This window comes from Polynucleobacter sp. UK-FUSCHL-C3 (assembly GCF_040409815.1).
Classification (GTDB): Bacteria; Pseudomonadota; Gammaproteobacteria; order Burkholderiales; family Burkholderiaceae; genus Polynucleobacter.
The window spans coordinates 1318877-1376547 of sequence record NZ_CP099959.1 but is presented as its reverse complement, the minus strand read 5'-3'; the positions used below and the strand labels follow the sequence as shown (position 1 = coordinate 1376547).

56 protein-coding genes, 1 tRNA gene and 1 pseudogene (2 of these 58 running past the window's edge) are annotated in these 57671 nt (G+C 46.6%); 41 read left to right on the top strand and 17 right to left on the bottom strand.

What is annotated here, in order from left to right:
- The 6 genes from pufM to NKE59_RS06935 form a co-directional block, all read left to right on the top strand.
- Window positions 1-15: the 3' portion of a photosynthetic reaction center subunit M gene (gene pufM, locus NKE59_RS06960; RefSeq protein ID WP_353438255.1), read on the top strand. 984 nt of this gene lie to the left of the window's left edge; 15 of the gene's 999 nt are visible here — the last part of the coding sequence; its start codon lies off the left edge, out of view; the stop codon is at window positions 13-15.
- Window positions 16-25: 10 nt separating this feature from the next.
- Window positions 26-1084 carry a photosynthetic reaction center cytochrome PufC gene (gene pufC / locus NKE59_RS06955; protein ID WP_353438254.1) on the top strand — a complete coding sequence of 353 codons (1059 nt, stop codon included), beginning with the start codon at window positions 26-28 and terminating at the stop codon, window positions 1082-1084.
- 62 nt (window positions 1085-1146) lie between these two features.
- Window positions 1147-2676 (top strand): phytoene desaturase, encoded by a 1530-nt coding sequence (locus NKE59_RS06950; RefSeq protein WP_353438253.1) that lies wholly within the window; start codon window positions 1147-1149, stop codon window positions 2674-2676.
- Entirely contained in the window at window positions 2673-3743 is a 1071-nt protein-coding gene (locus NKE59_RS06945; protein WP_353438252.1) for a phytoene/squalene synthase family protein, read from the top strand. The genes NKE59_RS06950 and NKE59_RS06945 overlap by 4 nt, the downstream gene beginning before the upstream one ends.
- A 62-nt stretch (window positions 3744-3805) precedes the next feature.
- Window positions 3806-4036 (top strand): hypothetical protein, encoded by a 231-nt coding sequence (locus NKE59_RS06940; protein ID WP_353438251.1) that lies wholly within the window; start codon window positions 3806-3808, stop codon window positions 4034-4036.
- 12 nt (window positions 4037-4048) lie between these two features.
- Window positions 4049-4423, top strand: a complete 375-nt coding sequence (locus NKE59_RS06935; RefSeq protein WP_353438250.1) for a type II toxin-antitoxin system death-on-curing family toxin — start codon at window positions 4049-4051, stop codon at window positions 4421-4423.
- A 1-nt stretch (window position 4424) separates the two neighbouring features.
- Here the strand turns inward: NKE59_RS06935 and NKE59_RS06930 are convergent, their stop codons facing one another.
- The 5 genes from NKE59_RS06930 to NKE59_RS06910 are packed head-to-tail and all read right to left on the bottom strand — an operon-like array spanning window position 4425 to window position 9866.
- Entirely contained in the window at window positions 4425-5267 is an 843-nt protein-coding gene (locus NKE59_RS06930; protein ID WP_353438249.1) for a carotenoid 1,2-hydratase, read from the bottom strand.
- A 26-nt stretch (window positions 5268-5293) separates the two neighbouring features.
- Entirely contained in the window at window positions 5294-6841 is a 1548-nt protein-coding gene (crtD, locus tag NKE59_RS06925; protein WP_353438248.1) for a 1-hydroxycarotenoid 3,4-desaturase CrtD, read from the bottom strand.
- The gene (locus NKE59_RS06920) at window positions 6834-7520 is read right to left on the bottom strand and encodes a spheroidene monooxygenase (RefSeq protein WP_353438247.1); all 687 of its coding nucleotides are present in this window, start codon (window positions 7518-7520) and stop codon (window positions 6834-6836) included. The genes crtD and NKE59_RS06920 overlap by 8 nt, the downstream gene beginning before the upstream one ends.
- Window position 7521: 1 nt before the next feature.
- Window positions 7522-8937: a transcriptional regulator PpsR gene (ppsR, locus tag NKE59_RS06915; RefSeq protein WP_353438246.1), complete on the bottom strand. Its 1416-nt coding sequence runs from the start codon at window positions 8935-8937 to the stop codon at window positions 7522-7524.
- Window positions 8938-8960: 23 nt separating this feature from the next.
- A complete protein-coding gene (locus NKE59_RS06910) occupies window positions 8961-9866 on the bottom strand; it encodes a cobalamin B12-binding domain-containing protein (RefSeq protein ID WP_353438245.1) in 906 nt (301 codons plus the stop codon).
- A 286-nt stretch (window positions 9867-10152) separates the two neighbouring features.
- Between NKE59_RS06910 and bchF the strand changes: the two genes are divergently transcribed.
- From bchF to NKE59_RS06835, 15 genes are read left to right on the top strand one after another with little or no spacing between them, the layout of a single operon-like run.
- A complete protein-coding gene (gene bchF, locus NKE59_RS06905) occupies window positions 10153-10641 on the top strand; it encodes a 2-vinyl bacteriochlorophyllide hydratase (RefSeq protein WP_353438244.1) in 489 nt (162 codons plus the stop codon).
- Window positions 10638-11942 carry a ferredoxin:protochlorophyllide reductase (ATP-dependent) subunit N gene (locus tag NKE59_RS06900; protein ID WP_353438243.1) on the top strand — a complete coding sequence of 435 codons (1305 nt, stop codon included), beginning with the start codon at window positions 10638-10640 and terminating at the stop codon, window positions 11940-11942. The genes bchF and NKE59_RS06900 overlap by 4 nt, the downstream gene beginning before the upstream one ends.
- A gap of 9 nt (window positions 11943-11951) precedes the next feature.
- On the top strand, window positions 11952-13550 hold the full coding sequence (bchB, locus tag NKE59_RS06895) for a ferredoxin:protochlorophyllide reductase (ATP-dependent) subunit B (RefSeq protein ID WP_353438242.1): 1599 nt from the start codon (window positions 11952-11954) through the stop codon (window positions 13548-13550).
- Between the two features lie 39 nt (window positions 13551-13589).
- On the top strand, window positions 13590-14495 hold the full coding sequence (gene bchL / locus NKE59_RS06890; RefSeq protein ID WP_353438241.1) for a ferredoxin:protochlorophyllide reductase (ATP-dependent) iron-sulfur ATP-binding protein: 906 nt from the start codon (window positions 13590-13592) through the stop codon (window positions 14493-14495).
- 13 nt (window positions 14496-14508) lie between these two features.
- Window positions 14509-15210 (top strand): magnesium protoporphyrin IX methyltransferase, encoded by a 702-nt coding sequence (gene bchM / locus NKE59_RS06885; RefSeq protein ID WP_353438240.1) that lies wholly within the window; start codon window positions 14509-14511, stop codon window positions 15208-15210.
- Complete coding sequence (locus NKE59_RS06880) at window positions 15207-16646, top strand: BCD family MFS transporter (protein ID WP_353438239.1); 1440 nt, start codon at window positions 15207-15209, stop codon at window positions 16644-16646. The genes bchM and NKE59_RS06880 overlap by 4 nt, the downstream gene beginning before the upstream one ends.
- A 26-nt stretch (window positions 16647-16672) precedes the next feature.
- The gene (gene puhA / locus NKE59_RS06875) at window positions 16673-17443 is read left to right on the top strand and encodes a photosynthetic reaction center subunit H (RefSeq protein ID WP_353438238.1); all 771 of its coding nucleotides are present in this window, start codon (window positions 16673-16675) and stop codon (window positions 17441-17443) included.
- 5 nt (window positions 17444-17448) lie between these two features.
- Window positions 17449-18159, top strand: a complete 711-nt coding sequence (gene puhB / locus NKE59_RS06870; protein WP_353438237.1) for a photosynthetic complex putative assembly protein PuhB — start codon at window positions 17449-17451, stop codon at window positions 18157-18159.
- The gene (gene puhC / locus NKE59_RS06865) at window positions 18156-18611 is read left to right on the top strand and encodes a photosynthetic complex assembly protein PuhC (protein WP_353438236.1); all 456 of its coding nucleotides are present in this window, start codon (window positions 18156-18158) and stop codon (window positions 18609-18611) included. Before puhB ends, puhC begins: the two co-directional genes overlap by 4 nt.
- 16 nt (window positions 18612-18627) lie before the next feature.
- Window positions 18628-19716, top strand: a complete 1089-nt coding sequence (gene acsF, locus NKE59_RS06860; RefSeq protein WP_353438235.1) for a magnesium-protoporphyrin IX monomethyl ester (oxidative) cyclase — start codon at window positions 18628-18630, stop codon at window positions 19714-19716.
- A 12-nt stretch (window positions 19717-19728) separates the two neighbouring features.
- Window positions 19729-20484: a putative photosynthetic complex assembly protein PuhE gene (gene puhE / locus NKE59_RS06855; RefSeq protein WP_353438234.1), complete on the top strand. Its 756-nt coding sequence runs from the start codon at window positions 19729-19731 to the stop codon at window positions 20482-20484.
- Complete coding sequence (chlG, locus tag NKE59_RS06850) at window positions 20466-21365, top strand: chlorophyll synthase ChlG (protein WP_353438233.1); 900 nt, start codon at window positions 20466-20468, stop codon at window positions 21363-21365. The genes puhE and chlG overlap by 19 nt, the downstream gene beginning before the upstream one ends.
- A gap of 8 nt (window positions 21366-21373) precedes the next feature.
- The gene (locus NKE59_RS06845; RefSeq protein WP_353438232.1) at window positions 21374-22741 is read left to right on the top strand and encodes a BCD family MFS transporter; all 1368 of its coding nucleotides are present in this window, start codon (window positions 21374-21376) and stop codon (window positions 22739-22741) included.
- The gene (locus tag NKE59_RS06840; protein ID WP_353438231.1) at window positions 22738-23943 is read left to right on the top strand and encodes a geranylgeranyl diphosphate reductase; all 1206 of its coding nucleotides are present in this window, start codon (window positions 22738-22740) and stop codon (window positions 23941-23943) included. The genes NKE59_RS06845 and NKE59_RS06840 overlap by 4 nt, the downstream gene beginning before the upstream one ends.
- Window positions 23940-24434, top strand: coding sequence for a TspO/MBR family protein (locus NKE59_RS06835; protein WP_353438230.1), 495 nt, complete (start codon window positions 23940-23942; stop codon window positions 24432-24434). Before NKE59_RS06840 ends, NKE59_RS06835 begins: the two co-directional genes overlap by 4 nt.
- A 70-nt stretch (window positions 24435-24504) precedes the next feature.
- Here NKE59_RS06835 and NKE59_RS06830 read toward each other — a convergent pair whose 3' ends face one another.
- Together NKE59_RS06830 and NKE59_RS06825 are read right to left on the bottom strand one after the other, a co-directional pair.
- A complete protein-coding gene (locus NKE59_RS06830; protein WP_353438229.1) occupies window positions 24505-25779 on the bottom strand; it encodes an NAD(P)/FAD-dependent oxidoreductase in 1275 nt (424 codons plus the stop codon).
- Window positions 25780-25792: 13 nt separating this feature from the next.
- Window positions 25793-26131 (bottom strand): c-type cytochrome, encoded by a 339-nt coding sequence (locus NKE59_RS06825; protein WP_353438228.1) that lies wholly within the window; start codon window positions 26129-26131, stop codon window positions 25793-25795.
- A gap of 224 nt (window positions 26132-26355) precedes the next feature.
- Between NKE59_RS06825 and NKE59_RS06820 the strand changes: the two genes are divergently transcribed.
- The 3 genes from NKE59_RS06820 to NKE59_RS06810 are packed head-to-tail and all read left to right on the top strand — an operon-like array spanning window position 26356 to window position 30037.
- The gene (locus NKE59_RS06820) at window positions 26356-28053 is read left to right on the top strand and encodes a phospholipid carrier-dependent glycosyltransferase (RefSeq protein ID WP_353438227.1); all 1698 of its coding nucleotides are present in this window, start codon (window positions 26356-26358) and stop codon (window positions 28051-28053) included.
- Window positions 28050-29363 carry a sialidase family protein gene (locus NKE59_RS06815; RefSeq protein ID WP_353438226.1) on the top strand — a complete coding sequence of 438 codons (1314 nt, stop codon included), beginning with the start codon at window positions 28050-28052 and terminating at the stop codon, window positions 29361-29363. The genes NKE59_RS06820 and NKE59_RS06815 overlap by 4 nt, the downstream gene beginning before the upstream one ends.
- Window positions 29360-30037, top strand: a complete 678-nt coding sequence (locus NKE59_RS06810; RefSeq protein WP_353438225.1) for a hypothetical protein — start codon at window positions 29360-29362, stop codon at window positions 30035-30037. Before NKE59_RS06815 ends, NKE59_RS06810 begins: the two co-directional genes overlap by 4 nt.
- Before the next feature lie 72 nt (window positions 30038-30109).
- Here the strand turns inward: NKE59_RS06810 and NKE59_RS06805 are convergent, their stop codons facing one another.
- From NKE59_RS06805 to fabI, 6 genes are all read right to left on the bottom strand, one after another.
- Entirely contained in the window at window positions 30110-31096 is a 987-nt protein-coding gene (locus NKE59_RS06805; RefSeq protein ID WP_353438224.1) for a tripartite tricarboxylate transporter substrate-binding protein, read from the bottom strand.
- Window positions 31097-31163: 67 nt separating this feature from the next.
- Window positions 31164-32006 carry a CoA ester lyase gene (locus NKE59_RS06800; RefSeq protein ID WP_353438223.1) on the bottom strand — a complete coding sequence of 281 codons (843 nt, stop codon included), beginning with the start codon at window positions 32004-32006 and terminating at the stop codon, window positions 31164-31166.
- A complete protein-coding gene (locus NKE59_RS06795) occupies window positions 32003-33391 on the bottom strand; it encodes an MmgE/PrpD family protein (protein ID WP_353438222.1) in 1389 nt (462 codons plus the stop codon). Before NKE59_RS06795 ends, NKE59_RS06800 begins: the two co-directional genes overlap by 4 nt.
- 5 nt (window positions 33392-33396) lie before the next feature.
- Window positions 33397-34272, bottom strand: a complete 876-nt coding sequence (locus NKE59_RS06790; protein ID WP_353438221.1) for a MaoC family dehydratase N-terminal domain-containing protein — start codon at window positions 34270-34272, stop codon at window positions 33397-33399.
- 44 nt (window positions 34273-34316) lie between these two features.
- The gene (chrA, locus tag NKE59_RS06785) at window positions 34317-35618 is read right to left on the bottom strand and encodes a chromate efflux transporter (protein WP_353438220.1); all 1302 of its coding nucleotides are present in this window, start codon (window positions 35616-35618) and stop codon (window positions 34317-34319) included.
- Window positions 35619-35662: 44 nt separating this feature from the next.
- Window positions 35663-36448 (bottom strand): enoyl-ACP reductase FabI, encoded by a 786-nt coding sequence (fabI, locus tag NKE59_RS06780; RefSeq protein ID WP_353438219.1) that lies wholly within the window; start codon window positions 36446-36448, stop codon window positions 35663-35665.
- A 48-nt stretch (window positions 36449-36496) separates the two neighbouring features.
- On the opposite strand from fabI, the gene NKE59_RS06775 reads away from it, so the two are divergent.
- The 5 genes from NKE59_RS06775 (at window position 36497) to NKE59_RS06755 (ending at window position 42879) form a co-directional block, all read left to right on the top strand.
- Window positions 36497-38386, top strand: coding sequence for an extracellular solute-binding protein (locus NKE59_RS06775; RefSeq protein ID WP_353438218.1), 1890 nt, complete (start codon window positions 36497-36499; stop codon window positions 38384-38386).
- Window positions 38383-39456: a microcin C ABC transporter permease YejB gene (gene yejB / locus NKE59_RS06770; protein ID WP_353438217.1), complete on the top strand. Its 1074-nt coding sequence runs from the start codon at window positions 38383-38385 to the stop codon at window positions 39454-39456. The genes NKE59_RS06775 and yejB overlap by 4 nt, the downstream gene beginning before the upstream one ends.
- Window positions 39453-40478 carry an ABC transporter permease gene (locus NKE59_RS06765; protein ID WP_353438216.1) on the top strand — a complete coding sequence of 342 codons (1026 nt, stop codon included), beginning with the start codon at window positions 39453-39455 and terminating at the stop codon, window positions 40476-40478. The genes yejB and NKE59_RS06765 overlap by 4 nt, the downstream gene beginning before the upstream one ends.
- Window positions 40475-42136, top strand: coding sequence for a dipeptide ABC transporter ATP-binding protein (locus NKE59_RS06760; RefSeq protein ID WP_353438215.1), 1662 nt, complete (start codon window positions 40475-40477; stop codon window positions 42134-42136). The genes NKE59_RS06765 and NKE59_RS06760 overlap by 4 nt, the downstream gene beginning before the upstream one ends.
- 89 nt (window positions 42137-42225) lie before the next feature.
- Entirely contained in the window at window positions 42226-42879 is a 654-nt protein-coding gene (locus tag NKE59_RS06755; protein WP_353438214.1) for a C40 family peptidase, read from the top strand.
- Between the two features lie 3 nt (window positions 42880-42882).
- On the opposite strand, the gene NKE59_RS06750 is transcribed toward NKE59_RS06755, so the two are convergent.
- On the bottom strand, window positions 42883-43791 hold the full coding sequence (locus NKE59_RS06750) for a patatin-like phospholipase family protein (protein ID WP_353438213.1): 909 nt from the start codon (window positions 43789-43791) through the stop codon (window positions 42883-42885).
- Window positions 43792-43991: 200 nt separating this feature from the next.
- Between NKE59_RS06750 and scpB the strand changes: the two are divergent.
- The 12 genes and pseudogenes from scpB to NKE59_RS06690 form a co-directional block, all read left to right on the top strand.
- Window positions 43992-44555 (top strand): annotated as a pseudogene (gene scpB, locus NKE59_RS06745) (SMC-Scp complex subunit ScpB); the annotation flags it as partial.
- A gap of 52 nt (window positions 44556-44607) precedes the next feature.
- Complete coding sequence (locus NKE59_RS06740) at window positions 44608-46296, top strand: pseudouridine synthase (RefSeq protein WP_353438212.1); 1689 nt, start codon at window positions 44608-44610, stop codon at window positions 46294-46296.
- A gap of 160 nt (window positions 46297-46456) precedes the next feature.
- The gene (gene rimP, locus NKE59_RS06735) at window positions 46457-46948 is read left to right on the top strand and encodes a ribosome maturation factor RimP (protein WP_353438211.1); all 492 of its coding nucleotides are present in this window, start codon (window positions 46457-46459) and stop codon (window positions 46946-46948) included.
- Window positions 46945-48423 (top strand): transcription termination factor NusA, encoded by a 1479-nt coding sequence (gene nusA, locus NKE59_RS06730; RefSeq protein WP_353438210.1) that lies wholly within the window; start codon window positions 46945-46947, stop codon window positions 48421-48423. Before rimP ends, nusA begins: the two co-directional genes overlap by 4 nt.
- Before the next feature lie 10 nt (window positions 48424-48433).
- Window positions 48434-51136 carry a translation initiation factor IF-2 gene (gene infB / locus NKE59_RS06725; RefSeq protein WP_353438209.1) on the top strand — a complete coding sequence of 901 codons (2703 nt, stop codon included), beginning with the start codon at window positions 48434-48436 and terminating at the stop codon, window positions 51134-51136.
- Between the two features lie 11 nt (window positions 51137-51147).
- Entirely contained in the window at window positions 51148-51504 is a 357-nt protein-coding gene (rbfA, locus tag NKE59_RS06720; RefSeq protein ID WP_353438208.1) for a 30S ribosome-binding factor RbfA, read from the top strand.
- 5 nt (window positions 51505-51509) lie between these two features.
- Window positions 51510-52433 carry a tRNA pseudouridine(55) synthase TruB gene (gene truB / locus NKE59_RS06715; protein WP_353438207.1) on the top strand — a complete coding sequence of 308 codons (924 nt, stop codon included), beginning with the start codon at window positions 51510-51512 and terminating at the stop codon, window positions 52431-52433.
- A 29-nt stretch (window positions 52434-52462) separates the two neighbouring features.
- Window positions 52463-54286, top strand: a complete 1824-nt coding sequence (gene typA / locus NKE59_RS06710; protein ID WP_353438206.1) for a translational GTPase TypA — start codon at window positions 52463-52465, stop codon at window positions 54284-54286.
- Window positions 54287-54372: 86 nt separating this feature from the next.
- Window positions 54373-54624, top strand: a complete 252-nt coding sequence (locus tag NKE59_RS06705; protein ID WP_353438205.1) for a type II toxin-antitoxin system Phd/YefM family antitoxin — start codon at window positions 54373-54375, stop codon at window positions 54622-54624.
- Window positions 54624-55040 (top strand): type II toxin-antitoxin system VapC family toxin, encoded by a 417-nt coding sequence (locus tag NKE59_RS06700; protein ID WP_353438204.1) that lies wholly within the window; start codon window positions 54624-54626, stop codon window positions 55038-55040. Before NKE59_RS06705 ends, NKE59_RS06700 begins: the two co-directional genes overlap by 1 nt.
- 4 nt (window positions 55041-55044) lie before the next feature.
- Window positions 55045-56124: a tRNA dihydrouridine(20/20a) synthase DusA gene (gene dusA, locus NKE59_RS06695; protein ID WP_353438203.1), complete on the top strand. Its 1080-nt coding sequence runs from the start codon at window positions 55045-55047 to the stop codon at window positions 56122-56124.
- A gap of 43 nt (window positions 56125-56167) precedes the next feature.
- Window positions 56168-56243: transfer RNA gene (locus NKE59_RS06690), tRNA-His, on the top strand.
- On the opposite strand, the gene NKE59_RS06685 is transcribed toward NKE59_RS06690, so the two are convergent.
- The 3 genes in view from NKE59_RS06685 to NKE59_RS06675 are tightly spaced (at most 45 nt apart) and all read right to left on the bottom strand, a layout consistent with a single transcriptional unit that may run on beyond the window.
- Window positions 56244-56651: a hypothetical protein gene (locus NKE59_RS06685; protein WP_353438202.1), complete on the bottom strand. Its 408-nt coding sequence runs from the start codon at window positions 56649-56651 to the stop codon at window positions 56244-56246.
- A complete protein-coding gene (locus NKE59_RS06680) occupies window positions 56635-57069 on the bottom strand; it encodes a surface-adhesin E family protein (RefSeq protein WP_353438201.1) in 435 nt (144 codons plus the stop codon). Before NKE59_RS06680 ends, NKE59_RS06685 begins: the two co-directional genes overlap by 17 nt.
- A gap of 45 nt (window positions 57070-57114) precedes the next feature.
- Window positions 57115-57671, bottom strand: partial view of a penicillin acylase family protein gene (locus NKE59_RS06675; protein ID WP_353438200.1) — the 3' end only. It continues 1921 nt past the right edge of the window; 557 of the gene's 2478 nt are visible here — the last part of the coding sequence; its start codon lies off the right edge, out of view — the gene reads right to left on this strand; the stop codon is at window positions 57115-57117.

Here is a 57671-nt window from a genome sequence, read left to right as displayed (position 1 = left end):
CCTGTTGCGAAATAAGGAGCACGACATGAACTCGATCAAACGTGTGTTGAGCCTCGTTGCTCTCGCGGGTGCGACTCTGATCTTATCTGCCTGCGAAAGACCTCCTATAGAGTCAGTGCAAAATGGCTTTAGAGGAACTGGGATGGCATCTGTCTATAACCCACGAACTCTGGCGGCTGAAGCAGCAAAGAATGAGGTGCCTGCCTCGATTCCGGCTGCCGCTGATGGACCTAAAGCAGGAGCGGTCTATAAAAATGTCAAAGTGTTAGGTAATCTAAGTGTTGCCCAGTTCACCAATTTTATGGTGGCGATGACCAGTTGGGTTGCCCCTGAGCAGGGTTGTGCATATTGCCATAACGTGGCTAATTTTGCTGAAGAGGGTATGTATACCAAAACTGTTTCTCGTAAGATGATTCAGATGACACAGCGTATTAACGTGGAATGGAAGTCCCATGTAGCAGAAACTGGTGTTACGTGCTATACCTGCCATCGTGGTAACAATATTCCACAAAACGTTTGGTTTACTGACCCTGCTAAACCTCAGGGTAGTGGGTTCTTAAGTGGTAAGAATGGTCAAAATACGCCATCACCATCGGTTGGATTAAGCGATCTTCCTTACGATCCCTTTACGCCCTATTTGTTAAAAGCAGAGAACATTCGCATGAATGGCCCAACGGCATTACCAACTGGTAATAAGAACAGCATTCAAGATACGGAGAAGGTCTTTGGCTTGATGGTACATATGTCAACTTCACTTGGTGTAAATTGTGCGTACTGTCATAACACCCGTTCGATGCCCGAGTGGTCACAAAGCCCACCGCAACGCATGACTGCTTGGTACGGTATTCGCATGGTCCGAGATCTTAACAATAACTATATGGTGCCGCTGACCAACGTATTCCCAGCGCATCGATTGGGGCCTGAAGGAGATGTTCTAAAAAATAACTGTACAACCTGTCACCAAGGAGCATATAAACCACTGTATGGTGTATCAATGCTCAAAGACTATCCTTTCTTAACTGGCACACCGGCACCACGCGCAGCACCAAAGTCAGATGAGAAAAAAACATTAACGATGAAGTGAAGATGATATAAGCGGTAATTAATGGCGTCCTCGTGGCGCCATTTTTTTCTCAACACAAATATATGCTCAAACGAACATACTTTCCTAGCGACGATCGGCCTATTGCGGTAGTGATTGGCAGTGGCTTTGGTGGTTTAGCAGCAGCTATTCGGTTGTCCCATAAAGGCTACCGCGTGAAGATCTTAGAGAAGCTGGATAAACCTGGCGGGCGCGCTTATGTGTATCAGCGCGATGGTTATACCTTTGATGCTGGCCCAACCATTATTACAGCACCATTTCTGTTAAAAGAGCTGTGGGAGTTGTGCGGTGAAAAACTAGAGACCGATGTTGATTTGCGCTTAATGGATCCCTTCTACCGTATTCGTTTTGATGATGGTACCCACTTTGATTACACCGGCGATTTGCAGCGTATGCGTGAGGAGGTTGCTAAGTTTAGTCCTACTGATTTACCAGGTTACGATCGCTTTTTGGCAGAGGCTGAGAAGTGCTATCAGTTGGGCTTTGAAGAGCTCAGTCACGTTGCATTTGATTCCTTAAGCGACGTAGCAGAAGCACTTCCTTCTATGATTAAGATGAAGGCATGGGAGAGCATTTACACCTTAGTAGCGCGCCATCTAAAGAATGACAAATTACGTCAAGTGATGAGTTTTCATCCGCTATTAATTGGTGGCAATCCATTCTCAGTCACAGCCGTGTATTCACTGATTAATTCTTTAGAACGCAAACATGGGGTCTTCTCAGCTATGGGAGGAACCGGTGCTTTGATCAAAGGCTTAGTTCGTCTATTGGGTGATTTGGGTGTAAGTGTGCAATGTAATACTGAAGTAAAACGAATTGAAGTTCGTGATGGTAAAGCAGTCGGGGTTAGCCTGGCAGACGGTGATTTTGTTCCAGCCGATATTGTGGTGTCGAATGCTGATGCTGCATGGACCTACCAGAAATTGATTGAGCCACAACACCGAAGAGTTTGGACCGATAAAAAAGTAGAGCGTAGCAAGTACTCGATGAGCTTATTTGTTTGGTACTTTGGTACCAATCGCCAATATCACGATGTACCCCATCATATGATCTTATTGGGTAAGCGTTATCGGGAGCTACTAACGGACATCTTTAAGCGTAAAGTCCTAGCCGAAGACTTTAGCTTGTATTTGCATCGACCCACAGCAACGGATCCGAGTTTGGCTCCAGATGGGCACGATACTTTCTACGTACTCGCACCAGTCCCTAATTTAGATAGTGGTACAAACTGGCAAGAACAGGCGGAGCCTTATCGACAAGCCATCGCACAGTATTTGGATCAATCGGTATTGCCAGGTTTACAAGATCATGTGACCACCTCTTTCTTAATGACCCCGCAAGATTTTCAGGATCGACTGTTATCGGTAAAGGGCGCAGCCTTCGGTTTTGAACCATTGCTCCTACAAAGTGCGTGGTTTAGGCCTCATAACCGTAGTGAGGATGTAAAAGGTTTATACATGGTCGGTGCTGGCACACATCCTGGGGCAGGGATACCAGGGGTCTTGTCATCTGCTAAGGCTTTGATGTCCGTTGTTCCACACCCAGTCAACGTTGCGACAGGATATGCCAAATGAATCGAAGCTCAAACCACTTTGACGATGATTTAAATCAATGCGTTCAGACCATGCGGGACGGCTCAAAATCCTTCTTTGCTGCTTCGCGTGTCCTCCCAAGTCGCGTGCGTGATCCTGCTACCGCTCTATATGCCTTTTGCCGAATCACCGACGACATTGCCGATGCGGCCGATGCTACTGCGGAATCTATCCATACCCTGCAAGAACGACTTACTGCGATTTATGCAGGACATCCGGGCGATATTCCTGCGGATCGGGCACTTTCCGAAGTGGTGAGGGCATTTGATATTCCAAAAGAATTACCCCTTGCTTTAATTGAGGGCTATGAGTGGGATACGCAATACCGGACTTATGAGACCTTTGATGATTTATTAGATTACTGCGCACGTGTTGCCGGTACTGTTGGCGCCATGATGTGTTTGATTATGGGTAAACGCGAACCAGAGACCCTGGCGCGAGCATGTGATCTTGGTTTAGCCATGCAATTAACAAATATTGCCCGCGACGTGGGTGATGATGCCTTAAATGGTCGTATCTATCTTCCCTTGCAGTGGCTAAGAGAAGAGGGCATTAACAAAGAAGAGTGGTTACAAAATCCTCAATTTAATGAATCTCTTTCCAGAGTAGTGGCACGATTGTTAAAAGAAGCAGATCTACTTTATAAACAGGCTGAGATTGGTATTATTGATTTGCCATGGGATTGTCGACCTGCAATACAGGCGGCGCGTTTGATTTACGCCGAGATCGGTCGTGAGCTAGAACGTTTAAATCTTGATTCTGTGTCGGTACGCGCCGTGGTCTCGAAGCAGCGTAAATTAGTTCTGCTAACACACGCAGCCTCGGCGATCATTGCTAAGTTCTCGAGTCGCCGCATGGCAAAAGAGGCTCACCGCTCGATTCAGTTTTTGATTGATGCAGTCAGCAAAACACCGCATATTCGTCACTACGGCGGAACTATCTATGAGCGACTAACGTGGGTAGTTGATCTGCTGGAGCGTGTTGAAGAGCGAAAGCGCGAAGCGGAACTCAGCGTTGAGGACCGGTTTCAGGCTGGAGGCCTTGGCTGAAAAGGACTTGACATTTCATGAAATTTCTTGAATAATCAAGATAATTCTTGAAAGTGTAAATAATGCCTAATCAGCAACTTAGTAAATTCTCGTCTCAGGCAAGTCCTGAAATCCTCAATGCCATGAAGGAGCTTGCACAGCGTGAGGGTAGAAAAATGCATTCTATTTTGGATGAGGCTCTCAGCGATTATCTCGTTAAGAAGGGTGTTCTAAAGTCCAAAGGCAGTGCCATGAATCATTTTGCCCAAAGCTTAAATCAATTTGATGCGCTTTATCAAAAGCTAGCAAAGTAAGTTTCTAAGTTAATGCCTAGTTATTTGACGACACACGATGTCGAGGTGATGCATCACGTCCTGATTGAGCGTTATGGCGGCTCGCTGGGTCTTCGTGACGCTAATCGTTTGGAGGCGGCCCTTTTTCGTCCACAGTCTGGCTATTATGCGGATACGCTATTGCAAGGGGCAGCATTATTTGAGAGTTTGATTATTAATCATCCATTTATAGATGGAAATAAGAGGATTGCTTTTGCCGCAATGGACGTATTTTTAAGAATGAATGGTTATCAGCTAAATGTAGATTCAAATAGAATCTATTCCAAAATTATGGACCTATTTAAACAAAACCAAATGGATATAGAACATATTCATGCATGGCTTTTAGAGATTAGTCAAACAAGTTAATTTATTTCACCCTTGGCATCCGCCATGGCAACATAAATTGCACTGCCCACGAAGATAATCTAGGTACATCTAAGGTTTCATGAAAGGATGTTACGCGCTCCCCCAAAAGCTCACTACTGAGTACTGAGCGTGCATAAAAGGGAGTGTCTTCTAGTGTTTCTAGAATTTCCAAAGAAGCCTGGCTGGGATTACGCATTTGCCGCTGAATGCGCCAACCAGTCTTGGGTAATGCTTGCCGTGGTGGTGGGTCAAAGTTTTCAATTCGCCCATCTGGATGAAATACTAAACCCAACAATTTCTCAACCCCATTCTTTTGCCGTACATCATAAATAACGGCTGTACGTCCACCACTGAGTTCTGCCCGCGACCAATCCCAATCTTTAAACTGAATAGTAATAGGCTCATCACCCTCATTGGAATCAAAATAGGCATTACCTTGCCACTTCAGTTTAGGTGAGTCTAGTTCAACCTCAATGCGGGCAGAGGGCGCAAGCGGACCCCAGCGGTGTTTACCCTGATCATCTAAGCTGGTCGAGAAATTAAATAGTTGTCGCGGAAATAATTTAAAGTGGCCGGCAACACGTTGTCCAAAAGGAACAGCGCGCTCGTAAATATCAACCCGTAAATGATCGCCATGCCAGCGAAGACTACTCGGGCCAATGACAAAATCAGTTTGATTGCGAGAGATGCTCGCCGCGCTCCGCTCGGTCATGGTCCAGCGTTTATTACCAGGACTATAAATAGCTAAATTAATGGCACAATGATTTTCTGGATCTACAGATTTAGAACGACGCTGAGCCCACGCATAGTAGGGAGAGAACACGCTCCCCACGAACGCAATCATGACCAGACCATGCTGGCCATCATCGCTTAAGGCATCGACATACCACCAGAGATAAGAACCCGACCGGACCGCTTGATCAAACCGAGGTGAGCCATCAGAGTTGCGGCCGCCATACGACCCGAGAGCGCCGCCATCGGTACTCCCGCTCCCGGATGCGCGCTGCCCCCCGCTAGGTAGAGACCCGGAATGGTGGTGTGTGCTGCTGGCCGTCGAAAGGTATCCATCCAACCGTGGTTGGCTTGGCCATAAAGTGCCCCACCGGTTGCCGGAAAGAGGCGATGAAAATCCTGTGGCGAGGTGCGAGTTACGATCGCATCCTTCAAAGAGAGGTCGAGGCCACAGTGGCGTAATAGAGAAAATGCTTTTTCTTGACATGATTCAATCTCACTAAGGGAGGGTTGATTGTGGTCCCCAATTGCTGGAGCGTTCACTAAACAGAGCATGCGTTCACCATCAGGATGCGTAAGATGGATATCGGTTTGATCTTGTGCGCAGACATACACCGTAGGATTTTGTGGAAGACGCTTACGGTAAAAAATATCGGTGAACTCAGAGGCGTAATCTTGGTTAAAAAAGACGTTGTGACGAACCAAAGGAAACCCCTTGGGTTTTGCAAACATCGACCAAGTAATCGCAGAAAGCGAGCGAGTTGTTTGGCTAACTGGCGAAGCTGATTGATTTGCTAATCCCAGTAGCCCCGTTTGTAAGGCCATTGCATCACCGTTAAAGATAATGTTATCCGTAGCGATGACCTCACCATTACTTAGGCGTACCCCAGATACTTTGCCAGCACTTTGTATGATTTCTTCACAGTTCATGCCGGTGATGAACTGCACGCCCTTAGCTTCCGCTAACTTTGTGATGGCTTCTGTAATGGCAACCATGCCACCTTGCACTGCCCAAACTCCTTGCATTTCGACATCCGCAATCAGCATGAGGGTTGCAGGAGCTTGCGAAGGGGATGAGCCACAATAGGTGGCATAGCGACTAAAGAGTTGATGAATACGAGGATCCTTAAAGTAACGTGACAAGCTTTTCCACAAATCATTAAACAGACCAATCTCGTAGAGAGCCTTTGATCCCATGGGGCCAAGATCGCTCATCATCCCCATCATGGATGGACGTGCGGAGAGCATGTAGGGTTTCTCAAGGGCGCGATATAGCTTGCTAGCCTGCTGACAAAAATCCATAAAGCGATTAGCCTCTGCTGCACCTGCAAAATCATGAATCGCCTGTGCCGATTGCTCACGATTTGCATATAGATCTAAGCGTTCTGCCGGACCCCAAGCATGTCTAGCTAAGATCTGAAGTTGGTCAATATGTAAAACATCTTCTAATTGACAGCCCGCATTTTGAAAGATGCCATCAAAGACCCAGCGCATCGTAAAGACCGTTGGACCAGAATCTACACCCTTACCACCACACTCAATTTGACGGATTTTGCCACCAAGTTTTTGTTCTTTCTCTACCAAAATTACTGGAAGGCCAGCACTTGCCATATCTAGGGCGCTGACGAGACCGCCAATACCGCCACCAATAACAACAATAGGCTTGTTTTTAGGTGACTTAGTCAAGTGTTCTTCCTTTCCAAGAGCCCTCTGCATCAAAGGGTTGGAAACGTGCAAACATCGATTCAGAAAAATAATTACCTTGCATGGCGGCTTTAATTGCTGTGAGGTGTGCACCAGATCGAGCATACGCATCCATCGCAGCCTGCGAGTTCCAAATGGTAAAGGTGGCTTGACGCAAAACTGGAGCCTCACCAATACCGGCAGAGATTAAACATCCAGCACTCTGTTGTAAATCAGTTTGAGCCGATGGCGCCTTTGACCAAAATGAAAGCGCCCGCGTTGGCTTAATCGAAGCTCGGGTCAAAGATGCAATCGGACCGGAAGTGGGTGGGGATGTAGATTCTTGTAGTTGATGGCCTGACCAACGCCCCTTTACCGAGTAGGCTCGCAGTTTTACTGTAAATAATTCGCTTGCATGACTTCGGTACCAATCTAATAATGGTGACTCATGCATAAATCGATTGGCTTGTTCAAGCCCTTCAAAAAGACAAAATAGGCCTTGATGAGTTCCGCTCGGGCTAATCAAGAACCCACCATTTTTACCCGATCCCATATGCTTTTGCAGCAGAAGACCTTGTGGTCGGTATAGGCTAAATCGGTTAAACATCAGACGGGCAATACCAGAATATTTGGCTTGCGGTTTGATATTGACCAAGGCCATGACCGCTACCTGATTAGACATCTTATTCCTCGATATCGCTATCTTTGCTTTGGTCGCTCAGATCGTATTTACGTAATTTAATATATAAACTTTGCCGAGAGAGCCCCAGCATCTCCGATGCGGATACCCGATTCCCGCGTGTGAGGTCGAGTGCGGCCTTGATACAGAGTTGCTCAATTAAATCAGTAGTCTCATTAATAATTTCTTTGAGAGGCAGGCGACCCACGAGTTGGGTGAGTTCTTCACTCGAGCGAGTAATGGACTCTTCAGGCTGTATCTTAGAGCGTATGCGTGAGCCTACTTCTCGGATAGTAAATCCAAGACAGGCATGTGGGTAGGGTACGGATACTGCAGAAATCTCAACGGGATGCAAAGTACCAAAGGAGTCACGAATTGAGGTAGCAAATAACTTAATGGACCCTTTTTCATGGAGATTGGACAACATCACACGCAAATCAACACTAGAACGCTCTAGCCAACGGTCTAGGGGCTCATTCAGAATTTGTTCCAGTTTGTCTGACATGATTAAGCGCAAGAAAGCTTGATTAGCCGTTAAGATCTTTCCTGCTGAGTTGGTCACAATAAAACCATCGGGCGCCTTTTCAAGAGCCTGTATGACCAGTGATTGCGCATTTGAATCATGACGATCAACCAACTCACCAGAGCGCTTCAGGGTAACTAGAATTAGCGATTGATTTTCATTACGAAATGGCGCTGCCGATAGATAGACCTCTTGGCCACTCAAAATACTCGTATTTAACTCTGCTACTGTGCTGGTATACGCTACCTTACTAAGAAGAGATTGAACCTGAATTCGATCCCCCTTTGTGAGGTAGTCCATTAACAAGCGACCACTTAATTTTTTTACCGAGTCACCGAGCAAATCAGCAGCACGTGGATTTGCTTCAATCACTTTGAACGTATTGGCATCTAAAACAATCACTGCCTCAGATGCCATTTCAAATAGAACACGATAGCGTGTCTCTAATTGGCGTAAGCGGGTATAGTCGCGTTCAATGGCCTGTTGAGCATCAACCAGGCGCTGTTGCAATAAGGAAATTTCTCGTAGATCGCGCGCGAGTGCAATGATCTGTCCAGTGCTACCAACCTTTAAAGTTGCACATAGCAGTGGTAAATCGGCCGAGCCAGGAGAAGGTACATTAATTTGTCTAAAACGAGACAGACTCGTCTCATTTGCATCTTGGAGGAGAGCCTGTATTTTGGGACGACTTTCGCTGGTAACTACATCTAACCAATTTTTACCAACCCAACTTTCTAAGCTTGGGCTTCGTAAATCGGGGTTACCAAAGGCAATACTTTGAATAACGCCCTCTCGATTTAATGTTAACGAGATATCTGCAGATGCTTGAACAATATGAGCAACTTCATCTGGATTGAGTTGCCCTAGGACATGAGCTGGGCTGGTTGTGCTGTTCACTATCTACTCGTGTATCGACTTAATTAAACGCGTGATTTTAAGATATTTTCTGCTGCCACAACTGCATCTGCAGCACTTAAGGTACAAATATCCGCTACACAATCATCCATAAGTTCTGGTTTTGCATTAAATAATGCGCCGCCCGCCATAATGCCAATTTGTGAGTTGAGGGATGCTCGCCTTATCTGTGGAATGAGTGCCTGCAGTTTGTCCCACTGCAACTCATACGAAATAGAAATACCAACCACATCGAAATGCTCCTTAGAACACAAGTCTAAGATCTCTTCCTCACTGGGGCTAGGAGTTGAGCAAATATTCCAACCTGCTTGGGTAAAGAACTCGCTCAGCATAAAAACACCCATCGTATGTTGGGAGTGTGGCATCGCAAAGAGTAAGGCCTTGCCTGAAAAACTACGGTGATGATTTTGTTCATTCCGAAAATCGGGACTTAGTTCTTGCATGATGTACTGAATACGACCCAATGCCAGGGTGACTGTTGTAAAGCTATGTTCATCGAGCTCCCAATAGCATTGCATTCGTCTGGCAGCGGGGGCAATTAGTTGGAGGTAGAGCTCGTTGAGTGATCGACCCTCTAGACGTAAGGACTTGATATAGCCCATGCAAATTTCATTTGAACTATTAATTAATAGTTCAGCAAAGTACTTCACATCATCCGCAGAGATAGGCTCATCGTTATGGGAAGCAAGCGCCTGATTTGTATTGCAATGTTGGATTAATAGTCGGGGGATGATTTGAGCCTCGATGGTTTTATTTAATAGATGAGCAAGTTCATGGGGGGAGGGCCCTCCCATGGTCTCGGGTTCCAAGCTCGGTAGTAGAGCACTTAAGCGGAACTTTTTTAGCCATCCTCTACCTTCCTTTTCGTTTGTTGAATTACTTTTGCTAGTTTGTAGATTTAAATGATCCACTTTTATCTGTCCCCATACTGTTCAGTCATGTTGCAATGCAACATTTATTACATCCAAGACCCAAAATCACCCAAAAAGCACGGGTTTTTGGCCCTGAATAACTCAAAAAGGCGGCCCCAAATTGCCTTTTTCTTCGATATCTATAAGGTTAACCACTACTTGGCCTAACTGTCAAAATAATTTGACACTTATAAGGGTTTATTCTTAGATTTGAAAACATAAAAAAGCGTAAACTTAGGTTTACATATTTATATAGGAGCCAGGCTGCATAAGGAAGAAAGAGCACATGGCAAGTCAATTACAACCCCTTTATACCCCAGAAGAGCGGCTTCGACGTAATCGCTCGAAGTGGACCTTGGTCCAAGGTGTCTTGGCGCCTGTGCAATTTCTAGTGTTTTTAATCAGTCTTTATCTTGTTCTGCGATTTCTATTCACGGGTGAGGGTGAGTTTGCGGCAAATACCTCCGTTGTAATTAAAACCCTCTTTTTATACGCCATCATGATTACAGGGAGTATTTGGGAGAAAGAAGTCTTCGGGCGCTATCTTTTTGCACCCACTTTCTATTGGGAAGACGTCTTCAGTATGCTGGTTTTATTCTTGCATACCGCCTATTTGCTTGCTCTCGGTTTTGGTTTTCTAGAAATGCGCCAACTCATGCTATTGGCCTTGGCGGCATATCTAGCATATGTGATTAATGCGGGTCAGTTCTTATGGAAGTTGCGTCAAGCACGACTTCAAGAGGCAAAGCAATCTATCGATAGGGTGATGGCATGAACCGTATTATTCCTTTGCAATCTGCACCAGCAGGATGCGACTCCGTTACACCATTAAATATTCTGAAAGAGAGGGGGCAGCGAGAAGTCTTTTGCGGCCTAACCGGAATTATTTGGTTGCATCGAAAAATTCAGGATGCGTTTTTCTTGGTGGTAGGTTCGCGAACCTGCGCTCACCTTGTCCAGTCTGCTGCAGGAGTCATGATTTTTGCCGAACCTCGGTTTGCCACTGCCATCATTGACGATCACGATCTAGCTGGTTTAGCAGATGCGAATGAAGAGCTTGATCGGGTAGTAAATCAGCTCTTAACTCGTCGGCCGGATATTAAGATGCTGTTTTTGGTCGGGTCATGCCCCTCCGAGGTCATCAAACTCGATTTGTCACGCGCTGCTGAGCGTCTCAGCAAAACATACACACCACGCGTGCGAATTTTGAACTACTCGGGTAGCGGTATTGAAACAACGTTTACGCAGGGTGAGGATGCATGTCTGGCCGCTCTTGCTAAAGAAATTCCGCAAGCTAGCGAGCCAACTACACAGGCAGAGGTTGATCTTTTAATCGTCGGTTGCTTAGCCGATGTTGTCGAAGACCAATTCTCCAGAATCTTTACAGAGCTGGGCTTATCGTCATACGCCTTCTTTCCACCAAGGCGTTCAGGCAATCTGCCTAAGGTTGGTCCTAATACACACTATTTACTAGCGCAACCTTTTCTAACGGATACCGCTCGTGTACTAGAGGAATTAGGTGCCACTCGGATTCCAGCCCCGTTCCCATTGGGTGTAGAAGGTACAGAGGCGTGGTTAGCCGCCGCCGCAAATACATTTGCTGTTCAGCCAGAGCGTTTTGAAAAGGTAGTGGCGCCTAAGCGTGAGCGTGCCAAGATGGCCTTAGAGCGTCAGCGCAAGATTCTTGATGGACGTTCAATCTTCTTTTTCCCCGACTCTCAATTAGAGATCCCCTTGGCCCGCTTTTTACATCGTGAGCTTGGAATGCAGCTGACCGAGGTAGGAATGCCTTATATCCATCGTCAACATCTGGCGGAAGAGATTGCATTACTACCTAAGGACGTTTGTCTTTCTGAGGGTCAAGATGTGGAGAAACAACTAGATCGTTGCCGCAGCGCCAATCCCGATATGGTGGTTTGTGGTTTGGGCCTGGCCAATCCCCTCGAGGCTGAAGGAATGACTACAAAGTGGTCCATTGAGTTGGTTTTTACACCGATTCAAGGTTTTGAACAGGCCGCTGATCTCGCCGAGCTCTTTGCACGTCCTTTAGTGCGAAAAACGAAGTTGGCAGCCTAGGAGATAACGATGAAATTAACCCTCTGGACATATGAAGGACCTCCCCACATCGGTGCTATGCGTATTGCTACTGCGATGGAGGGCGTGCACTATGTATTGCATGCTCCTCAGGGTGATACCTATGCCGATTTATTGTTCACCATGATTGAGCGTATGAACAAGCGCCCACCAGTAACCTACACAACATTCCAAGCGCGTGATCTCGGTAGCGATACTGCGGAGTTATTTAAAGACGCAGCTCGTTCTGCCTACGCTCGTTTCAAACCAGATTTATTAATGGTCGGAGCCTCATGTACTGCTGAATTAATCCAGGATGATCCAGGCGGTCTTGCCGCCGCTCTTCAGTTACCAGTTCCTGTCTTGCCATTGGAATTGCCGGCTTATCAAAAGAAAGAAAATTGGGGCGCTGCTGAAACTTTCTATCAAATGGTGCGTTTACTTGGAAAAGAGTATGTATTGCCGCCAGGAAAAAAAAGAGCACATCGTCCCGCTGGCATACCGCCGAGTTGCAATATATTGGGCCCAACCGCTTTAGGTTTTAGACACCGCGATGACGTCGTGGAGATTCGTAAATTACTGCGTCAAATTGGCGTTCTGGTTAATGTGATCGCACCATTAAGCGCGAAGCCTGAGGATATAACGCGTTTACATGAGGCAGACTTCAATGTTGTTTTGTATCCAGAGGTAGCGAACAGTGCGGCACAGTGGATGAGTAAAAACTTTGGCCAGCCAAGCACAAAGACCATTCCAATTGGATTTAAGGCAACGCAAGCATTTATTCAAGAAGTATGCTCATTAGCTGAAATTCAGTGTGATATTGAGGAGCTTACGAAGCGTTCACGGGCTCGCTGGTATGCCCTATCCGTTGATTCAACCTATTTAACCAATAAACGCGTATTTATCTTTGGCGATGCAACGCATGCAATTGCTGCTGCAAAGGTTGCCTCTGAAGAAATGGGCTTTCAAGTGGTTGGTTTGGGAACGTATAGCCGAGAACTGGCGCGTGAAGTTCGGGAGGCTGCTACTCAGTATGGAATTGAAGCACTTATTTCTGATGACTATTTAGAGGTTGAGCAAAAGATTACAGAACTCCAACCTGAATTAATCCTAGGTACGCAAATGGAGCGCCATATTGCGAAGCGCCTAAAGGTTCCCTGCGCAGTGATATCAGCGCCAATTCATGTGCAGGACTTTCCAGCACGGTATTCACCTCAAATGGGCTTTGAAGGTGCGAACGTACTTTTTGATACTTGGGTTCATCCACTCATGATGGGTTTAGAAGAGCATCTTATTGGGATGTTTAGAGAAGATTTTGAATTCCATGATGGTGCTGCACCATCGCATTTGGGTCATGGCCATGCTAAGACCTCAGCCAATGAGCCGATTAAGGCTGAAGAGCCTGTTGAAGTCGTAAGTGCCGCTGTAGTGAATGGCGCACCGACGATGGAAAGTGTTTGGGAGCCAGAGGCTCAGAAGGAGCTCAATAAGATCCCGTTCTTTGTGCGCGGTAAGGCAAGACGCAATACCGAACGCTTTGCCAACGAACGCGGTCTTCCCACAATTTCTTTAGAAACGCTGTATGACGCTAAGGCCCATTTTGGGCGTTGATTGCACTTTAACCATGAACAATATCTTTGGAGCTCACGAATGAACGTAGTCAATATACCGGTAAGTGACATGAAGGGTCGACGACCTGACGGCGATGGTAGTGTTCAGGTTCAACTTGATCCTAATTTAAAGATTGGTAAAGCAAAAGTATTTGCTGTGTATGGCAAAGGAGGGATTGGTAAAAGTACAACTTCATCCAACTTGTCAGTTGCCTTCTCAAAATTAGGAAAGCGTGTCATCCAAATTGGATGCGATCCGAAGCATGATTCCACCTTTACGCTCACCAAGAAGTTGATGCCTACGGTGATTGATGTCTTGGAGAAAGTCGATTTTCATTCCGAAGAGCTTCGCGTTGAAGACTTTGTCTATGAGGGTTATAACGGTGTAATGTGTGTAGAAGCTGGTGGACCACCAGCAGGAACTGGCTGCGGAGGTTATGTCGTTGGTCAAACGGTCAAACTTCTAAAAGAACACCACCTCTTGGAAGACACCGATGTAGTCATCTTTGACGTCTTGGGTGATGTGGTCTGCGGTGGTTTTGCAGCACCCTTGCAGCACGCTGATCGGGCACTGATTGTGACTGCGAATGATTTTGATTCTATCTTTGCGATGAATCGCATCATTCAGGCGATTGGCGCTAAAGCCAAAAACTATAACGTTCGTTTAGGCGGCGTGATTGCGAATCGCAGTGCGGCTACAGATCAAATTGATAAATTTAATGAGAAGGTGGGCCTAAAGACCATGGCGCACTTTCCAGATTTGGATGTTATACGTCGTAGTCGCTTAAAAAAGTCCACTTTGTTTGAGATGGAGCAATCGCCCGAGCTCGATCTGGTTCAAAAAGAATATTTACGACTTGCGGCTGCTCTTTGGGCTGGAACTGACCCATTGCCAGCGGTGCCAATGAAGGACCGCGATATTTTTGATCTCTTAGGATTTGATTGAATCGGAAATGGATATGCAACATCATTCGTATCTCGAAAAGCGCGGTCAGCTAGAGCAGTATTTTGATCGCACTGCCTTTGATGCATGGGCTAAGTTAACCTCGACTGCGCCAGTGAGTGGTATTCGTAAGACGGTTCGTGCTGGGCGCGATGAAATGCGTAATGTGTTACTTGCGTACTTACCAAGCGATCTTAGCGGGCAGCGTGTCTTGGATGCCGGTTGTGGAACAGGAGCACTTGCTGTGGAATTAGCAAAGCGGGGCGCTCGGGTGATGGCAACCGATATTTCTCCAACTTTAATCAAGCTAGCCCGAGAGCGTTTACCCAGTGATTTACCAAATGGCTCGATCGAGTTTTTTGCGGGTGATATGTTGGATCCCAGTTTGGGTCAATTTGATCACGTAGTATGCATGGATTCCATGATTCATTATCACCGCCATGATATTGCTAAAGCATTGGCTGGACTCGCAGAGCGTACTCGAAATACCATCGCATTTACATTCGCCCCCAAGAATCCCTTTTTATCGACCATGATTGCAGTGGGACGATTATTTCCCAGGGGTGATCGCGCACCATTTATTGAACCTGTGGCAGAGCAAACTTTAGCCAAGTTAATTACCCAAGAGGCACTCTTAGAATCTTGGCAAATTGCAAGTACGCAAAAGATTGCCCGTGGTTTTTATATTTCTCAGGCGATGGCTCTTCGCAAATCATGAAATCGCTCAACATCAACCTTTTCCAAGCATGGCGTCGTATTTCGCCAAGCTTGATGCCGTTCTCTGATGTGGCAACCAAAGACCTGCCTTTAAGTAAATGGTTACGCCTTGCATTATTTCAAGTATCGGTTGGGATGGCGACGGTCATGTTGATTGGTACTCTGAATCGCGTCATGATTGTGGAAATGGGTGTAGCAGCTAGTCTTGTCGCGTTGATGGTTGCACTGCCTTTAGTATTTGCTCCTTTTAGAGCCTTGGTGGGCTTTCGGAGTGATCGTCATCGCTCATTCCTTGGCTGGAAACGAGTCCCCTACATTTGGTTAGGCAGTTGGTTGCAATTTGGTGGCTTAGCCATCATGCCATTTTCATTGATATTACTTTCAGGCGATTCTAATTGGCCTGCATGGTTTAGTCATATTGCTGCAGCTCTTGCATTTTTATTGGTGGGGGCCGGTATGCAAGTGACCCAAACGGCGGGTTTAGCATTAGCCTCTGATTTGGCAACACCTGCCTCTCGTCCTCGCGTAGTGGCACTGATGTATGTCATGTTCTTACTAGGCATGGTTTTTAGTAGTCTCTTGTTTGGTTTTCTACTTAAAGATTTCTCACCCGTTCGTTTAATTCAGGTAGTGCAAGGCGCGGCGGCATTAACGATGCTCTTTAATCTGCTTGCATTATGGAAGCAAGAAGCACGTCAGCCAAAGACTAAAGAGCAATTAGCGATGGAGCCGATCATTCGTTTTCAGGACTCCTGGAAACAATTTGCTAAGCAAGATAAAGTGATTCGGTTTCTAGTCGCTCTTGGCATGGGTACCGCTGCTTTTAGTATGCAAGACATTATTCTGGAGCCTTACGGTGCAGAGGTGTTGGGTTTATCCGTTAGCGCTACTACCTTGCTAACCAGCCTTACTGCCCTAGGAGCTCTGCTGGCATTTATGCTGGCCGCAAAAGTATTAAACCGTTCAATTGACTCACATCGCCTAGCAGCAGTTGGTGTTTTGTGCGGTATTTTTGCCTTTACCTGCGTTATTTTTTCTGAGCCACTACTATCCCCAACCTTATTTAGGATTGGCGCTTTCTTAATTGGATTTGGCGGTGGTTTATTTGCCGTGAGTACTCTCGCAACGGCCATGAGTTTTGACTCCTTAGGTATGAACGGTTTAGTTATTGGTGCGTGGGGCGCTGTGAGCGCTTCCGCTGCTGGTTTAGCGATTGGGCTTGGCGGAGTGATTCGGGATTTAGTGTCAAGTTTGGCTGTATCTGGAACCCTTGGTTCTGTTCTGGTTTCACCAGGTACTGGCTATAGCTTTGTGTATCACATTGAGTTGTTTTTGTTGTTTGCAACCTTAGTAGCAGTTGGTCCATTGGTCGTGATGAAGCGATCGATGCCAATGCATTCGGATTCGAAGTTTGGATTAGCTGAGTTTCCAAGCTAATTCATTATTTAAAAGGGGAGTTCATCATGGGAACTGGAGCAATTACACAATACGTTGATGTCGCACAATTAGCCCTATATGCATTTTGGGTCTTTTTTGCCATTCTGGTCTATTACCTAACTGTTGAGGGTAAGCGGGAGGGGTTTCCTCTCGAATACGATCAAGCGGGTAAAGTACGGCGTGCTGAAGGCATTGCTGGAATGCCATCGCCTAAAATCTTTAAAACCCAATTTGGCGGTGACATCTCAATACCACGGGATGAGCCGCTTGAGCGACTTGCCGCAAAGCCGGCAAATCGACTCAATGGCTCACCCATCGAGCCAACAGGTAACCCTATGCTCGATGGAATTGGTCCTGGCGCATATGCCAATCGTGCTGATGTTCCTGACCATACCTCAGAAGGAGATCCACGGATAGTGCCCATGCGTATCTTGGGCGGATTCAGTATCGCTCGTCAAGATATTGATCCACGTGGCTTAAATGTAGTTGGCGCCGATGGTGTGCGGGGTGGAACGATTAAAGAGATTTGGGTAGATCGTGCTGAGATGATGATTCGCTATCTCGAAATTGAAACCACTCCAGAAGCCGGTGGCCGACGCGTTCTCTTGCCCATGAACTTTGCTCGAGTTGCACGTAATCAAGTTTCGGTTCAAGCAGTTCTCGGTAGGCACTTTGTAAGCGTTCCTGCCACAAAGAGTACTGAACAGATTACCTTGCTCGAAGAGGAAAAAATCATGGCCTACTTTGGGGCTGGCACTTTATATGCCACACCCGAGAGAAGTGAGCCATTGGTTTAAGCATCATGAGCACTCTTTATCAAGCGCCAGAGCACGAGTTCGAGGCCCAACCGGGCTTACCAGAGCCTTTGCCACCTAATGAGGAAATTATTTGGCAGGGGGGCCCTGATCTCAAAGCCTTTGCGCTACATGCCTTTCATATGCATTGGTTTGCTTTGTACTTCGGGGCGATGGTTCTATTAAAGGCCATTGCCGTTAGTCAGTCTGTGGGCGGTTGGAGTCAAGAGTGGCCAGGATTTGTTTGGGCCTTAGGACTCTCTATTGCTGCTTTGGTCTTGATTGGCTTGTTGGCCTATTGGTCAGTCAATACAACCATGTACACCTTGACGAATCGCCGCTTAGTAATGCGAATTGGGATTGTATTGACGATTACCTTTAATTTGCCACTCAAGCGCTTAGCGCAGGCTGGGATTCATGTTTATAAGGATGGAAGCGCCGACATTCCGATTCGCTTAAATGCTGAGGATAAGATTCCGTATCTTCATTTATGGCCTCATGCCCGCGCCTGGAAATTAGCACATCCCGAGCCCATGATCCGGTGCGTAGCGGATGGTAAGCATGTTGCCAGTCTGTTTGCAGACGCTTGGGCCAGCGCCAACCAGGTTGATCTTAATCAGCGTGAGTCAAGTCCTCTTAACGGTAATCCAGCAAAGTCTACAAATCATGCTTACGGGTCTGATATGGCGCTAGTAAAAGTGGGTCAATCAAGCCTATGATTTTGCCTTCCCTAAGACTTTCGCGTAGTACAACTTTAACAATGCTGGGCACTGTCGCGGCAGTCGTATTTTTGACTTGGGTTATCACCCAGTCGCAAGTTAGTGCGCGTTATCCGGATGCGCCTGCAAAACAAGTGAAGCAACTTCGTTTTGAGGACCGTAGCGATGGCTCTATTGCTGTTTTTGACTACCAAACTGGCAAGCAAATTGATTCAATCGTCGGTGAAGCAGGGTTCGTACGCGGCGCTTTGCGAACGCTAGCGCAGGAGCGTAAACGCCGTGATATTGATAGTAAGCCCCCATTTGAATTAATTGCCCGTCAAGATGGGCGCCTGACATTAATAGACCCCAGTACAGGTCGCACGATTGACCTAGAGTCTTTTGGGGAGATTAATGCAAAACACTTTGCTCGTCTGTTACGTTTAGACAGTCAAGCCACACAACAACGTTAATTATTGGAGAAATAGTATGGAATCCGCAGAAAGTCTATTACGGGATCAGATACCAGCAGCAGCCAAGGTCAACGAGTCTACCAAGATGGCTTTGCAGGACGCTGTTCTGAGCCCACGTTTTTACACCACTAATTTTGATGAAGTGGATAAAACTAATATTGATGCACTTCGTTCGGAATGGAATGTCTTAATGGCCGAGTTTGCAGCAGATATTAATTCTGATCACTTTCAACGTCCAGCCAATATGGATAAGAACTATTCCAATGTTGATCCTGAGCTTTATGATGAGTTTGTTGACTTTTTAATTAGCTCAATTACCTCCGAGTTCTCAGGCTGTATTTTGTATGCCGAGATTAAGCGTAAGGTCAAGAATGAAGATATGAAGTTGCTTTATGGCTATATGGCACGTGATGAGTCCCGGCATGCGGGTTTCATTAACCAGTGGCTCAAAGACTTTGATATTGGAATTGATTTAGGGTTTTTGGCAAAAGCGAAAAAGTACACCTACTTTAAGCCAAAGTTCATTTACTACGCGACGTATTTATCCGAAAAGATTGGTTATGCTCGTTACATCACCATTTTCCGTGAGCTTGAGAAAAAACCAGAGTTACGTTTTCATCCAATATTTCTCTGGTTTGAAAGATGGTGTAACGACGAGTTTCGCCACGGCGAGGCATTTGCATTAATCATGCGCGCCAATCCCAATCTTCTTACGGGGCTCAACAAATACTGGATCCGGTTTTTCTGCTTAGCGGTATACAGCACCATGTACGTCAGAGATCATTCCCGTCCACAACTTTATAAAGCAATGCAGATCTCTCCGACTGATTATGACAAGAAGGTTTTGCATATTACCAATGAGATTACTAAGCAAGTATTTCCGATTACCCTTAATTTAGATGACCCAAGATTTTATGAGTGTATGAACCAGATGCTTGCATTGTTTCAAAAGATGGATGTTTATAAGGCCAAGGGTGGTCTGGCTGCCAAAATGATGGTCCCGATTATGGGTATTCGCGTTGGCCTAGTCTTTGCCCGAGCATTTTTCTTGCCAGTACGTAACCACGAGCTTCCCCGCAATGTTCGTTTGGCGCCAAGCTGGTAATCAACAATGAGCATGAGCACTTTTGCCTTTCCATTGCTCTACACCGTCTTTGCATGGTGGTTTGGGACGGGCATCATTTTGCTTCTTAATCAACGACCACGTTCAACCCATCAAACCACCTTTTGGATGAGTGGTGTTGTATTGCTATTTGCTTTGGTTGGCTTAAAGACTAGCGCTAATTTAAATACAGTCGCTGGAGCGTATTGCGGCTTTACATGCGCACTTCTTGTATGGGCCTGGCAAGAAATTGGTTTTTTACTGGGTTACGTAACAGGATCAAGACGGACTGCTTGCCCTCCTGAATGCCGTGGATTTAGGAAGGCTTTTTATGCGTTTCAGACCATTGCCCATCATGAGTTAGCCTTACTTGTTTTGGGCGCTGCTGTTGCCCTGGTGACATGGGGCGGAAGTAATTTAATTGGATTGTGGACTTTCATCATTTTGTGGGCCATGCGTCAAAGTGCCAAGCTGAATGTGTTCTTGGGGGTTCTCAATTTGAATGAGAAGTTTTTACCAGTACACCTGAAATACATCCATAGCTATTTCACGAAGCGGGCGATGAACCCCTTGTTGCCAGTTTCTATTTTGATGGCGTGTTTATTTGCAATACCACTGTGGCAGACAGCATTTGCTACTGGGGTAACGCCATATCAAATCGCATCATCCACCATTTTGGCTACTTTGTTATCGCTGGCGATTTTGGAACACATCTTAATGGTATTGCCGTTATCAACTGAGGGATTGTGGAAATGGGGACTTCGGTCTTAAACCAGACGAGCGAGCGCTCGTGGCCAACTCCATCTGCCATTTTGGAGTTGTTAAAGCCAATCACATGGTTTCCGCCCATGTGGGCTTTTTCCTGTGGCGTAATTGCTTCGGGGCAATCTTTATTCAATCAATGGCATCTTCTATTAGCCGGTGTAATCTTGGCAGGCCCGATGGTTTGTGCCACTAGTCAGGCCATTAACGATTGGTTTGATCGCCACGTTGATGCTATTAATGAACCACAGCGCCCAATCCCCTCTGGTAGGATGCCCGGGCGTTCGGGCTTATATGTAGCCTGTATTTGGACTGGCTTATCGCTTTTGTTGGGATGGTTCATTAGTCCATGGGCTTTTGTCGCAACCCTAATTGGCTTAGCCTTAGCATGGGCATATAGTGCTCCGCCATTAAGACTAAAGCAAAACGGCTGGTGGGGTAATGCTGCTTGCGGATTATCGTATGAAGGTTTAGCTTGGTTTACTGGCTCGGCTGTGATGCTTGGCGATACCTTTCCATCATCTCACTCCATTTTGTTTGCATTGCTCTACAGCATTGGTGCTCACGGCATTATGACATTGAATGATTTCAAAGCAATTGAAGGTGACCGGCAAATGGGAGTGCGTTCTTTGCCAGTTCAGTTAGGAGTGCAGGGTGCTGCATGGAATGCTTGCATCATGATGATCGTGCCACAGTGCATTGTTGTTGGATATTTGTTTTGGCTCGCTATGCCTTTTCATGCATTAGCAGTAATTGGTTTAATTATTGGCCAGATGATCATGATGCGGTATTTCTTAGGGGATCCAATTAAGCGCGCTTTGTTTTTAAGTGGTTTTGGCGTCCCTCTCTTTGTTAGTGGAATGATGGTTAGCGCGTTTGCAGTGAGTTAAGGATGAACATGAATAGCGCCGCACTCCACCATGACAAGCTTACATGGATTGCTATTGCTCGCTTGGGTCTTATACAGGCTTCGTTGGGAGCCGTCGTGGTATTGACCACATCGGTTTTAAATCGAGTGATGGTGATTGAGTTAGCTCTTCCCGCTTTGCTCCCAGGCCTCTTGGTTGCGATGCATTATTTAGTGCAATTTATTCGACCACGGATGGGCTTTGGGTCTGATCAAAGCGGCCGATCTACTCCTTGGATTCAGGGGGGTATGTTGGTATTGGCCAGCGGTGGCGTATTGGCTGCCATAGCCGTGGGGCTCATGAGTGAAAGCCTACCCTGGGGCATTGCTCTAGCGATTGTGGCATTCATGATGATCGGACTTGGTGTAAGCGCTAGCGGTACGGCTTTGTTGGTGTTGTTAGCGAAACGAGTGGATGAGAAACGAAAAGCTGCTGCTGCGAGTTGCGTTTGGCTCATGATGATTTTTGGTTTTGCCATGACCGCTGGTATAAGCGGCCGACTACTAGACCCATTTTCATTTGAACGATTGGTACTGGTTTCCTTAAGCGTTTCATGTATTGCTGTCGTGCTTAGCTTTACTGCTCTATATGGACTTGAGCCGAAAGTTAGCAAAGAAATAACACCCAATAATAATCAAGCAAAATTACGATTTAAAGAAGCTCTTGCTGATGTATGGCAGGAGTCACGGGTTCGTCGATTCACCATCTTTGTATTCATCTCGATGCTGGCGTATAGCTCGCAAGATTTAATTCTGGAACCGTTTGCAGGTTCTGCTTTTGGCTTGACACCAGGAGAGACCACCAGCCTATCTGGATTACAGCATGCAGGCGTACTCTGCGGTATGTTGTTATGTGGTTTTGTGACGAATAAAAGTAAAAGTCCCAGCCTCTCTTCTTTGCGGATGTGGACCGTTGGGGGCTGTATTGCATCAGCCTTGGCGATGCTGAGTTTGGTGATGTCAGGAATAGTAGGCCCAAGTTGGCCATTTCTGGGTACGGTATTTATCTTGGGTGTATCTAATGGCGCATTCTCTATTGCCGCAATTGGTTCGATGATGCAATTTGCTGGGGTGGGCAAGGAGAAACGTGAGGGCGTGCGGATGGGCGTCTGGGGTGCCGCTCAGGCGATTGCCTTTGGCTTAGGCGGGATCTTAGGGACTGGCGCAAGCGATCTCGCCCGCTACCTATTGGGAGATCCAGTGGCCGCATACGCCAGTGTCTTCTTAATTGAAGCTATTTTATTTATGGCTGCTGCAATTCTTTCGTTTTACATTCGGCCTGTTGAGCGAGTAGTGCAAATAGAGAAACAAAATACATCAATATCCGGTCGTTTAATTTCCCATGGAGGATCATCATGAGTTCCCTTGAAACCTTTGACGCCGTTGTTGTGGGCGGTGGACCTGCAGGCGCAACTGCAGCTGGCGATTTAGCCAAAATGGGACATAAAGTCCTGCTCCTTGATCGTGCTGGCCGAATTAAGCCATGCGGTGGAGCGATTCCCCCGCGTTTAATCAAGGATTTTGAGATTCCGGATGAGCTCTTAGTAGCAAAAGCACGTTCTGCACGCATGATCTCGCCGAAGAACAACCAGGTAGATATTCCGATTGATGGTGGATTTGTGGGAATGGTCGATCGCGATAAGTTTGATGAGTGGTTACGCGTTCGTGCGGCCAATGATGGTGCTACACGGCGCACTGGTATCTTTGAGACGATTACTCGCGACACGGATGGGACAGCAATTCTGCATTACCGTATTCATTCTTCCAATCGCTTAGAAGAAGATCAAAGGGGAGCGGTTAGGGCAAAAGCGATTATTGGGGCAGATGGTGCAAAGTCTGGAGTTGGCCGCAGCGCCATACCAGGTGCAAAAGATGTTGATTATGTCTTTGCCTATCATGAAATTGTGCGTGTGCCCGATGCGCCTCCTCAGGGTTATGACGGCTCTCGCTGCGATGTCTTTTATCAAGGTACTTTATCCCCTGATTTCTATGGTTGGATTTTTCCCCATGGCAATACGATGAGTATCGGTACTGGTAGTGCCGATAAAGGTTTTTCATTAAGAAAAGCAGTCGCTGACCTAAAAAAGATAACAGGTTTAGAGAAGGTCGAATTATTACGTCACGAAGGTGCCCCATTGCCCATGAAGCCCCTGAAGAAATGGGATAACGATCGGGATGTCATTTTGGCTGGTGATGCTGCAGGGGTTGTTGCACCAGCCTCAGGCGAGGGTATTTATTACGCTATGGTTGGCGGTCGCTTGGCCGCAGAATCTATCCATGAGTTATTGGAAACAGGTAATGTTAAGGCTTTAGCAAAAGCACGCAAACGCTTCATGAAGGAGCACGGTACAGTGTTCTTGGTCTTGGGCATCATGCAACGCTTTTGGTATGGTAACGATAAGCGCCGTGAGCGTTTTGTCAAAATGTGTGAAGACAAAGATGTTCAGCGATTAACTTTTGAGTCATACATGCACAAGAAACTGGTTCGCAAAGACCCCATGGCACACATCAAGATCTTTTTTAAAGATATGGCCCATCTATTGGGTATGGCAAAGGTATGAGTTTTGAGTGGTTGGCGCACTATAAACCCATCGTTTTTGCTCTCATCTGGGGGATTGTTTTAGCTCTTGCAGGGGCGTGGGCCACTGAGTTGGGTGAATGGTACAAAAATCTGCAGCAACCGTCCTGGAAACCGCCTGATTGGGTCTTTGGGCCGATGTGGTCGACTATCTTTATTTGTGCTGGAATTGCGTTTGTGATGGCGTATCATCGAGCGCCTAATCAACAAACGATTCGGATGTTGGTCATTCTCTTTATTGTGAATGGCTTATTTAATTTTATTTGGAGCATTCTGTATTTTCGGATGCACCGCCCTGACTGGGCCTTGATTGAAGCAATTGGACTTTGGCTATCTGTATTGGCCATCTTATTAGCGACACGTTCATATTCGCCGATATCCAGTTGGTTGATGGCTCCCTATTTGGTTTGGGTATCGATTGCGATGGTCTTGAACTGGACCACTGTAAAGCTTAATGGGCCTTTTCCTCAATAAGAAGGTCGCTACGAAAGTAGAAATAAAAAAAGCCAAGCATTGCTTGGCTTTTATGGCTACTAAAAATTACTTAGCCTAAGCTGTCAGCCCAGATATTGCGGGCCCAACCCCAAGCATAGACACCTTCAAGCTTACTCGCTTCCGCAGAGAGGCCGCCTGATCCCGGAACTGTTTTAAAGGTTTTGTCTTTGGCGTCGTATTGATGAACACTTGCAACGTGCACAACCTCATCAGCACTAACAAAGCTATAGCAGGTATTGGTTAAGACGGGGGTTTGATTAACTTCAAGACCACCGAGTTCGGCAACGATCGCAGCTGCTGCCACCTTGGCGTGGGAGTTCGCCATATGACCAGACTTTGGCATCAGTGGGGCAATTTGAATGGAGTCACCCAAGACATGGATATCCTTTGCCGCAGTGGACTCAAAATTAATGTAATTGACATTCACCCAACGTGCATTGGAGTTGGCTAATCCACTTTGCACTGCAATATTGCCAGCTCGCATCATGGGTAGGATATTCAAGACATCTGCCTTGACATCATCTTGTACGTCAAATTTAATCACTTTTTTCTTGGAGTCAATCGCTACAACATTATGTTTAGGGCGATACTCAATCATGCCGGGGTACATTGATGCCCAGGCTTTTTTGAACAAGCCGCCTTTGGAGGTAACGTCATCATTAGCATCCAAAATCAGAACTTTGGATTTAGGCTTGAACTGCTTGAAGTAACTAGCAACTTGGCAGGCGCGCTCATAAGGCCCGGGTGGGCAGCGATAGGGGGCAGTGGGAACACTGATTGCATATACACCACCGTCTTTCATACTTTCGAGCTGTTTACGTAGCAAGACGGTCTCTGGACCTGCTTTCCATGCCTGCACGGTTACACCTTCCTGGTTTGCCTTTTGTAGACCTTCAACTCGGTCCATCATCATGTCAATACCGGGGGAGAGTACTAGCTTGTCGTATTTAATGGAAGCACCAGAAGCAAGGCGAACCGTTTTCTGTTTCGCATCAATCGATGTGACCATGTCCTTTACAACCTTAATACCATGACGCTTTGTGAGATTGTCGTACGGGGTGGAGATATTCGAGATGGATGTGTGTCCGCCAACAACTAAGTTAGACATTGGGCAAGAGATGAACTCGGCATTGGGCTCAATCAGAGTAACCTGAGCGCTGTTATTAGAGAACATCCGCACATATTTAGCAGCTGTTGCGCCACCATATCCACCACCCACTACCACCACATTGGCTTTACTGATATTGATTGGATTTGCAGCACATCCTGCTAAAAGACCTAAAGAGGCACCGGAGCTAACACCTAAAAAGTGACGACGATTCATGATGGTTTTCCTATTATTTTTTACCAAGGATATTGGAGATGGTTTGGAGTTGCTCGTCTGTATAACCTTTTGCTAATTGATGCATGATGGTGCCAGTACGAGCGCCGCTCTTAAAGGCTTTTAATTGGGTCAGCATTGCTTCACTGCTGAGGTGATTAATTTGGGGCATGCCAGCATTCGGAACGCCCACCCCGTTTGTTCCATGGCAGTTTGCACAGGTTGCGGCTAGACCCATTTGATTGATATTGCTTGCTGTTGACTGGCTCATAGCAGGAGTACTCACTGCAAGTAAGCCTGCGGCACTAATACCTAACCCTAATTTACTTAAGGTGCGCGCTGATTGAAAGAACATAGTAAATATCTCCATTGGTTTTATTTCGAACAACACAACTAAATCAAGAAACTATCTTAAAGGATGGCTCACAACTTCTTGAGCAAATTTCTATTATTTTCTATACATTAATTCCATAATCATATAACTCAAGGCGCATATACAGATTAAGGTTTTCCCTAGGTTTTAAAATATATTTATCTGAATTGATTGGGGATTAACCCTAGGCTAATAAACTAGAGGGTATGCAAACACCGATTTCCTATCAATCTCTCTTTTTATGCCTAGTGTTTGCAATCGGAGCGTACTTTTATGGCATCGAAAGCCGCTTTGCTCCAAAGAATGGCGATGAGTATCCCTATACCCATATTGTTCGCATGACTAATGCATCTGGACATTGGCTACCGTTGCAGTCGGAGATGGAGGGTATTAAGAACACTAAGCCGCCATTACTATTTTGGCAAGGAATGCTTTCTTCACAGCGCGGGCAGAGTTGGTCTCTGATTGATTTACGTTGGCCAAGTTTGCTTTACACCGCATTGACAGCCCTCCTTCTCGCTTTGGCAGCTAGCAAGGTAACAAAAAATTTATCGCTCGGTATTCTGGCAGGTCTAATCTGGTTAGCCTTCTTCAATACCTATCGCTATGGCAGACCGTATTTGGCGGAGCCCCCCGAAATTTTTTGGCTAAGTCTACCGTTCTTTGGGTTGCTCCTATTCGGTAAGCGCGCATTTGAGTCGAAGTGGATTTTTCCATTACTGACCGGTATTTCTTTAGGGTTAGCGCTTTTATATAAATCGATTGCCTATATTGTGCCAGTTTGTTTGGTCTTGGTTGCTTGGTATTGGCAATGGCGCTCTTATCGAATTCTTGAGTTGCTGGGTAAAGATGCTGTCAAGGTGATCTTCGTGGGCGCGATGTCAATCGCATGCTTTTGCCTCTGGTTTGTATTGGATCCTGATCCGATGGCAATCTGGAACGAGTTCATTCTGGGTGAGAATGCCGGCAAGTTTGCGGCCCGCAATAGTAACTACCTAAAAGATATGCTGTGGGGTGGTGATAGCATCGGCATGCTTTTTCTCAGCAGCATTGCGAATGCAGGCTTTTTGTCGCTCTTGGTACTCAATTTGTTTTACCTTGCAATTCGTCAGTACAGGCAAACTACTGTTGAGCAAAAATTACTTTGGATTTGGATTGCTGTATTTTTCTTAATCTTTTGTTTACCAAGTCAACGATCGGGTCGATATTTATTACCGATCATGCCCGCAATCGCTATATTGTTAGCAATTCATTGGCATCAACTCAATCGACTGCTGTTCTGGGTTGCGCTATTGATTCAAGGCATCCTCATTATTGCTTTGACATGGCTTAGCTGGAATATTGATCTATGGACCTATCCAGTATGGCATTGGTTTTTACTTCTTGGATCCATATGCGTGATTGGGCTTGGTTTATTCCGCTTGTCACTTACTAAGTCAGCCACATTACTAGCCTGTTTTATGAGTTATCTATCTTTGACCAGCAGCGTTATGCCGCTCGATGGGTCTCCGGGACGTTTTAGCAAAGCAACCATCCAAAAACTTCAAGGCAAAACTATTTGGTTTCCATGCGATTTCCGCGCCAAGGATGAGGAATACCGATTACTGATTCCTGGGGCTAATATCAAAGGCTATCCAGCGGGCGAGGCCAAGGAGATTAAAAAGCTTGCGGAACGTTATTCATTGTTTGCAGTTCAAGCCCCCGTCCAAAGTAAGTTAGAACTTTGTGCTGATTGTGAAATCATCGGGGAGCGGTTTGAGATGCGCGCAAGACATAATGATGCTGAGATTAAAGCTATGCTCATGGGTCAAGTAAGCGACAATCTCTTCGTGAAAGAGTACATTGTTTCTGCGCCATTTAATGCTGCCAAAGATATAAGTAAGTTCAAGGACGCCTGTAGATGATTAGAGTCTTTGCATTTATCTTTCTCGTTGTGGCACTTGGGATGGCCTATCTACAGATCAATGACCACCCAGCGTGGGCTGATTTTGTTGGTCCGATCAATCAATCCGTAAATCCTGATGGACAACAGACAAGTATTGATCCACCTGGAGTGGTTACTAAGAAATTAACGACCAAACCAACCTCCGTCAAGCTGCAAGGCCAAGTTGACTGGCTTCCAGATACCGGTAGACCCTCAGTGCATGCCGCGTCATTGATTCCATTAAAGGATGGCAACTGGCGCGCGTTTTGGTTTGCGGGCTCGCGCGAGGGCGCTGCGGATGTTGTGATTCAGAGCGCGGTGTGGGATGCTAATGCAAAGCAGTGGGGGCAGAGCACAGTCGCATTAGATCGCGAGGGGGCGCAACAAGGGCTTGGCCGATATATCGCCAAATTAGGTAATCCCGTCCCGATTCGTAATATCAATGGCCAATTGCAACTCTATTTTGTAGCAGTCTCAATTGGTGGTTGGGCTGGTAGCTCGATTAGTATGATGTACTCCGATGATGAGGGTCTGAGTTGGTCAAGACCGCAACGCTTGGTTACTAGCCCGCTTCTTAATCTCAGCACCTTGGTGAAGGGCTCTGGCTTCTTGTTTAGTGATGGCAGTATGGGGTTTCCGGTCTATCACGAATGGATCGGAAAGTATGGAGAGCTTCTGCGACTTGATCCATCTGGACACGTACTAGATAAAAGACGTATGAGCTCGGGGCGGGGCACCCTCCAGCCGATTGTGTTTGTGGATGATGCAAAACATGCGAGTGCTTATTTCAGGCAGGCACGCAGTAGTGGCGCAAAGCAGATCGCTGTCAGTCATACGGCTGATGCAGGCCGCCTATGGGAAACGGCCCCTGATCTACCAATCCCCAATCCAAATGCTGCTATTACTGGAATTGAATTAGCCGATCGCACTCGTTTCATGGTCTTTAACGATCTCGAGCATGGGCGCCATCGCTTAGTACTAGCTGCGTCTTGGCCAAAGTCTAATAATGAAAATAGCAGTCAAACGGCAAAAGAAAATTATTCTCCCTGGAAAACAATTCAAGTATTGGAAGATGAGACTGCTTCGCAAAGTAATCCAAAAGAAGAGTTTTCATATCCCTATATGAGCATGAATAAACAAGGACAGGTATTTTTAGTCTACACCTGGAATCGCAAACGGATTAAATCGATTACATGGGAACCTAATAATCTAGTTGCCTATTTGCATCAAGTTCATCAAGAGATAGTTTCTGTCACTGATACCCCAACAGAAATGAAGGAGGCCAAATGAACTTAGCCATGCTTACAAGTCAAATTCCTCTGATTGAGCTCGGTGTCATTACTAGTTTTGTATTGATGCATTTTGCCCGGACTTTTTTAGGCTTAAGTCAAAGCAGTATTGCCGGCACATTCTTTATTGTGGTTTGTACTATATTGCTATTGTTACCATTTAATAGCCTAGGCGCTCCATGGAGCCTGCCCTTAGTAGCCTATGTTCGCGGTGTGACCGGTGAGCTCAGCGTGATTACGATGATGTTGATCCTGTTTACGTGGTCATCTTGGCCAAGTTGTCGCCTATCAAATACGACCCCCATTGTTATTGCGCTCTTGAGTATTTTGTTTTATCCGTTCGCTTTGGGATTCACTATGTTTGATCCTTATGGCTGGGGATATGGATCGGCCATTTTTGTATCCATAGTGATGGTTGTAGCACTCGTATTGTTTTTTGCTAAGCAGTCTTGGGAGGCTTTGATAATCTCGTTGGCTGTGATTGCATGGTCAATTCATTGGCATGAGTCCAATAATCTTTGGGACTACCTGCTGGATCCATTTTTAGCAATTTGGGCAATTACGCTGAGTATTCGTTGGATTGTTTGGGGTCGACCAGAGCCCCATACTTACTCTGCCTGGGATATTGACTCGAGTGTCCTAGCTCGAAGAAAACAGGGCAAGATTTTTAGTTAACAGAGAGTAATGGTGGTAAAGAAAAAGGCCGGTTAAAAAACCGGCCTTTTCATTCAGACGGGAAGCAAGGGACTAATCAGGGATATTTGCTTTACGAATGATGGGGCCCCAGCGGTTAATCTCTGCATCTAGATGTGCTTGTAGTGCTGGACCATTCTGTTTGGCAACGGGAACAATATCAATGTTCGAAGAGTCTAAGCGGGCCTTAACATCTGGATCAGCTAATGCTTTCTTCAAAGCAGCATTGATTTTATCCAACACTGGCTTTGGAGTTCCTTTTGGAGCATAAACACCATGCCAAACCTTCACGTCAAAGCCTTTTAAGCCTTGCTCATCCAATGTAGGTACATTGGGGAGTGCTGATAAACGCTTAGGAGTAGTCACTCCATAGACCTTAACGCGGTTATCTTTAATGTAAGGAATGGTTTGTGTGGTTTGGTCGCACAGGATGTCTACTTGGCCGCCCAACAGATCTGTTAAAGCAGGACCAGTACCTTTATAGGGAACGGTTGTTACACGCACACCCAATTTGCTTTGGAAAATCAAGCCGCATAACTGAGATACGGCACCAGGACCGGCATTGGCCATGGTTACCTTCTCTTTATTGGTCTTGATATAGGCTTCAAGTTCTTTAAAGTTGTTAGGTGGTAAATTTTTACGACCTAATAGAACCATTGGTACGTCTGCTACTTGACCAATATATTCAAAGTCTTTCATGGGGTCATAAGGCAACTTATCGTAGAGAGCTTGCGCAGTTGCCATACCCATGTGATGGATGTAAATCATATAACCATCAGGCTTGGCTTTGGCAACCTTGTTGGAAGCAACCGTTCCGCCTGCACCGGGAGCATTCTCAACAACAACGGTTTGACCTAATGATTTACCCATTGGCACAGCAATTAAGCGTGCGATTGAGTCCGTTGGGCCACCCGCTGCAAAAGGAACAACCAAAGTAACTGGTTTGTCGGGATAGTTTTGTGCATTGACAGCGCCGGACAAAAGAACACCAACACCGAGCACTGAAGCAAGTAATGCGTTTAAGGGTTTATTCAAGTTCATTCCATATCTCCAAAAGAGGTAATGCGAGGGCTATTTTGCCATGCTTTTAGGAGGAAAAACTTAGGGATTACCTACCTGCTAAGGCTAGGATCCTTCGGGCCAGCATGACTACAGGGCGGTCAATCATCTTTCCATCGACTTTGGCAGCCTGTCCTTTGGATGCTTTATCTGCAGAAATAACCCGCTTTGCCCAGTCAAGCTCCTCGGGGCTTGGAGTAAAAGCCCTCTTAACTATCGGGATTTGTTTTGGATGAATGCATAGCTTTGCCCCAAAACCAAAACGCTTCGCCTTTTGTGCATGTGCAAAAATTCGTGCTTCATCATCAGTAGAGGGTGTAACCCCATCAATTGGAGGGGCAATTTGTGCCAACTTAGAGGCCAGCACCAGCATGAAGCGCGCCGTATCAATTTCAGTTTCATTTTCATCACAACTCATACCCATCTCAACTTGCATGTCGAGATTTCCGAGAGCAAGGCGTAAAACTTGTTCTGCGCTGGCGATTTCATTGAGATGATGCAGGCCGAGGGGTGTCTCGATCATGGGGATGAACGCAGTATTTTCGAGTTCTTCAGCAGCCCCATTAATTTGATCGTGCGATTCTGTTTTTGGAATCATTAAATACTGAACCTGTAATTCTTTAGCAAGCACAAGATCAGCAGCATAAAAGGGGGTGCCTGGAGCATTGCAGCGAACAATGATCCGATGTTTCTGGTCGATCGAAATGGATGGCCAGGTTTTTTTCAAAATCTCCCGCGCTTTGGCTTTGTCATCCAGACCCACCGCATCCTCAAGATCAATAATGACCCCATCAGCTCCGCTAGCGAGTGCTTTGCCATAACGTTCGGGTTGGGTAGCTGGCACAAACAAAAAACTACATGCATCGCTTAAGGGGGAGTGGGGTAAGTTCATAAGGATGCTCCTGCTTGGGGAAGGATGAACGGAATGATTTTGGCCTGACGGATATTAAATAGTAGTGTGATGGCATCTTTCATTTCAATTTCGGTAGCGCCCCGACTAAATGCGGCAAGCCGTAATGCTTTTTCTTGGATCTCTTCGCGACTTAGAGTATTTCCTGGATCTCCTTTGGGTTCGTCTATACGACCGTCAAGCGTCTTGCCGTTCTTGAGGTGAACTTTGACCTTACCAATCCAGCGCTGTGGGTAGGCCTGATCCACTTCCGTATCGAGAGTCATGGTCACGCGATCGCGTAGGGCACAAATTTCTGAATCGTGAAAGTGGTCAGCAAATTCTTGAAGACCAGCAAAGTGATACTTGCAGACTAGGGCGAGTACGGTACCCATCGAGAACTTCGATTGATGCAAGGTGCTCGGTTTGCTGGCGGGACCTAGTACATCGATAGCACCCTGATGCACGAAGGTCTCAATGCGCTCAATCTCCTGTGGCTGAACACTATTTTTCTGCAAAACTTGTAAGAGTGCATCGGCAGCAGGGTGGGTGTGACGACAGGAGGCGTGGTATTTAAATGAAGTCTCTGCAATACACCAACGTGATCCTAGACGATCAATTAACTTTTCTGGGTTAGCATCGCTTGACATGCCTGCAGCTAAACCTTGTGCCCCCTCCAGTATTTTTTTAGCGCCCGTGAATCCCGCCTTCGCTAGATAGGCCGACATGAATCCAGTAGCGCTAGCATGTGCTGTGTGCAATTGTTTTGAATCAGCCGCGTCGCGTAAGAACTCCCAAAGCCCTGCAGATTGTGTTCCTGCAGAACCGAAGGCGTGTAGCATCTGCTCGGGGTTTAAGTTCAGCAGATGCCCAACGGTAGCCGCCGCTGCCAAGGTACCCGCAGTACCCGTTGTATGAAAGATTTTGTAGTGCGAGCGCCCCAGAAATTCTCCAACCCGAATACCCACCTCATACCCAACAACGGCTGCAGTTATCAGTTCTTCGCCGCTGAGTTGTTTAGCTTGTGCACAAGCTAGAGCTGCAGGGAACACTATCGTTCCTGGATGGAAAACGGAGCCGTTATGAACGTCATCTTGCTCAACCACATGAGATGCTGCCGCATTGGCTAAACATGCCAAGAACGGACTGGAACTTGTTCGTGTTACTAGGATTTCAGCAGAGCCTGCCAAAGCAGTTTGCTGGTGTGGACCCATCGACTGTGCAAATTGCGCCATGATCTCCACAGGCGCTGCACCTTTACCGCCAATTGCCGATGCAAACCAATCAACAAACAAATCTTCAGTACGAGCAATGACTGAGTGCGGAATGTCATCGAGCTTGAGTTCTGCAGCAAATTGGGCAAGTTCTGCGGAGTAATGAGTGCTCATTGAATTCAGACCAGCTCTACTTTTGCTTGCATGGTTAACCAACCCTCATGATCTTGTGCCCAAACCGAAAGAGTTTTGCCGCTAGGATCTGCAGCAAGATCTGGGCTGGCGTTTACCTGCATGGAATGAATATCAAAGGTCGGTCGAACGGCTCGGAACTCAAACCGCTTTAATTTCTTCCCAGGGTTGCTCTGCCGCACAAGATCCACTAATAAAGTAGCAATGAGAGGACCATGCACGATCAAACCGGGATAGCCTTCTTCTTGGGTCACATAACTGCGATCGTAATGAATGCGATGCCCATTAAACGTTAAGGCTGAATACCGAAACAACAAAACAGGATCAGGGTGGATGATCTTGCTCCACTTGGCATCACTTGGAGCTGGAGTTGGATCAGGAGCCTTTTCATCGGGAGAAGGTGCGGCCCGATACACAATGTCATGCTCTTCAGTGAGTGTGCGGCCTTTGGAATTATGAATTTGATGTTCTACTAATACAAACAGTAGATCACCACTTCGTCCTGATTTATGGGTCACTGATTTAATGGTTGAGACACGCTCGATGTCATCGCCAATAACAAGATCCTGTTCCCAGCGAAGTCGACCGCCTGCCCACATTCTTCGTGGTAGTGGAATGGGGGGTAGAAAGCCACCGCGTTTGGGGTGGCCATCGGGTCCAATTTCAGACTGTTTGGCATGGGGCAAGAAATACAACCAATGCCATAACTCGGGAAGAAACACTCCATTAATGGGATCTGGATCCTTACGGTCGAGGGTGGCTGATAAGGCGCGGTAGGGGGCGATAGTGACAGTGTCTTGATATCGCTCGGTTTTACCAATCCATTCTTGGAGATGGGTTAGTGTCGGTGGGTCGATTCTCATACTCTCATTATGCCAATCCTGGCAGCGCTACCATCCAAAGTAAATTATTGGAATAGAAGTCCGCTGGGTGCAAAAAGAAGTCCTGCTAAAGCAGCTAAGGCTAGGGTTCGGATGACTCCCCACTGATATCGAATCATCAGCAAGAGGGCAACTCCGCAAATCAACAGTGATATCCAAGAAATCCCCGCAGAGAGGCCGCTAGGAAAAAACACATGGTACGCAAAGAAAACCCCTAGATTAGCAATTACGCCAACGACTGCTGCACCGATGGCAGTAAGGGGTGCGGTGAAACGTAAATTGCCATGCGTTGATTCAATGATTGGTGCACCAATAAGAATAAATAAAAAGGATGGCAAGAAAGTAAACCACGTGGCAATGCATGCTCCGAATATGCCCCCTAAGGTGCTCTCTTGAGCATGACCCGCTAGGTAACCTACAAACGCAACAATCATAATGAGTGGTCCCGGCGTCGTTTCACCCAAAGCTAGACCATCAATCATTTGGGTGGCAGAGAGCCATTGATAGTGCTCAACAGCGCCTTGGTAGACGTAGGGCAATACAGCATAAGCCCCCCCAAAGGTAAGCAGTGCTGCTTTAGTAAAGAACCAAGCCAGTTGTGGATACAGAGTTTTCCAGCCCAGCAGAAAGATAAGGCATGCTATTGGCACAAACCACAAGAGGCTAGCAATCGTAATTTGCCAGATGAGCCGCGCTCGAATAAAACCGGCATGACTTGGAGGTGGCGTATGGTCATCAATGATTGCATTCTCATGATGCTTGGGTAATTGACTGAAATACGTTTTTTGTTCTTGAGAAAAAAGTTCAGGATGGCGTTGGCCAGCCCATAAGCCAAAAATACCTGCGCTAAGAATGATGAGTGGAAACGGTAGGTTAAACACAAAGATTGCAATAAAGGAGAGCAGCGCCAATATTGCTAAAGTACGATTCTGGATACTACGTTTAGAAATACGAATCACAGCGGTAATGACAATTGCGGTTACTGCAGGCTTAATTCCATAAAAGATGGCGGCCACTATAGTTGTTTGGCCATAGTGAACATATAGCCACGAAAGCACAATCAAAATAAATAAAGAAGGCAGAACAAACAGAGCGCCGGCGAGAATGCCGCCCCAGGTGCGATGCATTAACCAGCCTAGATAGGTGGCCAACTGCTGAGCCTCTGGCCCCGGTAGTAACATGCAATAGTTGAGGGCGTGCAAGAAACGTCGTTCTGAGATCCAACGTTTTTTATCAACGAGCTCGTCATGCATCATGGCAATCTGAGCAGTGGGCCCTCCAAAACTAGTAAAGCCAAGCTTGACCCAAAAAGCGAGAGCATCTCGCAATGGGATGGGTGATAGTTCTGTCGAAGAACTAGTTGGCTTGATTTTTAAACCTCATCCATCCCGCCAACAACTTGGCTAAAACCGTTATCGACATAGATGATTTCTGCGGTAATACCATTTGCCAGGTCGGATAAAAGGAAGGATGCAGCATTACCAACATCATCAACGCTAACGTTGCGACGCAAAGGAGCGGTCTTTTCAACCGCATCCAATATCTTGCCGAAGCCTTTGATGCCAGAAGCCGCAAGAGTTTTAATGGGGCCTGCAGAAATACCATTCACCCGAATTCCTTTAGGGCCTAGAGAGCCAGCTAAATAACGAACCGATGCTTCCAGGGATGCCTTGGCCAACCCCATGGTGTTGTAGTTCGGAACATTGCGCATTGAACCAAGGTAGGTCAAAGTGAGCAAGGCAGCATTGGGTCGTAACATGGGCATTGCCTCTTTTGCCATAGCTGGGAAACTATAGGCAGAGATATCGTGAGCAATCTTGAAGGCTTCACGACTGAGACCCTCTAGAAAATCTCCGGCAATCGCCTCTCGGGGTGCAAAGCCGATGGAATGAACGAAACCATCAAATTGGGGCCAGCTTTTGGCGAGATCCTTAAATAGAGCCGTAATTTGTTCGTCACTACCCACATCGCAATCAAAAATCAGCTGGCTATTGAACTCTTTGGCAAACTCCGTAATTCGCTCTTTGAAGCGCTCACCAACATAGGTAAAGGCTAACTCAGCTCCTTCACGATGGCATGCTTTAGCAATACCATAGGCAATTGAGCGGTTTGAAAGAAGTCCGGTAATGAGGATGCGTTTGCCGCTTAAATAAGCCATCTTGAGTCCTTTACTCCAAAATTGATTTGCTATCTACAATTGTTGCATATGCTAAGCCAAATTAGACCTAATCCTGTAGGGATGCCATTTAGGGCCCAGGTTCTCCTTATTACTCTTGGACTCTTATGTGGCCTAGGGTTTTATTCGGGAGAAAGTGCTGCTGCCCAAGGGATTGCTCAGTATGGGAAGCCCAAATATGCCGAAGGCTTTGCTCATTTTGAATACGCCAATCCAAATGCTCCTAAAGGCGGCACCCTAACCCTACCCAACCCAGATCGGCGAACCAGTTTTGATAAATTCAATCCGTTTACTCTTCGAGGGGTAACGGCGCCTGGTATTGGTGCCTTAATGTTTGAGTCCTTGGCAGTAGGTAGTGCCGATGAAGTATCTAGTGTTTATGGCTTGATTGCCGAAGATATTCAAGTAGCACCTGACAAAATGTCAGTGAGTTTTCGGATCCGACCTGAGGCGCAGTTCTCGGATGGCTCACCTATATTGGCTAGTGATGTTAAACACAGTTTTGACACCTTAATGAGTAAGCTGGCAAATCCACAATATAGAACTATCTATGCAGATGTTAAACAAGCGGTAGTTGTTTCTGAACGGGTGATACGTTTTGATTTCAAGACTCGTAATAGCGAACTACCGTTGATGGTGGGTGGCCTGCCAATCTTCTCCAAGAACTGGGGTGTTAAAACAGACGGTAGTGTTACTGCCTTTGACAAAATTACTTTTGAGCATCCAATTGGCAGTGGCCCTTACGTCATCGAGTCCTTTCGTGCTGGTAAATCAATGATCTATAAACGTAATCCAAATTATTGGGGTAACAAGGTCAATGTGCGGGTCGGCTTTTATAACTTTGATCGGATTGTTTATAAGTTATACAGCGATGATGCGGTGCGTCTCGAAGCATTTAAGGCGGGGGAGTTTGATGCCTTAGTCGAGTACCGTGCCAAGAACTGGGCAAAGAGTTATGTGGGCCCAAAGTTTAATAATGGCACTCTCATTAAGAAAGCCTTCGCCAATCATAATGGTGCCGGTATGCAGGGTTTTGCCATGAACCTACGTCGTCCCATTTTTCAGGATGTCCGTGTGCGCAAAGCCCTGGGTTACGCCCTCGATTTTCAGTGGTTAAATCGACAACTCTTTTTTGATCAATATGGACGTATAAACAGTTATTACACCAATAGTGATTTGAGTGCGAACTACCGAGGCGAAACGGTCCCGACAGAAGCCGAACTCAAGCTATTAAAACCATTACAAGCGAAGTATCCTCAACATGTTCCTGAGGCAGTCTTTGGGGCAATGCCCCCACCGCCCAGTACAGAAGCCCCGAGCAGCTTACGGAACAATTTACGCAAAGCCCGTGAGTTGTTAGCAGAAGCGGGGTGGACCTATCGCGATGGAGCACTGCGAAACTCGAAAGGAGAAATCTTTCGTTTCGAGATTGTGGAGGATGGTCCCTTCTTCATGCGGATTCTTTCTGCCTATGTGCGTAACTTAGAAAAGTTAGGCATCAAAGTTGAGATACGAACTAGTGACTATGCTTTGCACCAGAAACGGATGGATGATTATGATTTTGATATGACCACCATACGCTTCCCCGATACGCAAAGTCCCGGTAATGAACTATATGACCGATTTGGGAGTGCAGCTGCCAAAGAGAGAGGATCGGATAATGTCATTGGTGTGCAATCCCCAGTCGTGGATGCCCTGATTGATGCGATCGTAAAAGCCGAGACCCGTGAGCAGTTACAAGCAGCTACCCGTTCATTAGATCGAGTGTTATGGAACAGTTACTTCGTAGTTCCTCATTGGTATAACCCGACGCATCGTATCGCATTTCGTAAGGAGATGGGCTACCCCAATCCTCCTTTGTATTACTCCGCTGAATCATGGATCTTATCCACCTGGTGGTTACAAGAGGCACGTAAATGAACTCAGAGCTACTTAGTTATATTCTGAAGCGTATTTTGTTGATGATCCCGACTTTGCTGGGGGTGCTGACCCTAACCTTTGCTGTGGTGCAATTTGTTCCCGGCGGTCCTGTAGAGCAGTTAATGCTAGAGCTTCGGGGAAAAGGAGATGCCGCAGTCGGCGGTGAGTCATCAGGTGGAGGAACCACCTATCGCGGTCGGCAAGGCTTGGATGCGGAGCGTCTAGAGCAAGTTAAGGCTTTATATGGTTTTGATAAGCCGGCCCTGGAGCGTTACTTTGCGATGCTTAAACGATTTGCTCAGTTTGATCTGGGCCAAAGTTACTACCAACACAAGAGTGTGTGGGATCTGGTGATCTCTAAATTACCAGTATCTATCAGCATTGGTTTGTGGACCTTCTTTATTAGTTACTTGATATCGATCCCTTTGGGTATTTCTAAGGCGGTACGCGATGGTACACGTTTTGACCGAGTTACCAGCACCATGATTTTGGTTGGCTATGCAATCCCCGGATTTGTTTTAGGAGTTTTGTTGCTTGTATTGTTTGGTGGTGGCAGTTTTTTACAGATCTTTCCGTTGCGGGGTTTAACTTCTGATAACTGGAATGAGCTCAGCATGATGGGTAAGGTCTTAGATTATTTATGGCATCTAGTATTGCCTATTACAGCATCGGTTCTCGGAAGCTTTGCAGTGATTACCATGCTCACCAAAAACTCTTTTTTGGAAGAGATCCGCAAGCAATATGTCTTAACGGCAAGAGCAAAAGGGGTAAGTGAGAATAAGGTTCTTTGGAAGCATGTTTTTCGTAATGCACTTATCCCCTTAATCACTGGATTCCCAGCAGCATTCATTGGCGCATTCTTTGCAGGCTCATTGCTCATTGAGACCTTGTTTTCATTGGATGGCCTTGGCTTGCTGTCGTATGAGGCGGTCATGAAGCGGGATTATCCGGTGGTATTTGGCACTCTTTATTTATTTACCTTAATTGGTTTGGTCACAAAACTAATTTCTGATCTTTGTTATGTCTTGGTTGATCCACGTATACAGTTTGGTTCAGGAGGTGGCTCGTGAGTCGCTGGTCACGCTTTAAGTCCAATCGCTTAGGCTACTGGAGTCTGTGGATTTTTTCGATTCTCTTCGGACTTAGTCTTTGTGCAGAACTCATTGCGAATGACAAACCTCTGGTAGTGCGCTATGAGGGCCAGTTTTATTTCCCCATGATTCAAAATCATCCAGAAACTGTCTTTGGAGGAGACTTTGCCACTCCAACCGATTTCTTAGATCCCGATATCAAGAAAAATATTACACAAGGTTCTAATTGGGCTATTTACCCACCCATCCCGTATAGCTTTCAGACCTTAAATTATTTCTCCAAGGAGCCAAATCCTGCATCGCCTTCATTGGATAACTGGTTAGGCACAGACGATCGAGGTCGTGATGTTTTATCTCGCTTAATTTATGGCTTTCGTCTCTCTATTTTATTTGGCATTGCCTTAACGATTGTGGGAGTCGTGGTTGGGGTCTTGACTGGCGCACTGATGGGATTCTTTGGGGGGCGCTTTGATCTGATTACGCAACGCATCATTGAGATTTGGTCAGCGATGCCCGAGTTATACCTATTGATTATTTTTGCCTCGATCTTTAATCCCAGCGTTCTTCTATTGATTATTTTGTTAGCAGCATTTGGATGGATGGGTCTATCGGACTATGTGCGAGCAGAGTTCTTTCGGAATCGTGCCTTGGAGTATGTGCGGGCTGCTAAAGCATTAGGCCTCACAAATGCGCAAATCATGTGGCGTCATATTTTGCCCAATAGCTTGACCCCAGTCATTACATTCTTACCATTTCGGATGAGCGCATCTATTTTATCCCTAACCAGCCTAGACTTTTTGGGATTGGGCGTACCTCCTGGTACCCCGAGTTTGGGCGAGCTTTTGTCACAAGGTAAGGCCAACTTAGATGCCTGGTGGATTTCTTTATCAACCTTTGTGGTGCTGGGCGGCACATTACTCTTGCTAACCTTTATGGGCGAAGCCTTGCGCGATGCATTTGACTCCCGCAAGAGCAATCCGCTGACTGGAGTGAAAGCATGAGCACCAGTCTATTACGTTATGAGAACTTTTCACTCTCGTTTGGTACAGGTCGTCGTGAGAAATTTGCAGTTCGTGAGCTCTCGCTGGAGATTGGCGTGGGTGAGCGCATCGCCTTAGTGGGCGAATCGGGCTCTGGCAAAACATTAACCGCTCTCTCACCATTGCGTTTACAGCCTGAGGGAGCGCACCTTACTGGCAAAATTTATTGGCGCAGGGCGGATGGTACAGAGGTCAATCTTTTGGATTTAAGTCTGGAGCAAATTCGGGAGATACGGGGGCGCGAGATCGCCATGATTTTTCAGGAACCGATGACCGCATTAAATCCATTGTTTACCATTGGCAATCAGATTGTCGAAGCGGTTCAAGTGCATGAGCCTTTATTGCCACTTGCCGAATGTCGAAATACAGCCGTTGCATTGCTCAAGAAAACGGGTATACCAGAACCAGAAGAGCGTTTTCATGCCTATCCTCATCAACTATCAGGAGGGCAACGACAGCGCGCCATGATCGCCATGGCATTGGCATGTAAGCCACGATTATTGATTGCCGATGAACCAACCACCGCCTTGGATGTGAGCTTGCGTTTACAGATTTTGGATTTGTTAAAAGACTTACAAGAAGAGGCTAAAGAGCGGGGAGGGATGGCGATTCTTTTAATTACCCATGATCTTAATTTAGTGAGACACTTTGCCCATCGTGTGGGTGTTTTGAATCAGGGTTGCTTGGTAGAAAGTGGCTCTACCCATGAGGTATTTGCACACCCTAAAAATAATTACACGGAGCAATTGGTTAATAGTCAGCCTGTGAGGGAGCTGTTGCCCCTAGTGCCCCTAGCGCCGGTGCTCCTAAAAGTAAATGGTTTAAGCGTTTCTTATCCCCAGTCTAATTTCTCGGGAGCGGGTCTGCGCATTGCGAAATGGTTTACCAAAGCAAAACGCAATACCGTATTGCAACCCTTGAGCTTCCAACTAAAGCAAGGTCAAACCATCGGTGTAATTGGTGAATCTGGATCTGGCAAAACCACCTTAGCAATGGCAATCTTGGGTCTACTGGGCGAGACCACCGCACGCCTTGCTGGTGATGTGGCAGTTTTGGACCAATCGTGGCAGGCAATGTCACCGCTTGCTAGAAGAGCAATGCGGGCGAACTTACAGGTTATTTTTCAGGATCCATTTGGTTCTCTATCGCCCCGTATGACCATCTTTGATATTGTTTCAGAGGGATTAAATATTCATCAACCAACGCTATCGACTGTGGAGCGTGAGGCGCGTGTCATTGAGATCTTGCGTGAAGTGGGTCTGGATCGTTCAGTGATGATGCGCTATCCACATGAGTTCTCGGGTGGCCAACGACAGCGGATTGCAATTGCTCGCGCTCTGATCTTAAAACCACAGATTTTGGTCTTGGATGAACCAAGCTCGGCCTTGGACGTGTCGATTCAAAAACAGGTCTTAGCATTGCTCAGCGCTCTCCAGAAAAAGTACAACTTGGCCTACTTAATCATTAGCCATGATCTGGCGGTAATCCGTGCGATGTCTCATGAACTGATGGTCTTGCGCGGTGGGGAGGTTGTTGAATACGGTGAGACCGAGGCGATGATTGCGAGCCCTAAAGAGCCTTATACCAAGGCCTTATTTGCCGCTGCAGAGCTGGTATAGATCTAAATTCCTATAAAAAACAGTTACTTAGACTATAAATCTCGGCAATACCGCTTTCTAAATCGGATTAGCTTTGTTAGAATTGAGCTATGTCTTTGAAAAAGCAAGCGATCTCTTTGTCTTTAAAGTCCTTGACCGTTCTGGTTTTGGGCTTCGCTTCGCCTTTGCTTTCTGCCAATACTACTGAGGAGGCAAGCAATAAAGAAGGTACTAAAGTTGAGAGCATTCTTGAGAGTACCTCTTCATACTTTGCTCGTTTCACTTATCAAGTAGTTGATTCGGTATCAAGCAAAACAGAATCTTTGATTAACGAGGCAATGCAACTTATTGGAGTTCGTTATCGCTGGAATGGTGATTTACCTCAATCGGGTTTAGATGCCAGCGGCTTTGTCAGATTTGTGTTCAGAGATAAGCTAGGTTTTTTATTGCCCCCTAAGTCATCGCAAATGAGTAAGGTCGGTAAGCCCATTACGCGCGAAGAACTTCAACCCGGTGATTTGGTGTTCTTCAACACAATGCGCTTGACCTTCTCGCATGTCGGTATCTATGTGGGCGACAATAAATTTATTCATTCGCCCGCCAAAGGCTCCACGGTTCGTGTCGATGATTTAGCGAGCACCTATTGGGATAAGCGTTTTGATGGCGCTCGTCGTTTAGACGGTAGCGATGAGCTTAGTAATGCAGAGCGCAATGCTTTGATTCAGGAAGCCAAGAAATTACGGGTACAAACACGTAATTTGTAAGAGTCATTTCGATTCAAAGATTCTTAGTTTTTCTCGTATCTCGGTAATTTTCTCTTGAGCAGCTTGCTCACCTGCAAGGATGGCAGCGTTTCTGGAACGAAAGTCTGCGCTACCCATTTGCTTGAGCTGTGGGGTAATCAGAACATCTGCTTTGACAATTTCATATTGATTAATGCTTTGTTGCATGATGTTGATCGTTTGCTGTAAAAGCCCTAGGGTGCCACTAGAATTAAAAGTGTTTGTATCGGATGAGATGTTGACCGCAATAATAAAGTTAGCACCCATCTCTTGAGCATAACGAACAGGGACAGGAGCCACCAGACCGCCGTCGACATATTCTTTTCCTTGAATCATTGCCGGTTGAAAAACTCCAGGCACACTGCAAGAAGCGCGCACTGCGAGGCCAGTATCCCCCCTCTGAAATAGAACCCCTTTGCCAGTGTGTAGTTCTGTGGCAACAATACCTAAGGGAATGCTCATTTGCTCGATGGCTTTGTTTTGAACCTCACGATTCACCATGCTCTGAAGTGCATCTCCTTTAATCAAGCCACCAAACCGACCCGCGAATGGATATGCCCAGTCTGCAATGGCGGCCTCATCAAGATTTAGACCAATGCGGTTGAGATCAAGACCGCTATAACCAGAGGCATAAAGAGCAGCAATCACACTCCCAGCGCTAGTCCCCACCACTATATTTGGACGAATTCCTTGCGACTCAAGCATCTTGATGACCCCGATATGGGCAAAACCTCTGGCAGCGCCAGAACCCAAAACAAGAGCGATATTGGGCTTACGGCTTTTGCTTAATAAACCGCATCCAGATAGGGCGCTGACACCAAATAGCCCCATGGCTTTCAGTGCGTTGCGACGGCTTGGTTGATGGGCTTTAGGAGGACGGGATAAATGCGACATATGGCTATTGTATTGACCCTACCTTATAATGGGTAATCGGTGCAAATTGCTACGAAACTAAAAGATTCGTTTGATTGCCGGGCATCCCCAAAATAAGAATTAACTTGAGTGAGCCCTGCGTTAGCCAGAAAACACCCCAAACCCATTTTGACGATTGCGAATGAACCATTAAACAGGTAAATCCTGTTTAGCCAAATTGTATGGATATTGATCACTATAAGCGTGTAGTAGAGACCGCATTAATTTGCGCTCAAGAACCTTTAACGGCAAATGAATTAAGCCGATTATTTGTAGAACCCCCTTTGGCTTCTGCTGATCTTCAAAAAATATTATTTGAGATCCAAAAAGAATGGCATGACAAGGGTATGGAGCTGGTTAACATAGCAACGGGTTGGCGTTTTCAGAGTCGCCTCAATATGCGCGAGTATTTAGATCGCTTAACGCCAGAAAAACCACCAAAGTATTCGCGAGCCGTTATGGAAACGTTGGCCATCATCGCCTACCGTCAACCTGTTACCCGTGGGGAAATTGAAGAGGTACGTGGCGTGGTGGTGAGTAGCAATGTAATGCGTCAGCTCGAAGATCGTGGCTGGGTTGAGGTGGTTGGTCATAAAGATACTATCGGCCGACCTGGTCTGTATGCAACTACCAAACAGTTTTTAGATGATCTCGGCTTAAAAGATTTACAAAGCCTCCCGATGTTAGAAGATGGCTCTATTTCAGCAGAAGCCTTAGGCCAAGCAGTGATTGAGTTTGATGCTGATGCGACTGTTGAAACAGTGATTCCCTTAGATCTGCCAAGTAATCCCGAGCACGATGACAAATCCTGATCAAGACTCCCTCGTACCAAATCCAGTAGCAGGTGGATCAGACGATAGCCCTTCCTCGGCAGATGCGGAGTCTGGGGAGCGTAAGGACCGCGGTGAGCGAGGACCCAAGCGTTTCCATAAACCAAACCATAAGTCACGCGGTAAGTTCGGTAATAAAAATAAGCGACGTGATTCGCCGAACCCTCATGCGGATACAGGCGGGGAGCCCATTAAGCCAGCACCAAAATCTGCACAACTCCAGGCGGAGACCGAGGCATTGTTTGCTTCTGTGGTGTCCGGAGAGTTTGATGCTGCTCTTGATGCCCCCGAGACTTCAGAGCCCACTCCGGTTGACGAGCCTGGTGTTATTTCCCATGAAGCCGGGATCGAACAGCGGACCACCAAGGCGGGTACTGAAGAGTCTGATGAGCTCGACAATCCTACTGATTTAGAGCGCTTGCAATTTGCTAGCGTGGACGAGCTACCACTGAGCTTGCGCGATGAGGTGTGGTCAGATCTCGATGGTCTCGATGATGATGCTGAAGATGAAGATACTGTTAAGTTGCATAAAGTCTTAGCCGATGCAGGCATGGGCTCGCGTCGTGAGATGGAAGATTTGATTATTCAGGGACGTGTATCGGTTAACAGCATGCCGGCGCACATTGGTCAGCGTGTGGGGCCCAGCGATATCGTACGCATTAACGGTAAGCCTGTGCATCGTAAGATTCAGACCAAACCACCACGTGTAATTTTGTATCACAAACCTGCTGGCGAAATTGTTAGCCAAGCCGATCCAGAGGGTCGGCCAAGCGTGTTTGATCGCTTGCCGAAACCTCGTCAAGGCCGTTGGATTGCGGTTGGTCGATTGGACTTCAATACTGAAGGCCTTTTGTTGTTTACCACCTCCGGAGAGTTGGCAAATCGCTTGATGCATCCTCGTTATGGGGTTGAGCGTGAATATGCCGTCCGTATCTTGGGTGAGTTGTCTGCTGAATCTGCAGAGCAATTAAAAACAGGGATTCAACTCGATGATGGTCAAGCCCGCTTTTTGCGTTTAAGTCAAGGCGGTGGCGATGGAGCAAACCGCTGGTACTCCGTGGCTTTAACCGAAGGACGTAATCGTGAGGTTCGTCGCATGTTTGAGGCTACGGGGCACGTAGTCTCTCGTTTGATTCGAACCCGCTACGGTATGTTTATATTGCCTCCCCGTTTACGGCGCGGTAAGTGGGAAGAGGTTCCTCTTGAAAATATTACTCAGTTAATGCGAGCTGCCGGTTTAAAAGTTCCCCAAATGGGAAATAAAGATAAGGGTGGTCCGCAGGGAAGAGGCCCCGGAGGAGATCCCCAGAGTGATCCCAATTTTCAGCCCGATCCAATGCAAACTTCAGTCTCGTATTGGGGGTCTAAGGAGGCTCTCACTATGGCCTCGAATCATTCGCAGGGCACATCCCATTTGCCCGGTCAGGGCCGAGGTTCAAATAATGGGGGCGGTCGATCAGGATTTGGTCATAAAGGTCAACGGGGAACCGGAGGAAAGCCGGGCGGACAACGCCCCAAGGGCCAAAAGATTCATCATGGTAGCGGCTTTAGTGCTGGGTCAGGTGCAGGACCGGGTAATGGCGGACCAAGGCGTCCTGCGAAGGGAAAACCCTTTAAGGGGCCTAGAAAACCCCGAAATCCGGGTGAAAGTTTCTGATTTGACTAGAGATTTTTTGATTCGGGTATAATTCTCACCTCACCGGCTGATGTTGTGTTCAACGTAGGCTGGCCTGTTCTGGTAATTGGGAATATGGGCTTGTAAGCCCATTTTTTTTTGCCAAACGGGATGTAATGGGTGATGTTTGTGTGGGGATTGCGTGAAAGAACAGCAGATTATTTTTGCCGAAGTTGGCAATCTAGGCTACTCGCTGGTTGATATCGAGCGAGAAGGTCGTGGGTTGCTACGTGTCACGATTGAAAACCCAGACTTTGATCGCATGATTACGGTGGAGGATTGTGAGAAGGTAAGTCATCAGTTGACCTATACCTTGGCAGTTGAGAACGTTCCCTACGAGCGTCTTGAGGTTTCATCGCCAGGTTTAGATCGTCCGGTTAAGACGGCTGCTGAGTTTATTCGGTTCGCAGGTGTAGAAATTGATCTGAAATTGCGCGTTGCAGCTTCAGGAAGAAAGAATTTTAGGGGAATGTTGCAGGGTCTAAAAAGTGGCTCGGTAGATTCTCCAGATGCAAAGTTTAGTTTGTTATTTGAGGCGAGTGATGGATCTCCTGCTGAGCTGGAATTTAGCTTGGCTGAAGTTGAAAAAGCTCGCTTGGTCCCTGTAATTGATTTCAAAGGAAAAAAATCATGAGTCGTGAAGTTCTCATGTTGGCAGAAGCCCTGGCCCGTGAAAAGAATGTAGATCGCGAGATCGTTTTTGAAGCTCTCGAGCTTGCATTGGCATCGGCCACCAAAAAACGCTACAGCGAAGATGTGGATATTCGCGTTTCGATTGACCGCGATAGCGGTGAATATGAGACCTTCCGCCGCTGGTTGGTTGTTCCTGACGAAGCTGGCTTACAAGAGCCGGATAAGGAGATTTTGCAATTTGAGGCAAAAGAGCAAATCTCTGACATCGAAGTGGGCGATCATATTGAAGAGCAGATAGAGTCATTAGCATTTGGCCGGATTGGTGCTCAGGCTGCAAAACAGGTTATCTTGCAGCGCATTCGAGATGCTGAGCGTGAACAAATTTTGAATGATTACCTCGAGCGGGGTGAAAAGATCATGACCGGTACGGTCAAGCGCGCCGACAAGAATGGATTAATCATTGAATCGGGTCGTGTTGAAGCCTTATTACGTCGCGATCAAATGATCCCAAAAGAGAACCTGCGTTCAGGAGATCGTGTCCGCGCTTACATTTTGAAGGTAGATCGCGAAGCGCGTGGTCCACAAATTGAGCTCTCGCGTACATGCCCCGAATTTTTAATGAAGTTATTTGAGAATGAAGTGCCTGAGATCGAGCAACGACTCTTAGATATCAAGGGCGCTGCCCGTGATCCTGGAGTAAGAGCCAAGATTGCAGTGGTCACTCACGATAAACGGATCGATCCGATTGGTACTTGTGTTGGTGTTCGTGGTACTCGTGTCACGGCTGTGCGTAATGAAGTTGCTGGCGAGGCTGTCGATATTGTTCTATGGTCGGAAGATCCTGCCCAATTTGTGATTGGTGCATTAGCACCTGCACAGGTTTCATCGATTGTGGTGGATGAAGAGCGTCACGCTATGGATGTCGTGGTAGATGAAGAGAACTTAGCAATTGCGATTGGGAGAAGCGGGCAAAACGTTCGTTTGGCCAGTGAGTTGACCGGATGGCAAATTAATATTATGACCCCTGAAGAGTCTGCTGAGAAATCTGAAAAAGAGTCAGTTGTGGTCCGCCAATTGTTTATGGATAAGTTAGACGTGGATCAAGAGGTTGCTGATATCTTGATCGAAGAGGGCTTTAACTCCTTAGAAGAAGTAGCCTATGTACCTTTGTCCGAGATGCTTGAGATTGAATCATTTGATGAGGATACTGTTAATGAATTAAGAACACGGGCACGCGACTCTTTATTAACGATGGAGTTAGCTAAGGAAGAGCGTATTGAGGAAGTATCGCAGGACCTTCGCTCACTCGAAGGTCTTTCTACTGAGTTGATTGCAAAATTAGCAGAAAACCAAGTGCATACACGAGATGATTTAGCTGGTTTAGCAGTAGATGAACTAGTGGAAATCACTAGTATGGATGAAGCAACAGCCAAAACGCTCATTATGAAAGCGCGTGAACATTGGTTTAACGCATGAGGGGAAGCGCATGGCTACGACAACCGTAAAAGTACTGGCTGAGGAGCTAAAACGAAGCCCATCAGATTTGTTGGTACAACTGAAGGCCGCTGGAATTGAGAAAGAGTCCGAGGCTGACAAGATTACCGATAAGGATAAGACTGCTCTATTGGAGTATCTCCAAAAAGCGCATGGTAGTGCTGATACTGGAGCTCGTAAGAAAATTACGTTGACCAAGCGTGAGACCAGTGAGATTCGTCAAGCAGATTCGGCTGGTCGGACTCGCACTGTGCAAGTTGAGGTTCGCAAGAAACGTGTTTTAGTAAAACGTGATGAGTCTGCAAAAACAGAAGAGCCTAAGGAAGAAAAAGAAGTAAAGGCTCCTGTTGAGAAAAAAGCAATCTTATCGGATGAGGAATTAGAGAAACGCGCCGCTGAAGCTTCTCGTCAAGCCGAATTATTGGCTAGGCAAGAAGCGGAGATGAAGGCTGCCAGCGAGCAAAAGGTGAAGAAAGTTGCTAGCGAGCAACAGCCCAGCAAGGCAGAGGCTGAGAAAGAGGCGGCTACTAAAGAAAAAGCCGCTAAAGATTTAGCTGAACTCCGTTCTCGGCGTGCAGCTGCCGAGGCTGAGGTATCTGCGATTCGGGACATGATGAGCACTCCCGCTCGAGTCTTAAAGGCGCCGAGTGAAGTTGCCAGCGAAGAAGCTAAGAAAGGTACTTTGCACAAGCCTGTCAAGGCAGAAGGCAGCGAAGATAAAAAGAAGCCAACAAAAGTTGGCGGTAAATTAATTAAGTCTTCTGAGACCTCTTCAACATGGCAAGAGGAAGGGGCAAAACGTAAGGTTGGATTAAAAACCCGTGGCGATATGAGCGGCGGTTTGGGTGGTGGATGGCGAAGTGGTGGTGGTCGTAAGAAGCAACACCAGAATCAAGAAGATGCCCCAGCAACTAATTTCCAAGTACCCACAGAGCCGGTTGTGCGAGATGTGTATATCCCCGAAACCGTCACTGTAGCTGACCTAGCACACAAAATGTCTGTAAAAGGTGCTGAAGTTATTAAGTTGTTGATGGGTATGGGTCAGATGGTGACCATTAATCAAGTGTTGGACCAAGATACAGCGATGATCATCGTTGAAGAAATGGGCCACAAAGCGCATGCTGCCAAATTAGATGACCCTGAAATTGATTTGGGTGCTTCGGCAGAAGATGCACCTTCTTTGCCAAGACCGCCTGTCGTAACGGTGATGGGGCACGTTGATCACGGTAAGACATCCTTGCTTGACAAAATCCGCGTTGCGAAAGTAGCGGCGGGTGAGGCTGGTGGAATAACCCAGCATATTGGCGCCTATCATGTGGAGACTCCACGCGGGGTTATTACATTCTTGGATACACCGGGTCACGAGGCCTTTACAGCAATGCGTGCGCGCGGTGCCAAGGCAACCGATATTGTGATCCTGGTAGTGGCTGCCGATGATGGTGTCATGCCACAAACGCGCGAGGCAATCCATCATGCTAAAGCAGCTAATGTTCCATTGGTAGTTGCGATTAATAAGATTGATAAGCCAGAAGCAAATGCTGATAGGGTTAAGACTGAATTGGTTAGCGAGCAAGTCGTACCTGAAGAATACGGTGGCGATTCTCCATTTATTGGCGTCTCTGCAAAAACTGGTGAAGGAATCGATGCGCTATTAGAGAACGTACTGCTGCAAGCAGAAATTCTGGAACTCAGAGCCCCCAAAGATGCGCCAGCACAGGGCATTGTGATTGAGGCACGCTTGGATAAAGGCCGTGGACCAGTGGCCACTGTATTAGTTCAATCTGGCACATTAAAGCGGGGCGATATGCTTTTGGCTGGCCAGTCTTATGGTCGAGTGCGCGCGATGTTGGATGAGAATGCAAAGGCAACCAACGAAGCTGGCCCTTCCATTCCGGTGGAGATCCAAGGTTTATCGGAAGTTCCTGATGCAGGAGAGTCATTCCAAGTCGTGGCCGATGAGCGTAAAGCTCGTGAGATTGCTTTGTTCCGTCAAGGTAAGTTCCGTGACGTGAAGTTGGCAAAACAACAAGCCGTCAAGCTTGAGAACATGATGGAGAATATGGGCGAAGGCGCAGTAGAAGCCAAGCTCTTGCCCATCATTATTAAGGCAGACGTGCAGGGTTCTCAAGAGGCCCTTTCGCAATCCTTACAAAAACTTTCCACCGATGAGGTGAAGGTGCAAATTGTTCATGCTGCTGTAGGCGGTATTACTGAAACGGATGTGAACTTAGCCATTGCCTCTAAAGGCGTGATTATTGGATTTAATGCACGTGCTGATGCGGTGGCTCGTAAATTAGCAGAGACCAATGGTGTTGATATTCGTTATCACAACATTATTTATGACGCAGTGGATGAGGTGAAGGCAGCCTTAAGCGGCATGTTAACCCCTGATAAGAAAGAAGAGATTATCGGTATGGTTGAGATACGCCAGGTCTTTAATGTATCCAAGGTTGGCGCTATCGCAGGTTGTATGGTTTTGGATGGCATCGTTCGGCGTAACTCACGTGTTCGCCTATTACGCGATAACGTGGTTGTGTGGACCGGCGAGCTAGATTCCTTAAAACGCTTTAAGGATGATGTCAAAGAAGTAAAGGGTGGTTTTGAGTGCGGCCTTTCCTTAAAGAACAGCAACGATATCAAAGAGGGCGATCAGCTTGAGGTCTTTGAGGTTACCGAGGTTGCTAGAACGCTTTAATTGATTGCTGTATGCATAAAACAAGTCCCCATCGTCACCAACGTCTCGCTGATCAAATTCAGCGAGATTTGGCTGAGCTCATTCCACGAGAACTGAGGGATCCTGCCAATGGCTTAATTACCATTCAGGCAGTTGAACTCTCCCCCGATCTAGCGCATGCAAAGATTTATTTCACTGTTTTGGGTGGGGATGCCCAATATGCATTGGGATCTTTGCAGGATAAGGCGGGCTATCTTCATTCATTACTCTTTAAACGAATGCATACCCATACTGTGCCTACTTTGCATTTTGTCTTTGATACCTCAATCGAGCGTGGCGCAGAAATGTCTCGATTAATAGATCAGGCATTAGGCTCAAAGCCTAATTAATTACGATGGCTCAGCGGATTGACGGGGTGGTCTTGTTAGACAAGCCCTCCGGAATGAGTTCTCAAAGTGCGGTAACTTCCGTGAAACGGCTTCTGCATGCCGAGAAAGCGGGGCATACTGGCACGCTGGATCCAATGGCAACTGGACTATTGCCAGTTTGTTTGGGTGAGGCCACTAAATACTCGCAAGATTTACTAGATGCAGACAAGGTATACCAAGCAAAATTACGGTTTGGCATTCAGACTGATACGGGTGACGCTCAGGGCCAAATCATTGCTGAAAAATCAACAGCGGAAGTCACGGATAACGCTATGGCCCAGGGATTAATGGAAGGAATTTTGCCTCGTTTTACTGGTCAGATTGAGCAAGTTCCTCCGATGTATTCTGCTTTGAAGCGAGATGGAAAGCCTCTCTACGAGTATGCACGCTCTGGCATTGAGATCGAGCGCGAGCCTCGTAAAATTACCATTTATTCAATCAAGTTATTGAACATTCAGTGGCCAGAGATTGATATTGAAGTGCACTGTAGCAAGGGAACTTATATTCGTGTTTTAGCTGAAGATATTGGCCATGCTCTTGGCTGTGGCGCACACCTGATTGGCTTGCGTAGAACCATGGTTGGCCACTTGTCATTGGTACAGGCCACTACTTTAGAGAACTTGCAGCATACCTCCCCCCAAGTCTTACCAGTCGATGCACTATTACAAACCTTGCCTGAGCTGACGGTGGATGATCACCAAGCAAAGCGCTTAGAGATGGGACAACGCGTTCCATGCGCTTTAAATATCGCTACACAGTGGGCTAACTCTTTATTTCGGATTTATCGGAGCCAAGCGCTTCCTCAAAACTTTATTGGTACTGCCGATTGGCGCTCGGGCGTTTTACACCCTCGGCGCTTTATTGCTCAGCGCCTTATCAACCAAAACTAATTTTTCACCTTTATTAAGCAAAGTATCAAATGACCAAACGCGCACTTCGTAATATCGCCATCATCGCTCACGTTGACCATGGCAAAACAACTCTTGTTGACCAACTCTTGCGTCAATCAGGAACTTTTCGTACCAATGAAAAGCTCTCTGAGCGAATCATGGACTCCAATGATCTTGAAAAAGAACGTGGCATCACCATTTTGGCCAAGAACTGTGCCGTGGAGTATGACGGTACACACATCAATATTGTGGATACCCCTGGACACGCAGACTTTGGTGGCGAGGTAGAGCGTGTTTTATCGATGGTGGATGGCGTGCTCTTGTTGGTGGATGCCGTCGAGGGCCCAATGCCCCAAACCCGTTTTGTGACCAAGAAAGCCCTTGCACTCGGTCTTAAGCCTATCGTGGTTGTGAACAAAGTTGATCGTCCTGGAGCGCGTTGCGATTATGTAATTAATGCCACGTTTGAGCTCTTTGATAAGTTAGGGGCTACTGAAGAGCAATTAGATTTCCCAGTCATTTATGCATCTGGCCTCAATGGCTATGCTGGTAACGATGAGAGCGTTCGTGAAGGCAATATGCGCCCCTTATTTGATGCCGTATTAAAACACGTACCAGTGCGCGACGATGAGGTTGATGCTCCCTTGCAATTACAAATTTCCTCAATTGATTACAGCAGCTATGTCGGAAAAATTGGCGTAGGCCGCATTAGTAGAGGCAGGATAAAGCCTGGTACAGATGTAGTTTGTGTGAACGGTCCAGATGGAACTCCATTTAAGGGCCGCATAAATCAAGTATTGAAGTTCAGAGGTCTCGAGCGTGAAGTGGTTGAGGAGGCTATTGCAGGTGACATTGTCCTTGTCAATGGTATTGAGGACCTAGCCATTGGCACGACCATTTGTGCCCCAGATCGAGTCGATGCTTTGCCAATGTTAAAGATTGATGAGCCAACCTTAACCATGAACTTTATGGTTAATACCAGCCCACTTGCTGGGCGCGAAGGGAAGTTCGTGACCAGTCGTCAGATTCGAGAGCGCTTAGATCGTGAACTTAAGTCTAATATGGCCTTACGGGTTCGAGAGACCGATGATGACACTGTTTTTGAAGTATCCGGTCGCGGAGAGCTCCACCTTACTATTTTGGTTGAGAACATGCGCCGTGAGGGCTATGAGCTAGCAGTTTCAAGACCCCGAGTCGTTTTTCATGAAGAGAATGGGGTCAAGCTCGAGCCCTATGAGAACTTGACCGTGGATGTCGAGGACACCACCCAAGGCGGAGTCATGGAAGAGCTTGGCAAGCGCAAGGCAGAGCTCTTGGATATGGTGAGCGATGGTAAGGGTCGAACCCGTCTTGAATACCGTGTTCCAGCGAGGGGCCTCATTGGTTTTCAGGGGGACTTCATGACCTTGACGCGCGGGAATGGCTTAATGAGCCATAACTTTGATTCTTATGCGCCTGTCAAGGAGGGTATCTTGGGCGAGCGCCATAACGGTGTACTGATTAGTCAAGATGATGGTGAGGCGGTAGCTTACGCCCTTTGGAAGCTACAAGACCGTGGACGAATGTTTGTCTCACCGGGAGACCCGCTTTACGAGGGCATGATTATTGGTATTCATAGTCGAGATAATGATCTCGTTGTTAATCCCATTAAGGGTAAGCAGTTAACTAACGTGCGCGCTTCTGGAACAGATGAAGCAGTCCGCTTGGTTACGCCTGTGCAATTAACTCTGGAATATGCCGTTGAGTTCATTTCAGACGACGAGCTTGTTGAGGTTACCCCCAAGAGTATTCGTCTGCGTAAGCGTTATTTAAAAGAGCATGAGCGTAAGAAGGCTTCAAGAGACGACGTTTAGTCCTCAAGTCTGAACTTTAGGGCTTTGGATCGATGCTACTATAATGTAGTAACATTACTACATTATAGTTTAAAAGGAAAATCGGCGTGCCAAAAACCCTGTCTAGTAGAGAATTTAATCAGGATACAAGCGGTGCAAAAAAGGCCTGTAGGTCTGGACCGGTTTTTATTACAGATCGCGGTAGGCCCTCACATGTTTTGATGCTGTACGAGGATTACCAAAGAGTCATTGGCCATCAAAAAAACATTCTCGATCTTGTGGGCATGAAAGCTGCTGGCGATATTAAATTTGAGCCTGCGAAAATAGAAAACTTTACTAAGCCAATAGACTTAAGCTAATGTTTTTACTAGATACCAATGTCATTTCAGAGTTCAGAAAAACTTCTGAGAGCGGAATAAATCCAAGAGTCAAAGAATGGGCAGAAACAAAAATGCCATCGACTATGTTTCTATCTGTAATCACTATTTTAGAAATTGAATTGGGAATTTTACGACTTGAGAGACGAGATAAAAAACAATCACAGGTTTTAAGAAAATGGCTAATGCAATTCGTTCTCCCTGCTTTTGTTGATAGAATTTTGCCAATCAATACACTAATTATAATTCGTTGCGCATCCCTTCATATCCCTAATCCATCTTCAGATAGAGACGCAATGATTGCTGCCACTGCAATTGAACATCGCCTAACTTTAGTTTCCCGAAATACTGTTGACTTTGACTCTACAAAAGTTAAATTGATTAATCCGTGGGAATAGGTCTTTGAATAAGAAACGCCTCGCCGTTGCTCCAATGATGGAGTGGACCGATCGTCATTGCCGATCGTTTCATCGCCTCCTGACAAAGGAGGCCGTTCTCTATACAGAGATGGTGACTAGTGGAGCTTTGTTACATGGGGACCAAGCTCGCCATCTCGATTACGGCACCATAGAACACCTAGTGGTATTGCAATTGGGAGGTAGCGAACCTTCTGATTTGGCTCGTTGTGCAGAGCTTGCCCAGCAGTGGAACTACGACGAAATCGATCTTAATTGTGGCTGTCCCTCAGAACGTGTCCAAAAGGGTGCATTTGGAGCCTGCTTAATGGCAGAGCCTGCATTAGTAGCTGAGTGTGTCCGAGCGATGCGATCGGTATATGACCGACCTATATCAGTAAAGCATCGCCTTGGCTTGGATCAAATGGATGCCTCTGAGTCAAAAGAAGATTATCAATTTGTCTTGGATTTCATGTTGGCTGTTGCAGATGCGGGCGCCTCTCAGGTGACCATTCATGCGCGCAATGCTGTATTAAAGGGATTGTCACCAAAGGAAAATCGCACCAAGCCGGCTTTGCACTATGAAGTTGCCAAGCAATTACGCATCGATACCCAAAAATCCTATCCCCATCTCAAAGTATTGTTGAATGGCGGCCTAGAGAGCAATGAGCAGATTGCTAATCACTGGCAAGACTTTGATGGCTTTATGGTTGGCAGAGCTGCCTATCACTTCCCGGCGATGTTATTAGGTTGGGATGATCTTTTGCAGTCCCAAGGTTCGGCTGCTGGTTATCTTTTTAGTGAAACTGAATGGCATCGTATCCAAATTGGATTGGTTCAGCAAACCAAGCAATGGTTTGATGATTGCCAGGAACGGCAAAAGCCATTCTATCTTGGAGCGATTACCCGCCATATTATGGGTCTTGCTCATGGAAGGGCGGGGGCTAGACGCTGGCGTCAGCGTTTATCGGATCACGGGGCATTAGCCAAAGTGAAGACAAAAGAGGCGATTGAAGAGTTCTTTTTTGAGGCAAGCCTTGAGTTAGGAGACTGGGCAGCCTTTGATTTAAACGCTCAAATAGCCTAGTTCATCAAGGCTCTCGGGAAGTTATAATACTTGTGTAGCAATGGTGGACGTAGCTCAGTTGGTAGAGTCCCAGATTGTGATTCTGGTTGTCGCGGGTTCGAGTCCCGTCGTTCACCCCACTATTTACTCGGTCGTACCTGAATAATTTCGATGACGGATCCACTACGATCTGCCTCACCAATAATCATCTCACTTTGATCTTTGACGCTAGGGATCACGATCTCCTCGCAAATTGGCTTAGCGCTAAAGACATTAAAAAAACTGCAATCTTTCTTGGTAGCCGCAGATGTGGCGTGCTCCAGAGGAGATCTTCCTGTAGTGACTGTAGAGATTACGCTGACCGCGGTCACAGGACTGGCGACCGCAGCAGAACCAGCAGCTGATCCTACGCTACTGGCAGCTGCCATAAAAGGGGCAGCACAAGACTGTAAGAGTAGGCTGCTTGAGAGTGCTAATAAAACAAGGGCTGGGCGGACATACGCCCCAAGAGCATGACCTGAAACTTGACCGTTACGGACGGCACGCAAAGTTATAGACTCCTGCGGCCCAGTCTCCACTCACCACGGCCTCAAACGAACTATCTGGAGTTTTGATCTCATCGATCACCTTGCCAGTTCCTTTCTTGCCAGCCATAAATTTCACTTCGAGAGGGCGATATTGCACCTGACCGCAATGGTATTCATTTAAACCAATAATGGAGTTCACAGGCGCTTTGGTCTTGGGCTCAACCCCCGGTTTTTTGAGGTCCAACATAGAGCGGACCTGAACTTTATCTCCCGTCTTTTTAATACTGGCTTTATCAATCATGACGGTCATGAATTCACTACTACCAAGTTCATCCCAGGCTGCATATGTAGTCGTTGAAACTGCTAGAAAGAGACTAAGAGCGCTGATTTTGATCATCGGTATCATGCGGGGCCTACTTGAGGTTATTAGATTATTCATGGTGCAATTGTAGCGCTAGCGCAATCTCGGATGCGCTAGGTCCTATTATTTACTTTTTATCAAAATCTCACGACTGACTTGATTGGGATTCATGGTTAGCGGTAAAAATGCATTATCCGACCACGCTTTACTTAAATGACGATAACGGCCACTTTGAACCCAGCCCGATTGCCCTGTCGGAAACATAAAGACAGACTGTTCTAGATCATTGAGGTCATAGATGGCGCGTAAGCTAGCTGCATGATTGGACTGGTAAGGGGCCGTCGGGTTATTTAAGGCTGGCCTACCAACATTGACCGTAAATGCATCCCCAGGAATCGGTACACGTACATTAAAAAAATTCGAGAGGATGGGTAAACCTTTAAAGGGACGGTGCTCCGAGATCGCTTGATGGGCTTGCCCCCATTGCCAGTCACTCGGTGAGTTGCCATGGCGTTCTTTTAGATCCGCCAACGCTTTATCAAGCGCTACATTCGCAGCATCTTGGCAGTTTTCTACAGCGGGTGTATTGGGCACATCGCACCATGGACTATTGGGATTGCTTGCTTGAGTTATCAGCGCAGCACGAAAGTGGCGACGCCCGTATTCTTCCGTAAATGAGT

Excerpts from the sequence above, each read along its gene's own strand:
- NKE59_RS06935 (WP_353438250.1), top strand. The coding sequence starts at position 4,049 with ATGCCTAGTTATTTGACGACACACGATGTCGAGGTGATGCATCACGTC.
- NKE59_RS06680 (WP_353438201.1), bottom strand. The coding sequence starts at position 57,069 with ATGAATAATCTAATAACCTCAAGTAGGCCCCGCATGATACCGATGATC.
- chlG (WP_353438233.1), top strand. The coding sequence starts at position 20,466 with ATGGGGACTTCGGTCTTAAACCAGACGAGCGAGCGCTCGTGGCCAACT.
- puhA (WP_353438238.1), top strand. The coding sequence starts at position 16,673 with ATGGGAACTGGAGCAATTACACAATACGTTGATGTCGCACAATTAGCC.
- NKE59_RS06920 (WP_353438247.1), bottom strand. The coding sequence starts at position 7,520 with ATGTCTAATCAGGTAGCGGTCATGGCCTTGGTCAATATCAAACCGCAA.
- rbfA (WP_353438208.1), top strand. The coding sequence starts at position 51,148 with ATGCATAAAACAAGTCCCCATCGTCACCAACGTCTCGCTGATCAAATT.
- infB (WP_353438209.1), top strand. The coding sequence starts at position 48,434 with ATGGCTACGACAACCGTAAAAGTACTGGCTGAGGAGCTAAAACGAAGC.
- acsF (WP_353438235.1), top strand. The coding sequence starts at position 18,628 with ATGGAATCCGCAGAAAGTCTATTACGGGATCAGATACCAGCAGCAGCC.
- fabI (WP_353438219.1), bottom strand. The coding sequence starts at position 36,448 with ATGGCTTATTTAAGCGGCAAACGCATCCTCATTACCGGACTTCTTTCA.
- NKE59_RS06760 (WP_353438215.1), top strand. The coding sequence starts at position 40,475 with ATGAGCACCAGTCTATTACGTTATGAGAACTTTTCACTCTCGTTTGGT.
- typA (WP_353438206.1), top strand. The coding sequence starts at position 52,463 with ATGACCAAACGCGCACTTCGTAATATCGCCATCATCGCTCACGTTGAC.
- NKE59_RS06810 (WP_353438225.1), top strand. The coding sequence starts at position 29,360 with ATGAACTTAGCCATGCTTACAAGTCAAATTCCTCTGATTGAGCTCGGT.
- NKE59_RS06815 (WP_353438226.1), top strand. The coding sequence starts at position 28,050 with ATGATTAGAGTCTTTGCATTTATCTTTCTCGTTGTGGCACTTGGGATG.
- pufC (WP_353438254.1), top strand. The coding sequence starts at position 26 with ATGAACTCGATCAAACGTGTGTTGAGCCTCGTTGCTCTCGCGGGTGCG.
- truB (WP_353438207.1), top strand. The coding sequence starts at position 51,510 with ATGGCTCAGCGGATTGACGGGGTGGTCTTGTTAGACAAGCCCTCCGGA.
- nusA (WP_353438210.1), top strand. The coding sequence starts at position 46,945 with ATGAGTCGTGAAGTTCTCATGTTGGCAGAAGCCCTGGCCCGTGAAAAG.
- NKE59_RS06700 (WP_353438204.1), top strand. The coding sequence starts at position 54,624 with ATGTTTTTACTAGATACCAATGTCATTTCAGAGTTCAGAAAAACTTCT.
- NKE59_RS06950 (WP_353438253.1), top strand. The coding sequence starts at position 1,147 with ATGCTCAAACGAACATACTTTCCTAGCGACGATCGGCCTATTGCGGTA.
- NKE59_RS06820 (WP_353438227.1), top strand. The coding sequence starts at position 26,356 with ATGCAAACACCGATTTCCTATCAATCTCTCTTTTTATGCCTAGTGTTT.
- NKE59_RS06805 (WP_353438224.1), bottom strand. The coding sequence starts at position 31,096 with ATGAACTTGAATAAACCCTTAAACGCATTACTTGCTTCAGTGCTCGGT.
- puhB (WP_353438237.1), top strand. The coding sequence starts at position 17,449 with ATGAGCACTCTTTATCAAGCGCCAGAGCACGAGTTCGAGGCCCAACCG.
- NKE59_RS06775 (WP_353438218.1), top strand. The coding sequence starts at position 36,497 with ATGCTAAGCCAAATTAGACCTAATCCTGTAGGGATGCCATTTAGGGCC.
- NKE59_RS06750 (WP_353438213.1), bottom strand. The coding sequence starts at position 43,791 with ATGTCGCATTTATCCCGTCCTCCTAAAGCCCATCAACCAAGCCGTCGC.
- NKE59_RS06800 (WP_353438223.1), bottom strand. The coding sequence starts at position 32,006 with ATGAACTTACCCCACTCCCCCTTAAGCGATGCATGTAGTTTTTTGTTT.
- bchM (WP_353438240.1), top strand. The coding sequence starts at position 14,509 with ATGCAACATCATTCGTATCTCGAAAAGCGCGGTCAGCTAGAGCAGTAT.
- puhE (WP_353438234.1), top strand. The coding sequence starts at position 19,729 with ATGAGCACTTTTGCCTTTCCATTGCTCTACACCGTCTTTGCATGGTGG.
- NKE59_RS06790 (WP_353438221.1), bottom strand. The coding sequence starts at position 34,272 with ATGAGAATCGACCCACCGACACTAACCCATCTCCAAGAATGGATTGGT.
- NKE59_RS06840 (WP_353438231.1), top strand. The coding sequence starts at position 22,738 with ATGAGTTCCCTTGAAACCTTTGACGCCGTTGTTGTGGGCGGTGGACCT.
- NKE59_RS06740 (WP_353438212.1), top strand. The coding sequence starts at position 44,608 with ATGACAAATCCTGATCAAGACTCCCTCGTACCAAATCCAGTAGCAGGT.
- bchL (WP_353438241.1), top strand. The coding sequence starts at position 13,590 with ATGAACGTAGTCAATATACCGGTAAGTGACATGAAGGGTCGACGACCT.
- NKE59_RS06755 (WP_353438214.1), top strand. The coding sequence starts at position 42,226 with ATGTCTTTGAAAAAGCAAGCGATCTCTTTGTCTTTAAAGTCCTTGACC.
- NKE59_RS06940 (WP_353438251.1), top strand. The coding sequence starts at position 3,806 with ATGCCTAATCAGCAACTTAGTAAATTCTCGTCTCAGGCAAGTCCTGAA.
- NKE59_RS06845 (WP_353438232.1), top strand. The coding sequence starts at position 21,374 with ATGAATAGCGCCGCACTCCACCATGACAAGCTTACATGGATTGCTATT.
- NKE59_RS06830 (WP_353438229.1), bottom strand. The coding sequence starts at position 25,779 with ATGAATCGTCGTCACTTTTTAGGTGTTAGCTCCGGTGCCTCTTTAGGT.
- puhC (WP_353438236.1), top strand. The coding sequence starts at position 18,156 with ATGATTTTGCCTTCCCTAAGACTTTCGCGTAGTACAACTTTAACAATG.
- NKE59_RS06835 (WP_353438230.1), top strand. The coding sequence starts at position 23,940 with ATGAGTTTTGAGTGGTTGGCGCACTATAAACCCATCGTTTTTGCTCTC.
- NKE59_RS06945 (WP_353438252.1), top strand. The coding sequence starts at position 2,673 with ATGAATCGAAGCTCAAACCACTTTGACGATGATTTAAATCAATGCGTT.
- NKE59_RS06825 (WP_353438228.1), bottom strand. The coding sequence starts at position 26,131 with ATGTTCTTTCAATCAGCGCGCACCTTAAGTAAATTAGGGTTAGGTATT.
- NKE59_RS06880 (WP_353438239.1), top strand. The coding sequence starts at position 15,207 with ATGAAATCGCTCAACATCAACCTTTTCCAAGCATGGCGTCGTATTTCG.
- NKE59_RS06900 (WP_353438243.1), top strand. The coding sequence starts at position 10,638 with ATGAACCGTATTATTCCTTTGCAATCTGCACCAGCAGGATGCGACTCC.
- NKE59_RS06930 (WP_353438249.1), bottom strand. The coding sequence starts at position 5,267 with ATGATTGCGTTCGTGGGGAGCGTGTTCTCTCCCTACTATGCGTGGGCT.
- yejB (WP_353438217.1), top strand. The coding sequence starts at position 38,383 with ATGAACTCAGAGCTACTTAGTTATATTCTGAAGCGTATTTTGTTGATG.
- bchF (WP_353438244.1), top strand. The coding sequence starts at position 10,153 with ATGGCAAGTCAATTACAACCCCTTTATACCCCAGAAGAGCGGCTTCGA.
- bchB (WP_353438242.1), top strand. The coding sequence starts at position 11,952 with ATGAAATTAACCCTCTGGACATATGAAGGACCTCCCCACATCGGTGCT.
- NKE59_RS06795 (WP_353438222.1), bottom strand. The coding sequence starts at position 33,391 with ATGAGCACTCATTACTCCGCAGAACTTGCCCAATTTGCTGCAGAACTC.